Source organism: Nocardia sienata NBRC 100364 (assembly GCF_001613205.1).
Taxonomy (GTDB): domain Bacteria; phylum Actinomycetota; class Actinomycetes; order Mycobacteriales; family Mycobacteriaceae; genus Nocardia; species Nocardia sienata.
In genome coordinates, this window is the sequence record NZ_BDBX01000004.1 from 1 (window position 1) to 57505 (window position 57505).

The following is a 57505-nucleotide window of genomic DNA, read 5'->3' on the forward strand; positions in this document are numbered from 1 at the left end:
AGGCTTACGCCGCTGGACCCGACCTCACAGGCCTTTCGTGTAGTCCGCGATAATCCTACGTGACTCTTCCGGTGGTGCCGCTTGTACGCTCAACCGGTCCATCACCGACAGGTACAGCGCCAGATCCTCGCGTCGGTCCAAATACAGCGCACTGGTCAGCTGCTCGAGGTACACGATATCGGGCAGCTCGGTCTCGGCGAAGCGCAGAATCGTGAAAGAGCTTCCGGCAGCGGCGTGTTCACCTGCGGAGAACGGGACCACCTGGATCGTCACATTCGGCAGCCGGGTCAGATCCAGCAGATGCTCCATCTGCGCCCGGTGCACATCCCGGCCACCGACCGGACGGTGCAGTGCGGCTTCGTCGAGTACCGCCCAGATGACCGGGGGGTCGGCACGATGCAGTATTTCCTGCCGGCGCTGGCGGAATGCCACCCGGCGATCGGTCTCGGAATCCTGGTAACCGAGTGTCACCACCGCCCGGGCGTAATCCGGTGTCTGGAGCAGGCCGGGCACCAGATGCGATTCGTAGGTACGGATCTTACTGGCGGCCTGCTCCAGACCCAGATACGTCCCGAACCAGGGTGGCAGCAGATCGCCGTAGCGGTGCCACCATCCTGGTTCGTTCGCTTTACGCGCGAGTTCGAGAAAGCTCTCCCGCTCTTCCGGATCGTCGACGCCGTACAGCGTCAACAGATCCCGGATATCCCGCTCTTTGAAACTCGTCCGGCCCAGTTCGAGTCGGCTGATCTTCGCATGGGAGCCGCGGATGGCATCGCCCGCGGCTTCTCGGGTGATCTTCTTGCTCTCGCGCAGTTTTCGTAACTGGCCGCCCAGAGCGATACGTAGAACCGTGGGGCCACGTTCCGCCTCGACGGATTGCGCGCCACCACGGTTCTCGGGCTCTGCGATCATGGAGTCGTCTCCGGTTTCGGGTTAACCCACGGTGCGCCGCTCATCGGATCGGGCGCACCACGCCGCGGCCCATGTTACCTCTCAACCCGCCAGATCGTCGAACTCTCCGGCTTTGGCGCCCTGCAGAAACGCCTCGATCTCCGGGCGCGTATAGAAGATCACCCCGCCGTCGGGGAAGCGCGAATTACGCATGGCCACCAGATTGTTGGCCGCCTCCGCGAACTCGACACAGTTCCCGCTCGGGTTACTGAAGGTGCTCTTCCGCCAGGCTCCGATCACCTGGTTCGTTACTTCCGACATAGGACCCACTCCTTGCTCATGGTCGCTGACGCCACTGTCGCATACCGTCGGTCCTTACAGATGCAAACGCAGGTGTTCTTGCATCTGCACCGACATCAGGACGATAGCACGAAGTTCGCCACATCGCGTTCACCGGCCCCCGGGGCTTGTCAGCAGTCCTGCGGGCGCAGGTCACCGCGCCCGAGACCTGCCTTCGGAGGCAGCCGCAGGAGTCGTATCGGACCGTGCCGACAACCGGCATCGGCCGCGGCGAGTCTTGTACTGTCGCAGTGGACATCGGTTTCACCAGCCGTCGGGCCCACCGCCGGTATCCGTGCCGGCGCGTTCCGACCATGACCGCCCAGGAGTCCGCCATGTCCGAAGAGCACCGCCCCGCGATCCGCACCGATATCCCGCACTCCGCCCGAATCTGGAACTATTGGATGGGCGGCAAGGACTACTACGAGGTCGATCGCATCGCCGGGGACGCGGGAATCGCGGTCGACCCGCAGATCACCACCATGGCAGTCCAGTCACGGCAGTTCCTCATCCGGACGGTGCGATTCCTGGCCGCGGAGAAAGGGATTCGGCAATTCCTCGATATCGGCACCGGTCTGCCGACCATGCAGAACACACACGAAGTGGCCCAGCGCGTCGCGCCCGAATCCAAGATCGTCTACGTCGACAACGATCCGCTCGTCCTGGCCCACGCCCGCGCGCTGCTGGCCGACACCACCGACGCGGGTGTCACCGTCTATCTGGACTCCGACTATCACCGGCCCGAGCTCATCGTCTCCGACGCACGGCACGTCCTCGATTTCACCGAACCGGTAGCGGTGATGTTCATGGGCGTGCTCGGCCACGCGGAATCCTTCGCGGAGATGCGGCGGATCGTGCACACCGTGCTCGAAGCCACCCCGTCGGGCAGCTATCTGGTCCTATGGGATGGTACCGACGACAGTGCGGCGTACGTGACACTGTGCCATAACTACACCGATACCGGGGGTGTGCCCTACACTCCCCGGCCGCAGTCGGAGATCCGGGCCGTGTTCGACGGACTGACCCTGGTGGAACCGGGCGTCGTCCCGATCGACCGGTGGCGCCCGGACACCCCCACCGACGAATCCCTGCCCGCGATCTCCGCATACGGCGGTGTGGGCCGCAAACCGTGAGACCGGCCGTCCGCCCGGAACAGGCGATGCGATCGATGCCGCAGCGCAAGGCGCAGTGCCACAGCGCCGAGGGCCGCCCGATGCACCGGTAAGGAGGTTCGCGCAATTTCTTCTGTTGTTTGCAGATGTACTTGCATTTGTAAGCGACGGCGACTTAGACTCAGGCGCACAGGAGGGGCGTTACACAGCATTTTCCTCGGCTGATTCGCCGGCCGGAGTGTCGCCCCGCAACGTCGCATGTGAGGGGCAACCGAATGATCCAACCATTCCGAAGTCCCCACCAGCCCGCCGTGGGCAGCGCCGGCGGCGGTCATTCGCTCGGGCACCACCCGGAACCGCTACGCCGCTACGCCGCCCCCGACACCGGTACCGACTGCAATTCCGAGCCACCGGTGCTCACCTATCGGCAAGCACGCGAGATTCTGCACATCCACGATGTGCACGGCCCGCAGTGCCGTCAGTGGCTGGCTGCCGCCGCCTATCTTTCCGCGGGCCTCGACGACGAGTAGCCGATCGACGGCTCCGCCCGGCGCACGGCTTCGAAAAGAGGTCGATGCCGATTCGTGCTGGCGTCGGGGCGTCGAGCGCGCGATTCTGGAATCCCGCGCTCGAGTGGATGGTGACCATGCGAATCGCCGAGATACTGCGCAACAAGGGCAGCGCCGTGACGACTGCGCGTCCGGATCTGGATATCCGCGCGCTGCTCGCGCTGCTGGCCGAACACAACATCGGAGCGGTGGTCGTCTCCCCCGACGGCAGCCGGATCGCCGGAATCGTCTCCGAACGCGATATCGTCCGCGCCCTGTACCGGCACGGCGCGGCACTACTGGATTCCCCGGTGTCACGGATCATGTCCACCGAGGTCCGGACCTGCGCCCCTGACGACCATGTCGAGGGGCTACGCCGGATCATGACCGATCACCGGGTCCGGCATCTGCCGGTGGTCTCCCACGGTGAACTGGTCGGCATCGTGAGCATCGGTGATGTGGTCAAGAGCGCCATCTCCGAACTCGCCACCGAACGCGAGCAGCTCGTCGAATATCTGCAGGGCGGCTACTGATCGCTCAGCCGAGATCGGCGGACAACCATCGCTGCGGGCGCATGAACACGACCACGTGCTCACCCAGTTCGGCCGCGGCGAAGGAGAGGTACTCCTGCACTCGCTCCGGCGGCAGGTAGCGCGCCACCATCTCGCGATGTCGCTCGTCGGTCAGCGGCTCGACCCGGGTCACCGGGCCCTCCACGCTGACATACCGGACAGTCGGCTCGACCCGCTCGACCAGCAAGCTGAACCGTCCCGCAGCCCGGATCCGGCGCATCTTCTCCGATTCCGGGCCGGTGAGCACCCAGAGATCACCGCCCGGCTCGTACTGGTACCAGATGGGCACGGTGAGGGGACCCCGCTCCGGCCCCGCCGAGACCGATAGCGCGCCGATATGTGGCTCGGCCAGGAATGCTCGGCGTTCGTGGAGTGCGAGTGGCATACCCGCACCATATCGCCGGCCACCGACATCTCACGGCACCTCGCCGCCGTAGCGACAAGCACAGCGAAACTGTCTGCGCACCAAGCGCACTGGGCGAACTTTCCGACAATGAGTATCGTTGTTCGCAGTCCGGATGGATCGGCGGAAGGAGCGATCACTTGGGATCATCCCTGCGCCGACCGGATCGTCCACCCCTCTCCGACGAGGCGCCCGCACCGGGGCGCCCGGACACCGGAGTACTCCCGCCGGAGATCCGCGCGTCCTTTCCGGCCCTGGCCGACAGCCGCGAGACCTATCTGGACAGTGCCGCCACGACGCAGAAGCCGCGGGCGGTGATCGACACCGTCCGCGACTACCATTCGACCGCTACCGCCAACGCCGCCCGCGGCACGTACCCCTGGGCCACGGCGCTCACTCAGCGCATCGCCGCGGTCCGGGCCGCCACCGCGCGCTTCCTGGGCGCCGCCCGGCCCGACGAGATCGTCTTCACCGGTGGCGCGACTGCGGCACTCAATGCCGTCGCACTGTCCTGGGGTCTCACAGCCTTGGAGGACGGGGACGAGATCCTCTACAGCCCGCGCGACCATGCCGCCAATATCTCGCCCTGGTTCCTGCTGCGGGACACCCTCGCGCGCTTCGGCCGACGGATCGAACTGGTGCCCTACCGGGTCACCGCGGCGGGACAGGCCGATACCGCCGATATCGCCGCGAAACTGAGCCCACGCACCCGGCTGCTCACCGTCACCCACCTGCATCACGTCTTCGGGGCCTGCACCACCCTCACCGAACTGCGCGATCGGATTCCCCCACGGGTGCACCTCTGCTTCGACTGCAGTCAGAGCGGCGGCCATATTCCGGTGGACCTCACCGCGCTGGGGGCCGATTTCGCGGCCTTCGCGGCGCACAAGATGTTCGCGGCACCGGGCACCGGAATCCTGTACTGCCGCCAGCGGACACATGCGCAACTGCGGCCGTTCCTGCCCGGCGGCGGCACCGACGCGGTACTGACCGCCACAGGGTTCGACAGCGGCGTCATGCCGGGCCTGCTCGAAGGCGGCACCACCAATATTCCCGGCATACTTTCGCTGGGCACCGCACTGGAGGTTCTCGAAACATACGGTATGCCCGCCGTCGCGGCGCACAATCGGGCGCTGACCCGGCGGCTGATCCATGGGTTACGGGCGGTGCCGGGACTGACGTTCCTGCCGGGGCCAGCCCACACCCCGGACGACGGCGGATACGGGATCGTCTCCTTCACCCTCGGCGGGATATCGCCGGCCGACCTGGGTTTCGTCCTCGCCGAATACGGCTTTTTCGTGCGCACCGGCGCCCACTGTATGCCCGACACCGGGGGCGATCCCGAATCGGTGCGGGTCAGCACCCACGTCTACACCTGCCTCGACGATATCGACCGCTTCGTCGACTGCGTCCGGACCCTCGCCGAGGAGCTGCCATGAGCACAGAGATCAGCGCACCCACCGACCCCTCCATCCATTACGACCGGCGGGCAACCGCACGGATACTGGCCGAACTCGCCCGGCCGGGACTGTTCGCCGCCCACCGGCCGGCCGCAGCGGTCCGGATCGAGTACACCGCGACCGAACTCCGCCCCGAACCCGGCGGTCATCTCACTTTCTCGCAACGGTTGTACCTGGAGCGGTTCATGCGACCCTGTGCGGCGGACGCGGTCACCTCTGCCTCCCACCGGATGACCTGGGTGGACAGCGCCGGGGTACCCAATACCGGGTTCTACCGGGACGACGGACTGGGTCCGCTCGTGCCGATCGCCACCCGGGAAGCCGTTCTCGCACTGTGGCGTTCGATCGACGACAACCCCGGTCTCGCCGATCGGATAGCACGTCTCGACGCGGCGGAGCACGCGGTACTGGCCGCGACCACCACCGATCACGAACCCGTCGATATCTTCCGGGTAGGAGTGGAGTCCGCCGGCCGGGCACTGGCCCAGCATGCGCTCATCGCGGGGCAGACGCCGTATCGAACTGCGGATGAGTTCGCCCGCGGCCTGCACGATTCCGGGATTTTCACCGCGGTCGCCACCCGGTGGTTCTGGGAACTGCAGGCATCGACCTATCGACGGGGCATGATCCCGGTGAGCCTGCGCGCCGAACCCGGCGGGCCGGTGCGCTACACCGCCGAGTCGATCGCCACGCTGCGGTCGATGAAGGACGCGACCATCGCCGACGCGCACCGGGTGATGGACCGGGCGACCACCGAGGAGGGGCTGACCGTACCCGCGGCAATCGCCCGGTACCACGATGATCTGGACCTCATCTCCCGGCAGTACGCCCTGTTACCACCCGGGGAGCAGCCCTCCTGCCCGGCCGCGGTCGTGCACCGCGACAGTAGTGGGAATTTCAGCGTGCTCGCCGAGGTGGTCGGCCGCTTCGTCGAGGTGTTCACCGACTTCGCCCGGCAATGCGAACCGGCGGCGGTGGCGGCTCGGGAGGACCTCGGCACCGGCCCGGCGGCGGTGGAGGACCGGATCTTCTATGTACCCGATATGACCTGCAAACACTGTGTCCGCACGATCGGCGGGGTGCTGGAATCGATGGACATCCGGGTCGTGGACATCGACCTCGACAGCAAGCGAGTCGTGGCGGAGTTCCGCAGCCCGCGTAACCGGGCCCGTGCCTTCGAGGCATTGCGCGACGGCGGGTACAACCCGGTCGGCGAGCGGCCCGAACCGATGCGCCCGGGGCCCCTCGGATGACCGTGCGGCTGCGCCCGGACCCCGCCGGGCACGCTGAACCACCCGCCCTACCGGCACACTGGGATAGCCTCGTCGCGGCCTTTCTCGCCGATCGTCGCGCGTTGGACGAGGTGCTGCGCCGCTTCGGGACACCGCTGCATCTGCTTTTCCCGCAGGTGTTCGCGCGCAATATCGATCGACTCGCCGCCGTTCTCGACGAGGCGCATACCGGCTACCGCATCTTCTACGCGCACAAAGTGAACCGTTCCCGGGCCTTCGTACGCACGGCCGCTGCGCACGGGATCGGCGTGGACGTGGCCTCGGCCGGTGAACTCGAATCGGCGCTGACGGCCGGATTCGACGCCGGCCGGATCGAGGCGACCGGGCCCAAAGGCGAAGCGCTGCTCCGGGAACTGGTGGGCACCGGGGTGACCGTGAATGTCGACAACGAATGGGAACTGGGCACGCTCGCCGATCTGGCCGATCCGGCCGCGCCGGTTCCCGTACTGCTGCGCGTCAGTGGGTTCGCGGGGTCACAGGTGAGCCGCTTCGGGATTCCGGTCCATCGGGTGGATCGCGCGCTCGAGGTGTCGGCGCAGCACCGGGATCGGCTCCTGTTCCGCGGGATGGCATTTCACCTCGATACCGGCGATACGGCCGAGCGGGTACGCGCCGCCGACACCTGTTTCGCGCTACTGGAACAGGCGTACTCGGCCGGGCTCGTACCATCGGTCCTCGATATCGGTGGCGGACTGCGCCAGGTGTTCACCGCCGACGGCGCCCGGTTCGACGATTACGTGCACCGGTTGCGCGCCGCGCTCGCCGGTCACGGCACCGCGATGAGTTGGGGGAACAACACGTTCGGTTATCAGGTCGACGGCGGCGCGGTTCGCGGGACACCGGTTTTCCACAAATATGCCAACACCGTGTCCGCCGCCGAAATGCTGGCCGGTTTCCTGGCCGCCCCGCTCGCCCGCCACGACGGCCGCAGTGTCGCCCAGGTGGCCGCCGACAATCTCCTGGACCTCTGGTTGGAGCCTGGTAAAGCGCTCGCCGACCACGCCGGGATCACCGTGGCCCGGGTCGAATTCGTGAAGGAGGCCTCCGACGGCAGTGTGCTCGTCCACCTGGATATCAGCCGGGACACGGTGACACCGGCCGATCAGGAGGTGATGGTCGATCCCCTCCTGCTGCCGGGGGACGGGATCGAACCGGCCCGGCATCCGGTCGGTGTCTTCCTGGCCGGAAGACTCTGCCTCGAACGAGATCTCGTCACCACGCACACGGTCCGGCTGCCGTGGTTGCCCCGGCCGGGAGACCTGATCGTATTCCCGAATACGGCGGGTTACCACATGGATCTGTCGGCGGCCGCGGCCGCCATGCATCCCCCGGTGGAGAAAGTGGCGGTGACCGGCCACGACGGGCGCTTCCTCGCGACGCCCGACGCGGACTACCGGCCACCATCCTCCCCCGCCGCCAATTTCGACGCACCCGAGGTTCCGTGACCATCCACCAGCACATCACCGAGCTGATCGGTGACACTCCCCTGCTCCGCCTCGACCCGGCCGTGCACGGCCTGGAGGGGGTGGAGCTGTACGCCAAACTCGAATCGCACAATCCCTTCGGTTCGGTCAAGGACCGGGTCGCCTGGGCGATGCTGCGCGACGAACTCGATACGCTGCGCGCGCAGCGCCGGACCCTGATCGAGGCATCCAGCGGCAATACCGCCAAGGCGCTGCGTGTCCTCGGCGCGATCCACGGTATCGGGGTGCGGGCCATGACCAACCGGATCAAGGTCGGCGAGGTGCGCGATCTGCTCCAGTTGATCGGCACCGAGATCGTCGAGCTGCCCGGCCTGTCCGAATGCCCGGATCCCACCACGCCCAACGATGTGTACTCGGCGATCGACGCGGCCATGGCCGCCGAACCCGGCAGGTTCCGGCATCTGTCCCAGTACACCAGCGAGAAGAACATCGCCGCCCATCACGACGGCACCGGCCGGGAGATCCATGAGGACCTCACCGCCGCCGGGGTCGAGCGGATCGATTATCTGTTCGGCGGACTGGGCACCACCGGGTCGAGCCGCGGGGCAGGCAGCTATCTGCGGAAGTTCCATCCGGAGCTGCGGACGGTCGCGGTGGTCTCCGAACGCGAGGATTTCATCCCCGGGATCCGGTCGGAACGGGAGATGTGGGAGGTCGGCCTGTTCCAGCCCGATTTCTACGACGAGATACTCACCGTGGGGTCGGGCCCGGCGATCGAGGCCACCCTCGAACTCGCCACCGGATACGGCGTACTGGCCGGACCCACCAGCGGCGCCGCCTACGCCGCCGCGCGCGAGGTACTCGGGCGTGGCGAGCGCGGCGCGGCGCACACCGTCGGGGTGATCATCGTCTGCGACCGGCTCGAGCCGTATCTGTCCTACATCGAACAGCGCCGGCCGGATCTGTTCGGCCGCGACGCCGGGCCACGTCCGCCGAGCGCCGCCGAGGTCGCCGCCGCACCGCTGCTCACCCCTGCCGAAATGGCCGGACTGCTCCGCACCGCGCGACCGGTGATCGTCGATACCCGGGGCGCCATGGCGTACCGGGTCGCCCATATCCCGGGCGCGATCAATATCCCCGACGACCGGCTCGCCGACCTGTTCGCGCACGGGACGCCGTTCTCCCGGGCCCAACCGGTGATCTTCACCTGCCCCACCGGCGATATCTCCCGGCGGTTCGCCGCGACCGCATGCCGGACGGGCCACACCGCCTACAGCCTCGACGGTGGAATCGCGGGCTGGCGGGCCGCAGGCCTGGATCTGGAACGTGGCGGCTGAACGCCCCGGTCAGCGACGGGTGTTCCGCACCGAGCAGTCCTGGATCCCGGAGCCGGCGGCAGTTCCGGGACGGTCCGGGCACCCGGCCGCGCCCTCGGCCCAGGCCCGCACCGCCACCCCGACCGCGATCAGCAGGCCACCGAGTGCCCAGCCGGCGAGGACATCCGTGGGCCAGTGCACTCCGAGATAGATGCGCGAAAGTCCCACCAGCAATACGAAGACGACCGCCGAGGCCGCGACGATCACCCCGGCGACGCGATGCGCGGTCCGCATACAGAACAGTACGGCGAGCACGCCCACCACCGCGGCGGAACCCACACTGTGCCCTGAAGGGAAGGCCGGATTGCTCACCTCCACCAATTGCCCGGCCACCGGCGGCCGCGACCGGCCGATCAGCTGTTTCGATACGGGCACCAGAACCGCCGAGGCCGCGCCCACCCCGGCCACCAGCAGCAGATCCGCGTACGCGCCGCGCCGCAGCAGCACTGCGCAGGCCAGCAGCGCCAGCGTCCACATGGCCACCGAACCGCCGAGATGGGTGATCACCGTGGCGGCCGTGGTCAGTGGATCGGTGCGCAGGGTGAGTACCCACTCGTGCAACGGGCAGTCCACCTGGGGCGTGGCATCGCCCGCGACGACGTAACCGGTCGTCGCGGCGAGCACGGCGAACAGCAGCACAGCGAGCACGACCACGCGTTCAGCCTAATCGCGCACCGGTTGCCCACTCCGGCTCGGCGTCGCCCGGAACCGGCGGGCGTCGCAGGCTCCGCCGCTACCCTGAAAACCATGGATGTCCTCTTCCTCGGCGCGCCTGTCGCCATGCTGCTGCTGGGGGCCGTCGCCGCACTGCGGTGGGTGTACACCCGCTTCCCGAAGACCGGACACTCGACCGGCGACCACACCTCCACGCGGCTCGCGGCCGCGGGGGTGGAGGAGATCACCGCCTTCTGGTACGGGAGCAAACGCGACCAGCTCGACCATCGCGCCGCGCAAACCATGTTGCGCGACGAGGAATCCGCCGGGGCGCCACCCCGGGACCGGATCGATCTCGCGGCCGGCCGGGCGGTGCTCGTAGCCCGCCTCCCGCGCGGCGACGCCCGGAGTTGACCTGCGGCACGCACGGTGCGGGGCCGTGACCACCCGGCGCGGCCCACGGCGCGAGCCCACTACTGTGGACGGGTGCATTCAGATCAGCGATCGGACGACAGCGGACCCCGGATCTGGGGTGGTACCACGCTTTCCGAGCGGAAGCAGGCACGGCGCAGCGCACTGCTCGAAGCCGCACTGGATCTGATCGGTGAATCCGGCGCCGCAGGCGTCACCATGCGGGCAGTGTGCCGCCGAGCCAATCTCACCGATCGATACTTCTACGAGAGTTTCGCCAGCCGCGACGAACTGCTCGATGTCCTGTACCGGCAGATCGCCGACGACTTCCTCGATCCGATGACCGCCTTCGCCGTCGCCGACGACGCCTCGCGTGACCGCGCCCTGTCCGAGGCGCTGGTGGACAAGGTGCTCGAGGATCCCCGCAAATCGCGCCTGTTCCTGGTGGAGCCGTACTCCAGCACCGGTCTCGGCCAGACCACCATCGCCGTCATGCCCGCTTTCACGCGGCTCATCCAGGACCATCTTTTCTCTCAGATCGACGATCCGGTCCGCCGCCGCCTCGCGGCCGTCACCATGGCGAGCGGGAACGCGGGCATGTTCTCGGCCTGGCTGAACGGGTCCTTGCGCGCCACCCGCGCAGAGATCGTCGATCACCTCGTCGCCATGCTGGGCGCCTACCGCCGGCTCTATCGGTAGACCCGGGTTTGACGGCGAGACGGTCGGACTCCGGAAATCACCGCCGGGGAAGGAGGTTCGAGAGAATTGCACGACGAAGTCGTCGGATCGACCGGTAAGCTGATCTCGCCGATCCGAGGCCCCGGGATGCTGGGTGAGATCCTGGTAGCCGTACGTGGGGGGACCGAAGGGTATATCGCGCGCGCCACCGAAGCGATCCCGGCCGGGAGCACCGTGCTGGTCGTGGCTGTCGATTCCGGTCGTATCGCCGATGTCGTGCCCTGGATACCCCTCACACCGGACCCGGCGCCGTAGCAACACGACGCGAGGAGTCATACGTGCTGGGTTATCACGTGCCCGATCCCGACGAGGCGATGCTGGTCAGCGGCGCCAAGAGCAGCGACGCCACACCCTTCCGGGTGATCATCGGCCGCGGTACGTGGGTGATGCCGTTCTTCCGCAAGGTCCGGTACCTGTCGCTGGCGATGTTCGAGGCCGAGATCAGCGAACGCTGCGTCACCAAACAGGCCATCGTGCTGCAGGTGCGGGCGGTCATCGCCTTCAAGGTCGCCAACGACACCGCCTCGATCGTGAACGCGGCCCAGCGTTTCCTCTCCGAACAGGAGCAGGAGATGTCGGTGCTGACCGGCCGGATCTTCTCCGGTCATCTGCGGTCCATCGTCGGGTCCATGACGGTGGAGGAGATCATCCGGGAGCGCCAGCGGCTGGCCGACGAGGTCCTGGTCGCGTCGAAGGTGGAGATGAGCAATATCGGCCTGTGGGTCGACTCGTTCCAGATCCAGTCCATCGACGACGGCAACCTCGGCTATATCTCGGCTCTGGCCGCCCCGCACAACGCCGCTGTCCACCGGGACGCTCAGATCGCCGAATCGCAGGCCGCGCAGCGCTCCGCCGAGGCCGAACAAGAATCTCTGCGCAAACAGGCCGAATACGCGCGGGAGACGGCGATCCTCAAGGCCGGTTATCAGCGCGATATCGACAAGGCCCAGGCCGAGGCGGCGGCCGCCGGACCGCTCGCCGCCGCGCTCGCCCAGCAGGAAGTGCTCGGGGCCCAGGCCGCCCAGGCCCGTAAGGAAGCCGAATTGCGCGAACAGCAGTTGCAGGCCGAGGTGGTGAAACCGGCGCAGGCCGAGGCCGAGCGGGTGCGCATCCTCGCCGAGGCCGAGGCCGACCGCACCCGGATCCAGGCCGAGGCCGCGGCCTCCCACAATCGCATCGCGCTCGATCAGATGCTCATCGAGCAGTTGCCCCTCATCGTGGAGCAGGCGGCGCGCGGGCTGTCCAACGCCAATCTGACCGTGCTGAACGGGCCGGACGGGGTGGGTGAACTGCTCAACGGCATGGTCGGGCAGGGACTCACCGTGTTCAACTCGCTGCAAAAGGCGCTTTCGACCACCGATGAGGAAAAACCGGATATAGAGTGACCGGCAGAACTGCGGCGAGGAGCGGTGTGGTGGCCAGCGGGAAATTGGTGTCGTTCGACGGATCGCGGGGTTTCGGTTTCATCCGGCCCGAGGACGGTGGACCCGACGTGTTCGTCCACGTCAACGATATCGGCCTGGGCGAGGACGAACTCCGGCAGGGCCGGGTGTTCGAATTCGATGTCACCGAGGGCGATCGGGGCCCCAAGGCGATCAACCTCCGGTCCCCGCGCGGCCGGCAGGTGCGGCCCAAGCCGGTCGCCGACGGGGCCCGATTGACCGCCGAGGAGCACACCCGGCTGGTCACCGAACTTCTCCTGGACGCCTCCCCGGCGCTGACCGCCGGGGAGATCGTGGCCATCCGGGAGCGACTCACCGATTTCGCGGTCGAGCAGGGCTGGGTGGACGGCTGACGGCCGGATCCGGCGATCTGTCGGTGACAACTCCTATCATCGGGGGCGATGATTCGGCGCCGGCCGCGGCGTCGATACGGGTGAGGATCGACCCGAGGAGGATCGCGTGGATCTACCGGTGATGCCACCCGTCCGGCCCATGCTGGCCAAGTCCGCCCCCGACATACCGCCGGGGCCGGGCCTGAGCTACGAACCCAAATGGGACGGGTTCCGCTGTGTGGTGTTCCGCGACGGCACGGAAGTGGAGCTGGGCTCGCGCAACGATCGGCCACTCACCAGGTATTTTCCCGAGGTCGCCGATCTGCTGCGCGGCGCGCTACCGGATCGATGCGTAGTGGACGGGGAGATCGTCGTGGTCACCGAACAGGGACTCGACTTCGATGTCCTGCAGCAGCGGCTGCATCCGGCGGCGTCACGGGTGGCCAAACTCTCCGTGGAGACCCCAGCGAGTTTCGTGGCCTTCGACCTACTCGCCCTCGGCGACCGCGATCTGACCGAGGCGCCGTTCGCCGAACGCCGCCGGTTGCTCGAAACCATCCTGCGGACCGAGCCCGGTCGGGTGCAGCTGACCCCGCTCACCGGGGATCCGGCCCTCGCTCGCGACTGGTTCACCCGATTCGAGGGCGCGGGCTTCGACGGGGTGATGGTCAAGGCCGACGATCAGCCGTATCAGCAGAACAAGCGCGTGATGCTCAAGGTCAAACACGAGCGCACCGCCGACTGTGTGGTGGCGGGTTTCCGCTGGCACAAGGACGGCCAGGGTGTGGGTTCCCTGCTGCTGGGCCTGTACGACGACGAGGGCCGGCTCCACCATGTGGGGGTGGCGAGCAGTTTCACCGCCGCGCGGCGCACCGAATTGATCGGCGAACTCGCCCCGTATCGGGAGAACGCCCTGGTGGACCATCCGTGGCGGGAATGGGCCGATGCCGTGGCCCAGGCCGAGTCCGGGGGCTCCATGCCCGGCGGGATCAGTCGCTGGAGCGGTGGCAAGGATTTGTCCTGGGAGGCGCTGCGGGCCGAACTGGTGGCCGAGGTCAGGTACGAACATCTCCAGTCCGGTAGATTCCGGCACGGTGGACGGCTCGTCCGGTTCCGCGCCGACCGCACCCCCGAGTCGTGCACCTACGCCCAGCTCGAAGAGGCCGCACCCACCGAGTTGCGCGAAATCTTCGGGACGGCGGTGGCGAAATGAGCGAATCGGTGGAGATCGAGGCCGCCGGCCGGGTGCTCACCATCACCAACCCCGCGAAGGTGTACTTCTCCCGCCGGGGCGAGACCAAAATGGACCTGGTGCGCTACTACCAGAGCGTCGCCGAACCGTTCTTCCGGGTCAACGGCGGGCGGCCGCTGCTGCTGGAGCGTTACCCGGACGGCGCGTCCGGTAAGTCCTGGTTCCAGAAGCGGGTACCGAAGTCCGCCCCGGACTGGTTGCACACCGTGGAGGTCACCACACCGAACGGAACCACCAGCGACGCACTGGTGGCGCACGATCTGGCGCATGTGCTGTGGGCGGTGAACCAGGGTTGTCTCGGCTTCCATGTCTGGCCCAATACCGTGCCTGATCTTCGGATCGCCGATCAGCTCCGGATAGACCTCGATCCCTCACCCGGTATCGGTTTCGACGAACTGCGCACCGCGGCCCTGCGGACCCGGGAACTGTGCGGTGAGCTCGGTATCGAGACGTGGGTGAAAACCTCCGGATCGCGCGGCCTGCACCTCTATATCGCGCTGGAGCCGCACTGGGACGGGTACGAGGTCCGCGCCGCGGCCGTGGCCCTGGCGCGGGAACTGGAACGCCGGCACCCCGACGACATCACGGCGCACTGGTGGAAGGAGGAACGCGGCCGGCGGGTTTTCGTCGACTACAACCAGAACGCTCCGCACAAAACCGTATTCGGTGCCTGGTGTGTACGCCCCAAGGTCGGTGCGCAGGTTTCCACTCCGCTCACCTGGGATGACCTCGAGACCGTGGTTCCCGAGGATTTGACGATCGCGACGGTACCGGCCCGTCTGGCCGAGTACGGCGATCCCTGGGAGCACCGCGAACCGCAGAGTATCGAGCCGCTGCTGCGGATGTCCGAACGCGACCTGGCCTCCGGTCTCATGGATGCGCCGTGGCCGCCGCAATACCCGAAGATGCCGAACGAACCGCCGCGGGTGCAGCCCAGCCGCGCCCGCAAAACCGCAACGGACGGCTGAATACCCCACCCACCGAACCGGTTCAGGAGGTCCAGAGCGTCCAGGCCCCGTTTTCGCAGACCAGGGCGTACCCCGCGGCGGTGCGGGCAGTGGCCGGCCCCGCACAGTTCCCGTCTTCCGCCCGGACGGTCTCGGCCACCCGATAGGGGCCCGACCACTGATAGCCGGTGACCGACGCCGAATCGGTGAGGCACAGCAGGGTGCCGCCGTCCGCGGCGACACCGAGTAGTGCCGGTTCGGGACAGGCGGTGTCGACCTCGGCGGCCGGCTGGGCCGCGGCGGCCGCGCTCGACGGCACCGGCGGTTCGGCCGTCGCGCTCGGGCCGGGCGGCGAGGTCTGCGCGCTCTCGGAGGTGCCGGCGGCAGCCGAGGCCGGGGACTCGGTCGCCCGCTGTCCACCGGTGATCTCGCCCACCGCGTCGCCGACTCGGGAGAACACCCCATCGGGCGTCTCCCGTGGCGCCAGGATCAGCGCCGCCAGCAGGGCCACTTCGCCGACCCCGAGCAGTAGTGCGGTACAGGCCATGAAACGACCACGGGGATGGCCGAACGCGATCAGCCCGAAAACGATCGCCACCGGGAAAACCAGGATGAGCGCGGCCACCAGTGCGACCATCGCGTAGGGATTGACGATCGGGCGTTCGTCGTGGACCGGGGGCTCCGCGGACCAGTCGTCGTAGTCGTCGCGCCGCCGAACGGTGCGCGACGGTTCCTCGTCCCGGTCCGGCGGAACTTCCGGCCAGCGCTCACCCGCCCAGCGCTGCGTATATGCCATGACCGATCCCTTCGAGCCGCTGTAGGCGCAGTCCTGGAGCAGTGGACTGTGCCCGGCATCCGAAAGAATAAGCCGGGACCGGCCGGCTGTTCCGGTAAATCCCCCTGGCCGGGGTACGGCTGGTCACCGCCCGAAACACCCGGCCCGTCCACTGCGCCGCGCCACAGGGCCTCAGTTCCCGCGGCGCACCCGCGGCAGCGATTCGGTGACCAGCGTGCTCAGCATGTCGACCAGCAGCGCATGGACCTGATCGCGGGTCATGGTGCCGCGGGTCAGCCACTCCCGGCCGGCGACCTTCACCAGGCCACCGTAGGCGCGGACCATCGCTCGTCGCGGCTCTTCCGAGTCCGCGCCGTCGGCGAGACCGATCATGACCAGTAGCCGCTGTGCGGCCGCGTCGTCGGCCGCGTCGAGGATCTGCTGCACCTCCGGGTCGTCGCCGACTCCCTCGTGACTGGTCACCTTTACCCAGGTGTTGCCGTGCTCGGAGATCGTGTCCAGCAACCACCGCACACTGGCCTCGACCCGTTCCCGGGTGGTGCCCGTGGGCACGGCCAACTCGTCGGCGCGCGGCAAGGTCACCATCCGGCGGACCACTGCGAGATAGAGGTCGCGCTTATTGCCGAAATAGTGGTTGATCAGGCCGCGGGCCACACCGGCACGCTGCGCCAATTCGGCCGTGGACACCGCCGCGTACGGACGTTCGCCGAACATCTCGATGGCTTGGGCGAGGATCTGGGCGCGGCGCTCGTCGGGTTCGAGCCGACGGCGCCGCGGCTGCTCGTCCGTGCCGGTCCCGGACGAGCCGGGGCCGGCGGGAAGGTCGGTGCCGGAGGTGGGTGGAAGTTCGAGGTCAGAGCCCACGTGCGATGAGATCCTTCATCACCTCGTTGCTGCCGGCGAGGATGCGCAGCACCCGGGCACCCGTGTACAGCTGGGAGATCGGGTATTCGGTCATATAACCGTAGCCGCCGAAGAGCTGCAGGCAGCGGTCCACGACAACGCCGAGCTGATCGGTGGACCAGTACTTGGACATGGCGGCCGACTGGATATCGAGTTCTCCGCGCAGGTGCCGGCTGATGCAGTCGTCGAGGAAGACCCGGTTGGTCCGGGCGATGGTCGCGCATTCGGCCAGTTCGAACTTGGTGTTCTGCATGGCGAACAGCGGTTTGCCGAAGGCCTCGCGGCCCTTGGTGTATTCGACGGTCAGTTCGACCGCGCGCTCCATCATCGCCACCGCCATGATGGCGGTGACCAGCCGCTCCTGGGCCAACAGTTGCATCATCTGGTAGAAGCCCTGGCCCTCGGCGCCGCCGAGCAGGTTCGCGGCGGGCACCCGCAGTCCGTCGAAGAACAGTTCGGCGGTGTCCTGACCCTTGCCGCCGATCTTGGACAGGATCCGGCCCCGAGTGAAGCCGGGGGTGTCGTCGCCGACCTCGGCGAAGAGCAGCGAGACGCCGGCGGCGCCCTTTTCCGGGTCGGTTTTCGCGGCGATGATGATGCCGTCGCAGAGCCAGCCGTTGGAGATGAAGATCTTCGAACCGGTGATCACATACTCGTCACCCTCGCGGACGGCACGGGTCTTGATCGCCTGCAGATCCGATCCGGTGCCCGGTTCGGTCATCCCGATGGACAGCACCATCTCGCCACTGCTCGCCCTGGGCAGAATCCGCTTCTTCAGCTCCTCGGAGCCGAATTCGGCCAGGTAGGGCGCGATGATCGAACTGTGCACCGGGATACCGAGGGCCCCGTCCCCGGCACGCACCTGCTCCTCGATGATCGCGGCCTCATGGGCGAAGCTGCCGCCCCCACCGCCGAATTCCTCCGGAACCGCGGGGCACAGCAGGCCGAGTTCTCCGGCGCGCCGGTAGAGCGCCTTGTCCGGATGACCCTGCTCGATGAACTTCTCCTCGTGCGGGACCACTTCCTTCTCGAAGTAGTTGCGCGCGAGTTCCCGTACCGCCTCGACTTCGTCGTCGCTCCATGCGGGGCGTGCCATATCCGCGTCCTCTGTTCGTGATCACCCAGCCCGGCGCCGACGCACCGGATCGTCCGGCAACGACTGTCCCGCACTATTGGCGTGATGTCAACGAGGTAGGTTCCCACTCGTGACGACGCGGCGAACGCCGGTACCCGGACGTCCGGCGGCCCGGTTCGGATCGCGCTCTCGCGGTTTTGCCACAATGGAGCGCACGCTTTCCCAGCTCACAAAGGAATTCTTCCGCACCGATGGCCGCCCCCAGTATCGACCCGAACGACCTCGCCACCTGTTTGCGCGTTCTCGACCAGGCAGGACAACTGGACCCCGGCGACCCGGATTCGACCACGGTGCAGCGCGCGGTCGGCCGGATGTTCAAAGAACTCAAACGGCAGCGCCGGACCGCCGCCCGGCAGGCGAAACTCGCCGCGGACCGTGCGGTGGTCGCTGCCACGGCCACCGGTTCACCGAACCGGATCGATGACGAGACCGCCGGGATCCCGATCAGCTCCCGCACCACCGGCGCCTCGGCCGGGACCCTGCTGCGCCCCCGCGGCTGCTATATCTGCAAGGAGAAGTACACCCGCGTCGACGCCTTCTATCACCAGTTGTGCCCGGACTGCGCGGCCATGAGCCACGGCCGCCGCGAGGCCCGCACCGACCTGACCGGCCGTCGCGCGCTACTCACCGGCGGGCGCGCCAAGATCGGGATGTACATCGCGCTGCGGCTGTTGCGCGATGGCGCCCACACGACCATCACCACCCGCTTTCCCAACGACGCGATCCGCCGGTTCGCCGCCCGGCCCGACAGCGCCGACTGGCTGCACCGGCTGCGCATCGTCGGTATCGACCTGCGGGATCCGGCCCAGGTGGTAGCGCTCGCCGACGATGTCGCGGCCCAGGGCCCGCTCGATGTCCTCATCAACAATGCCGCGCAGACCGTGCGCCGCTCTCCCGGCGCATACAGCGCCCTGGCCGCGGCCGAGGACGGGCCGCTGCCGGCGGGCCAGTTGCCCGAGAAGGTGACCTTCGGGCAGACCACCCGCGCCCATCCGACCGCGCTGACCGCCTCGCTGACCCCCACCTTGGCCGCCGCCGACGTGGCCGAACTGGCGCTGGTGGCGGGGTCTGCCACACCCGACCGCATCGCCCGCGGAGTGGCGATCGATGCCGGAGGCCTGGTGCCCGATCTCGCCCACACCAACAGCTGGGTGCACACCGTGGGCGAAGTGGACCCCACCGAACTGCTCGAAGTCCAGCTCTGTAATTCGGTCGCCCCGTTCATCCTCGTCTCCCGGTTGCGGCCCGCGCTGGCCGCGTCGCCCGCGCGCCGGAAATACGTGGTGAACGTCTCGGCGATGGAAGGCCAGTTCTCCCGGGGCTACAAGGGGCCCGGGCATCCGCACACCAATATGGCCAAGGCGGCACTGAACATGCTGACCCGGACCAGCGCGAAGGAAATGCTCGAAACCGATGGCATCCTGATGACCGCGGTGGACACCGGCTGGATCACCGACGAGCGACCGCACTACACCAAGATCAGGCTCGCCGACGAGGGGTTCCACGCCCCGCTGGACCTGGTGGACGGCGCGGCCCGGGTCTACGATCCCATCGTGCGCGGGGAAGCCGGCGAGGACCTCTACGGCTGTTTCCTGAAGGACTATCGCCCCTCCCCGTGGTAAACCCGGTGCCCTAGCGCATCCGAGGACATACCCTGGAAGGGTGTGGTACCGGCTGGTCGCGGATCTGATCGCCACCCTGCATCTGCTGTTCATCGGCTATGTGCTGGCGGGTGGCTTTTTGGCGTGGCGTTTCCCGCGCACGATCTGGTTGCACGGGGCCGCCGCGGCCTGGGGTTTCGGTACGGTGCTGGTGGGCTACGACTGCCCGCTCACCTACGCGGAGAACTGGGCCCGGCACCGGGCGGGAATTTCGGGATTGCCGCCGGAGGGCTTCATCGACCACTACCTGACCGGAGTGATCTACCCGGAGAGCATGCGCACCGAGGTACAGCTGCTGGTGGCGGCTTGTGTCCTGGTGTCGTGGGCGGGTCTGTGGTGGCGCGCCCGCCATCCGCACGGCCCGGGCGAGCGGGTCGTCGGCTGATCGGCGTCAGCCGGTGACGGTGTGATGAAAATTGCTGTGCCATCGGATGACCGAGCGTTCGCCGTACCCGTGGCCCAGTACTCTCGGTGCGGTGGACGTGGGCGCACGGCTGGTCCGTGATTACGAAGACGGGGCAGGCGTCCCCCAGTCGACGCCGGTGGACTGGCCCGACCCCGGGCACTACCTCGCCGCCACCCTCCCGGTGTGGGGGCTGGCCGCGGGATCGGTCCAGGCGTTCGCCGGGGCCGCCGATCGGTACCGGCGGGCCACCGGCACCACCCCGATCCGACACCGGCTGGACCCCGAACGCATTGCGGCGTCCTTCTCCAGTGACCGGTTGCTGCGTATCGACGGTGCCCCCGTCGAGGGTTTCGCCGACCTGTCCGGATTCTTTCCCACATTCGACGGCTGGGTGCGCACTCACGCCAACTATCCACATCACCGCTCCCGGCTGCTCGCCGCCCTCGAACTCCCCGCGGACGCGCCGCACGAACTGGCCGAAGCCCAGATGGCGATGATCCGCGCCGCCGATCTGGAGGAGCTGGCCGCGGCCCGGGGCGCGATCGTGGCCCGGGTGCGCGACGAAACGCAGTGGCGGGCGGAGCCACAGGCAGGGGCGGCCGGGGCGGGCCCGTTGGTCGCGCTCGTGGAACGCGGCGACCGGCGCCGCTACACGCTGCCGAAATCGGGGACCCCGTACCAGCCACTGCAGGGCGTGCGAATACTGGATCTGACCCGGGTGATCGCCGGTCCGGTGGCCACCCGGGCGCTGGCGCTGCTCGGGGCCGAAGTGCTGCGTATCGACCCGCCTGCACTGCCCGAGATCTCCTGGCAGTACACCGATACCTGCCAGGGCAAATACTCCGCCCTGCTGGACCTGCGGCCGGCATCCGCCGCCTGGGAGTCACTGCTGGACTCCGCCGACGTGCTGGTGACCGGATACCGCCCCGGCGCGCTGGAAGGACTCGGGCTCACCGGGCGGCCCGGGCTCGTGCACGCCCGGGTGAGCGCTTGGGGTTTCACCGGGCCGTGGGCGGGTCGGCGTGGTTTCGACAGCATCGTCCAGGCCGCGACCGGGATCGCGGTGATCGAGGGAGCATCCGCGGTGCCCGGCGCGCTGCCCGCGCAAGCACTCGACCACGCCTCCGGCTATCTGCTCGCGGCCGGAATCGTCGATGCGCTCACCGCCCGTGGGGGCGACGGCCGCGGCCGGGATGTGCGAGTGTCGCTGGCCCGGACCGCGAGCTGGTTGCTCTCCGAACGAGGCCGCACCCCCGACCATGCGGCGCCTGCGGTACCCGGCCCGGGCACCACTGTGACCCACGGACAGGTTGTCAGCGCGGCGCCGGCCCTGGCCGAATTCCCGGACTACCCGTTCCCGGCACCCGGTTATGGTCGCGCCGAGCCCCGCTGGGCCGAACAGCGGGTACCCGAGCATCACTGAACTCGCACGACGGGCGAGCGCTCACAGACCGGTGGCGAGCCGCACCACGACCGTGTCCTGGGTGACCTCCTGCACCGTCAGGTTCAGTCCCTGCACCGAACCGGATTGCCCCATAGGTACGGTGACCGGCTGACCTGCCACCGACAGGGTGACGAGCTCGCCCTGCACCGAGGTGAGCTCGATGTCCACGCCCAGCACGCCGACCTTTGCCTGCACACCGCGCTCGAATGTCACCGTGCAGCCGCTGACCTCGCATTCACTTCGCGCCCCCGGACCCGTCGCGGTGCAGGCCGAGACCCCCAGCGACGCGGCGGTAACGAACAGGAGGGCAGCGATCAGCCGTCGAACAGACATGCGGACAGTGTAGGGATCACCCCGCTCCCCGCCACCGGAAGCAAACCAACCGCCTCACCATGGAGAGCGGTGGGCGCGAATCTCGGCCAGAGACAGGCCGCGCCGGCGGCGGGCGAGGGCACGCAAGGCGCTGGCGTTCACGTAGCCGACCTCGCGGGCGATCGACCCCACTGTGAGCCCACCGGACCGTAGCAGCTGAGTGGCCCGATCGAGCCGGATATCGTCGGCGAAATCCTTCGGTGACATGCCGAGCGCAGCGCGGGTCGCCCGTTGCAGACTGCGTTCGGTGACGCCGAGCTCCCGCGCGGCGGTAGCTATCAGGAACTGTTCGGAAAGATGGTCGCGCACCCAGCGCTCGTAGCCGGCGATCAGCGAACTACCGCGGGCCACCACCTCGGGTATCGCATAGGGCGCTTGGCTGGCCCGCGACCCCACAGCGAGGTAGCGCATGGCGCGTTCCGACAACTCCGGGCTGGTCCGGTAGATCAGCGACAGCGCCATATCCATATGTGAGAGCGACGCGCCCGCGGTGGTGATCCCGTCCGCGTGGCATACGATGCAGCTCTCGTCCAGCCGAACACGGGGATAGCGCCCGCGGAAACAGGTGCCCAGCCACCAGCTGGTCGTCGCCGGGGAGTCGTCGAGCACCCCGGATTCGGCCAGAAAGAATGTCGCGGTGCAGGCGGCGGCCAGATGCACGCCGGCCGCCCGCGCCTCCCGGATGTGCTCGAGAACCCGCGAGTGCGCCGCATCGGTGACCAGCTCGACCAGAGGCTCGGGTTCCAGAATATTCACCGCTGCCACCGCGAGCGCGTCCAGCGGTGCCGAAATCTCCTCCAGCGGGGTGGTCGGCACCAGGTTTCCGCTACCCGAGCGCACCGAGGAACCCAGCGATACCGTGCGGATATTCCAGGGCGGTGGCGGGTTCCGCAGCTCCCTGCGCAGCGCGTTGGCTGTGCTGAACGCGCCGAGCAGTGCGCCCAGACCGAAATCGGCCACACCGTCCACGACGAAAATTCCGACATCCACGCCCGGAGGATACGGTTCTGGCCCACCGATCGAAAACCGGATGGTCTCTATGGCCGGAGAAATTGGGGAGGCCCTCGCCTCGATCACCTACAGTGTGTCGCAAACAGAGCGTTTCCTGTCGCGTCCGCCCCTCTTACCGCGCCTGCCGGAGCCCGTAGGGTCGAAGCCACAGAACGGTGCCGGTCGCCTTCGTGCGGCCGGCACCGTTCGCGTGTTGTCACCGAACGCACCGCTGACCGCGGCTCCTTCGGGCCGCGTTGTCGTTGCAGTGGCCGACGAACTCGACGCTGGGCGGGAGCGCCGGTGCGGTGCCGGCGCGGTATGGATATCGCCGGCCCCCACCGGGACCGGTCTCCGCCGCAGACGGCGACGCCACCGCGTGACAGTGGCCCGGGACCGACCCCGCGTGTGGGAATGCATGGCTGCGGTGCTGCGGGGTGCGCCGCAGCCTTCCATTCGCATACGCCTGCTGTGATGTTCGCGGCCGTCGCTGCCGCAGAGAAAGCTGACCCGCGGAGACGAGCCACACGGCACGGCCGAACACGGCGTCGGAACCGCCGCGCGTCGCCGAGTCGGCCCGGGAGTATCGCGGGCGCGAACCTAGCGGCCGCCCAGACCGAAGCCGGAGTCGTCCATTTCGATATCCGGATCGAGGATGCCGCATACCTTCCAGCCGCCGTCCTCCTCGACCAGGTCGTAGGTCATGGTGGTCGTGGTCGAGGTGCCCATCACCTCCATGGACATCTCCATGGTGAACGTTCCCTTATCACTGCCCGCGGGGACGTCGACACTCTTCAGCGTGGTCGTCGACTCGGGAAGGTCGATATCGGGTACGTCCGTCGGTTTCGCCGGGTTCTGCTGCTCGTACTGCGAGATCTCGTCCAGATCGGCCGCGCAGACCAGATCCTCCGGGTCCCCCTCGTGATCTACCCAGGCCTGGGCGACCTCACGGGGGTCGTCGTAGCCGCCGCCCACGACCGAACCACCGCCGCCGCTGAACAGAAAGAAGGCACCCACCGCGACGGCGATCAGCACCACGGCGACACCGCCGACGACGAGCGCGATCCGGCCGCCGTTCCCACCGGAGCGCGGGGGTGGGGCGCCGTACCCTCCGGGGGCACCGTACTGCGGCGGGCCGGGCGGGTAGGGCTGACCGTACTGCCCCGGGTAAGGCTGCTGTCCGGGCACGGGTTGTCCTGGATACGGCTGCTGATGCCGGTACGGATTGGGCTGTTGCGGATGACCCATACGGAAGTCCTGTGATCCTTGCTCTCCTGCGCGTCACCGGAGTGGCGCCGCGTCCGAACTCTAATTCCCCCACGACGACGTGGCGTTAACATCGACCCCGGACAACGCTGTCGGCCGGATTGCATTCGCCCGCTGCGGATACGATCAGTACCCGACGTACCCGGCGCCTTGGGACATGTTTTTGATACCGGGGACATTCTCCAGCGACCCGTACCGTTCGAGGGCGTAGGCGGTACCCGCACAGATGTTGTCGACCGGATTCCAGATATCGGTGTGCCCGGGCAGAGCATAGGCGTTGAACGTCGGGTCGATCGTCTGCATCAGCCCCTTCGACGGAGTACCCCGCTCGGTGGCATTCTCGTCCCACAGATTGATCGCGTGCGGGTTTCCGCTGGATTCCTTTTCGATCATCGTCGCGATAATGGCCGCGTCGGAGTCCTTGACGTTGTAGCCGTTCTCGCGGAGCACGTCGATCGCCTGATCGATCCACTGCGCCACGTCGCCGGTGGGCATCTTGGTCGGCATGCCGGAGGTACCGGTGACCTCGCCGCCGGACCCGGAATCGTCGTCGGACCCCGAGTCTCCACCGCTCGCGGATTGGCCACCCATCAGCGGACTCATCGGGGAGCCGCTGCTTGCCGGGGACGCGGTGGTACCTCCCGACCGCTCCTGCGGCACCTGCAGGGACTTGTTCTCCAGTTCGTTGTGCGTGGACTGCACCTTGCCCACAGTGGCGCCGATGGCGTTGTCGATCGCGACGACCGCGTCGAACTGCTGCCGCGAAGTGGGGTTGTCCGGGACGCCGTTGGTGATCTCGACGACCGCGTCGCGCAGATCCTCGAAATGCCCGGTGACACCGTTGGCGTCGTCGGCGGCCAGGGCGGCGAGTTCGGCGATCTGGTTGTCGAGCGTATTCCAGTCCTCTATGTATGCCGCGACCTGCTGATCCAACAGTTCGTACTTGTCCGCGAGCTCACCGTCGCCGGGCCGCTCGCCGGCCAGGTGGGCGAACTGCTGGGCGGTGAGGGTCGTCGCGGTACGGTCACCCAGGCCGTTCTGCAGTTTCTCGAGGACCTTCTCGGCATAGTCGATATAGGGATTCAGCAGCGGAGCGTTCAAGGGACGACGGAGTGTCCAGCTCTTTGCGACGACCATCGCCCTCCGTCCCGCGCCCAGTACACCACCACTTTCTCAGCAGAGTTCCATCCGGCGCATAGCCGAACATCCCCGCTGGTGAGAAGCTTCCGCCCTGCCCTCGGCGGTGCCGCGGCGAAAACTCTCCGAAGCCACCGGCGAGAATTCGGCGCGGGGCGAACGAGCCAGCACCGGAAGTTCCGCTTCCTATCGTCCTGTACAGGAGCCGACCCGGTCTATCCAGGCGCATTCTCGCCGAATCACGCCAGCACCGAGGAGTCGGTGGAAGCCTTGACGTTCCTCATACTGATCGCAATGCTCTCGGCATTGGCAACCCGCTGCCCGCGCGCATCGCCGGAGCTTCGTTCGTATTCTCCATCGAAGACTTGCGCTGCGGCGCTGGCGCTACCCGCTCCCATCAGGCTGTTGTAGGCCGCCGATTCGCTGCGGGCACCCATTCCCGAGATCCCCGGGGTTCCCCGCATTTCGTGCACCATGAAGTCGATCTGCGTCTTCCAATCCGTCACCGACTTGCCCTGCGCTGCCGCGAACGCCTCCAGGTTCGCCCGGCGACCGCCCTGCCACTGGGCCAGGCCGATAGCGGCCTCGCCCGGGTTGTATGCGCCGGTGTTGAAGCCGGGGGCCTCCACCTGGAAGTTGCCGAGGATACCGGCCGCCTGCGCCGGACTGAAGCCCTTCTCGAGCAGGTACTTGTACAGATCCTCGAGTTTCGCCATCACGCCCTCGCCGATGGGCTGCGCTGAGACCCCGCTATAGGCAGTACTGGTGTCGGTGATGCCGGGAACATACGGCGCGGCCCCACCGTTACTCGACCAGTTCTGCGCGGGGACCTCGGCGGACTTGCCTACCAGCTTCGCATTGGCGCGCAGGATCGCTTCATAGGCGACGCCGACCGCGTTGTCCAGCGCGTTCACGGCGTCGAGCTGACGGACCGGGGAGGGGTCGTCCGGCACCGCCGCGGTGATCTCGACGGCGCTGTCGCGAAGGTCTTCGAACTCCCGGCTCACTGTGTTGGCGTCTTCGGCCGCGAAGCCGGCGATGAAACCGATCTGGTCGTCGAGGGACTCCCAGTCATTCTGGTAGCCCTCGACCTGCTTCATGTTGAGGTCGTACTGTTGCCGCAACGCGCTCTCGCCGGGACGCTCGGCCGCTTTCTTCGCCAGCTTCCCGGCGTTCAGCGTTGATGCGTTCTTGTCTCCCAGCCCGTCTTCCAGTGCTTTCAGCACCTTCTCGATGTAGGTGATATAGGGATTGAGAATCGGAGCATTGTCCGGACGATGTAGCGTCCAATCCTTCGTCGGAGCCATCGTCCACCTTCCTCGACCCGATACGACACCTGCATAACAGAATTCCATCTCGCGACTCGGCGGCACCCTCCCCGTGCTGAGAATGCACGCCGGAGCCAGGTCACCGGGCACCGATGAGAAATCCGGTCCTGTCACGTCTACCCGGACAAGACCGACAAGCCCCGGCGGCTCACCGCAGACCGGTATTACAACCGAGCCGCCGCCAGAGAGGACATCATCATGGGAACCATCGCCGTACACGAGTTCGTCTCCCTCGACGGATCGTACGAGGACCCGTCGTTCACCTTCGAGTTCGGGTTCGATCCGCAGATGGGGCAAACCCTCGCCGCCATCACCGGCGAGGCGAAGGCGATCCTGCTCGGTCGCAACACTTTCGAGATGTTCGCACCGGCGTGGTCTACCCGTACCGTCGAGGACGATCCGGGCGCGCCGTTCTTCAACGACACCGCGAAATACGTGGTGGGCGCGCAGCAGCCGCAGGCCGAATGGGCCAACAGCACCTCCCTCGGCGCCTACGATCCCGATAAGATCCGCACGCTGAAGGACGAGATCGACGGCACCATCTATATCAGCGGTAGCGGCACCCTGGTCCGGGCGTTGCTCGCCGACGGCCTGGTCGACGATCTGCACCTGTTCGTGTATCCGATCGCCCTGGGCAAAGGGGAAAAACTGTTCACCGACGGGGTCGACACCACGAAGTTCGTCCTCAAAGGCCACGACGTATACGCCAACGGTGTGGTGCACCTGGACTACGGACCGGCCGGATCCTGACACGGTGGCCGGTACCGGCGGTGCCGCCGGCTGCACGCAACGCTGGTCGTATCCACCACCGCACCGCTCCCAGCGGCTAGGTTCGACAGCAGTGCCGAACCATCAGGAGGAGTCGTATGCCGGACCCGATCGCGTCCACCCCGGACGACCTCGTCGCCTCCCTGTCGGTCGAGCAGCGCGCCCGGCTGGGCAGTGGCCGCGACTTCTGGTCGACCGAGCCGATCGGGGATATCCCGTCGATCACCGTCTCCGACGGCCCGCACGGCCTGCGCTATCAGGATCCGGACCACGCCGGTGACGCGCTGGGCATCGGCCCGAGTATTCCGGCCACTTGTTTTCCGCCCGCGGTGGGTCTGGGACAGAGCTGGGATCCGGAGCTCGCGGCGCAGGTGGGGGCGGCGATCGGCCGGGAGGCCCGGGCCGCGGGTGTGCACATCGTGCTGGGTCCCGGTATCAACATCAAGCGGGATCCGCGTTGCGGCCGCAATTTCGAGTACTACTCCGAGGATCCCCGGCTGACCGCCGCGCTCGCCACCGGCTGGGTCCGCGGACTCCAGGAACAAGGTGTGGGTGCGTCGCTGAAGCACTTCGCGGCGAACAACACCGAACACGAACGGATGACGTCGAGTTCGGATGTCGATCCGCGCCCGCTGCGCGAGATCTATCTGCACGCGTTCGGGCACGTGGTACGGGAGGCCGCCCCCTGGACGGTGATGTGTTCGTACAACAAGATCAACGGCGTGTACGCGGCGCAGAACCACTGGCTGCTCACCGAGGTCCTGCGCGAGGAGTGGGGTTTCACGGGTGTGGTGGTGAGCGACTGGGGTGCGGTCGACGACCGGGTCGCCGCGGTCGCCGCCGGACTGGATCTGGCGATGCCCGGTGCCGACGAGGCCGGTGATCGGCGTGTGGTCGCCGCGGTCGCCGACGGCTCGCTGGCCCCGGAGGTCCTGGAAGCTTCCGCACGTCGGATCGCCGCCCTGGCCATCCGTGCCACAGGCAGCGCCGATCCGGCGACCGGCTGGGATGCCGACGAGCACCATGGCCTCGCCCGTACGGTCGCGAGCCGCTGCGCGGTGCTGTTGAAGAACGACCACGATGTCCTGCCTCTTTCCCCCGGCGGGCATATCGCGGTGCTCGGCGAATTCGCGACCGAACCGCGCTACCAGGGCGGCGGATCGTCTCATGTCAACGCCACCCGGGTCGATATCGCGCTGGACGAGATCCGCGCCCACGCCGGATCGGCGACGGTCACCTACGCCCGCGGGTTCGATACCGGATCCGCTACCGCGACAGCTGATCTGCGCGCGGAGGCCGTCGAGGCGGCCGCACAGGCCGATGTCGCCGTACTCTTCCTGGGGCTTGCGGCCGCACAGGAATCCGAGGGTTTCGATCGCGACCATATCGAACTGCCCACGGACCAGCTCGAGCTGCTGCACGCCGTTCGCGCGGTGCAGGACCGGGTCGTCGTGGTCCTGGCGCACGGCGGTGTCGTGCGGTCGGCGCCCGTCGTCGGTGCCGCGGACGCGATCCTGGACGCCGCTCTGCTGGGCCAGGCGGCCGGCGGCGCCGTCGCCGATCTGCTGTTCGGTATCACCGCACCGGCGGGCCGGTTGACCGAAACGATCCCGCTACGGCTCACCGATGTCCCCGCCTACGACAATTTCCCGGGTGAGCAGGGCCATGTCCGGTACGGGGAAGGTATTTTCGTCGGCTACCGCTGGTACGACCGTCGTGAACTCGAGGTGAGCTTCCCGTTCGGGCACGGATTGACCTATACGACCTTCGCCTACGCCGAGCCACACGCGGTCGCCGACGCCGACGGCGTCACGGTGACGGTGCGGGTGACCAACACCGGCACACGGGCGGGCCGGGAGGTCGTGCAGGTCTATACGAGCCCGGTGACCTCGGCGATACTGCGCCCGCCGCGGGAGCTCGGCGGTTTCGCGACGGTGGAGCTGGCACCCGGTGCGGCCGACGAGGTCACCATCCGGATACCCCGGCGGGAATTCGCCCGCTGGCACGAACCCGCTGGTCGTTGGATCGTCGAAGGCGGCGAATACATCATGTCCATCGGTCGCTCCAGCCGGGATCTGCCGGTGCGCGCGACCGTCCGGGTCGACGGCGACGAGGTTCGGATGCCGCTCACCCGGGAGTCGGCGTTCGCCGAGGTCATGGCGAATCCGGTGGCGGGGCCGGAACTCGGCGCGATACTCGGGCCGCTGATCGGTGAGCCCGGTCGTTCGGCGGGTACCGATCTCGGGGTGGATATGGCGCGCATGATCGGGTCCATCCCCATCGGCCGAATCGCGCTGAACCTCGGTGGGCTGATGACCGCCGAGGAACTCGACGATCTGCTGGCCCGAGCGAACGGCTGAAACAAGAGGCCGGGATTCGAGGCGCGCCCGCTGCCCGTCGGAGTGCGTGCCTCGGACATGTCCAGGGCCCGAACTGTGTGAATGCAGGATTACGGCAAGTGGATTACTCCGAGTTGCCATGATCTTTCGCATGAACAGAAACGCTATTTCCACCGCGCGCGAGCGACTTCGGCGCTTCGCCGGAGCGTGGGCAGTGCCGACCGTCTTCGCGGTCGTCGTATCCCTCGGCCTGACAACGAGCCCCGCCCACGCCGAACCCGCGACCGCGCCTGCGCTCCCCTCGGCCGGCTGTGCGGCACCGCAACCGCCACCCGGCACCGAGGCGGTACTGTTCAGCTCCCGCGGCGTCTCGGGTGTCTACGGCCGAGACATTCCCGCGAGCACGGGCCGGCCGCTGCCGGTGGTGCTGGACCTGCACGGATATCTCGAACCCGCGTTGATCCAGTACATGAGCACCGGGCTCGGCGCCTACGGACGGACGCACGGCTTCGTCACCGTCACTCCGCAACTGTTGCGGCCCGGCCTGCCCCGCTGGGACTTCGGCCCCGGTTCGGCCGATATCGGCTACCTGGCGGATCTGCTCACCGAGGTGGAATCCACACTGTGCGTGGACACCCGGCGGATCTACGCCACCGGGCTGTCCATGGGCGGCTTCACCACGTCGTCACTGGGCTGCCAGCTGGCCGATCGGATCGCCGCCATCGCGCCGGTCGCGGGCCTGGCCGATTTCGCCTGGTGTACGCCGGCCCGGCCGATGCCGGTGATCGCCCTGCACGGCACCGCGGACCCCATCGTCGCCTACGAGGGCGGCACCGGTCCGAACGCGCGGCTGCTCCCTTCGCCGGACGGATCCGGTTCGGCCGACCCCGCCCATCGGGGACCTGATGTGGAAGGTCCGGGCCCGCAATCGATTCCGGAGAATGCCGCCGTCTGGGCCCGGCGCAACGGATGTGCGAGCGAACCCGTCGAGCAGCAGGTCACCGGCGATGCGGTCCTGTCGGCCTATCCGTGCCCGGCAGGGGCCGAGGTGCAGCTGTGGTCGGTGATCGGGGGCGGTCATCTCTGGTTCGGCACCCCGTCGGAGATCTTCCCGGTGGACCTGGTCGGCACCGATACGCAGTCCATCAGCGCCACCGCGCTCATCTGGGACTTCTTCCGCGCACACGCGCTGAACTGATATCGCTCAACCCAGCGCGGCCAGCCGCTCCCGCGCCCGCTCGTACTCCGCGGCGAGCCGGTCGACCACGGCCGCGGTGGGACCGATCCCGGTCACCGCGCCGATACCGTGGCCCGCGCCCCAGATATCGCGCCATGCCTTGGCCTCACCGGAGTTCAGGAATTCCAGGGAGCCGGAGCCATCCCCCGGTGCCCCCAGCGCGTCGGGGTCCATACCGGCGGCGACGATACTCGGACGCAGGTAGTTGCCCTTGACGCCGGTGAAGAAATCCGTGTAGACGATATCCCCGGCGGTGCCCGCGACGATCATCTTCTTGTACTCGGGCACCGCCGCGGCCTCGTCGGTCGCGATGAAGGTCGAACCCATATAGGCGAAATCGGCGCCCGCGGCGAGGGCCGCGAGCACGCTGTCGCCGTGCGCGATGGCGCCCGAGAGTGCCAGCGGGCCGTCGAACCACTCCCGGATCTCCCGGATCAGCGCGAACGGCGATACCGTCCCGCCGTGGCCACCCGCTCCGGCGGCCACCGCGACCAGTCCATCGGCCCCCTTGGCCACGGCCTTGCGGGCGAAGGTATCGCTGATGACATCATGCAGCACCACCCCGCCGTAGGCGTGGATCCGTTCGTTGACATCGGCGCGCGCGCCCAGCGAGGTGATCACGATCGGTACCCGGAACTCCTCCAGGATCGCCAGATCCTCGAGCAGGCGCGCATTGCTCTTGTGCACGATCAGGTTCACCGCGTACGGCGCCGCACCCGGGGTCGCGGCCAGTTCCCCGGTGATCCGAGTGAGCCATTCCCGCAGCTTGTCGGTGCTGCGCGCATTGAGCGCCGGGAAGGAGCCGATGATCCCCGCCTTCGACTGGGCGAGGACCAGTTCGGGGCCGGAGACGATGAACATGGGGGCGGCGATAACGGGTAGGCGCAGGTCGGCGCGCAGGATCGCGGGTAGTCGCTCGGTCACCCCACCGACGGTAACAGGGGCACCCGCCCTCAGTTGCGGGTCGGGCCGTGGTCCCGGGCACACCGGCCCGGGCGGTCCGCGCGTTATTTTCGGGGCAGCCCGAGCACCAGCGTCGCGATCGTGTTGAGCTGGATCTCCAGCGTCCCACCGCCGATGATCCAGGTGGGGATATCGAGTTCGTGGTGTACCGGTTCGGAGACCGCTTCGCCGAGGGCCCCGGCCGGGCCGATCAAGTTCAGGGCGGCCGCCGCGGCGTCGGTGTGCAGCATGGAGGCCGCCGCCTTCGCGACACTCGTGGCCGGACCGACCGGCTGACCGTCCAGCCGCCGGATGGTCTCGCGCAGATTCAACGCCGAGACGGCCGCGCCCCGAGCACTGATACGACCGAGTGTGCGCAGCGCGTCGTCCCGGCTGCCGGCGTACTCCTCGCGCTCGATGATCTCCTTGATCCGTTTGTTGTGTCCGGGATCCCGGACACCACCGATGAACAGCCGTTCCTGCGCCAGCGTCTCCAGGGTCAGCGTCCAGCCCTGCCCCGGCTCGCCCAGGATCATCGAATCGGGGACGAAAGCGTTGTCGAAGAAGACCTCGTTGAACTCGGCACCACCGCTGGCCTGGGTGATCGGGCGGACCGTCACCCCGGCGCCGTGCATATCGACCAGGAACATGGTGAGTCCGCGGTGCCGTTCGGCGTCCGGATCGGTGCGGCCCAGCAGCAACCCCCAGTCGGCGCGATGGGCGAGCGTGGTCCAGATCTTCTGTCCGTTCAACTCCCATCCGCCCTCGACCCGGGTGGCCCGCAGGCTCAGGGAGGCGACATCGGATCCGGCCTCCGGTTCGCTGAACAGCTGGCACCAGATCTCTTCGCCGCGCAGTGCGGGAGCCGCCAACCGGGCCAATTGTTCGGGTGTGCCGCGGTGCAGCACGATGGGTACCACCCACTGGCCGATTCCCATGGAGGGCTGGGCGATCCCGTGCCGGTCGTATTCGTCCTGCAGGATCAGCTGTTCGAGCGGTCCGGCCTCGATCCCGTAGGGCCGCGGCATCGGCGGCGAGACCAGGCCGTTGTCGGCCAGCAGCGTCCGGCGCGGGCCCGGATTCACCGCATCGGTGTCGCCGATTTTCGACGGGCCCGGGTTGTCCAGTTCCGCCGCGCGGTCCAGGATCTCCGAAACCTGTTCGCGAAAGGACGAATCGGTCTCGGGCAGGGGTACGGCGAAGGTACGCGGCCCGTGCAGCGCCGCCGCGCCCAGCCGCAGTTCCCACGATTCCACCGGCCCGGCCAGCGCGGCCAGCGCGATGGCCCGCCGCCAGTAGAGGTGCAGATCGTGCTCCCAGGTGAACCCGATCGCGCCGTGCAGGCCCAGACATTCCACGGCCGCGTGTACCGCGTTGCCGAGGGTGGTGAGCGCCGCCCCGGCGACCGCGTGCGTCCGCTGCCGCGCATCGTCGTCCAGGCCGCGAATCGCGTCCCAGGCCGCCGCGGTGGCGAGTTCGCTGGTGATCAGTAGTTGCGCGGTGCGGTGCTGTACCGCTTGGAAGGCGCCGATCGGCCGGCCGAACTGGGTGCGCGAGGTGACGTAGGCGGTCGCGGTGTCCGAACACCAGCGGATCACCCCCGCGGCCTCGACGGCCGACAGCGCCACGGTGACCGCGACGGCCCGCTCGGTATCGAGCGCGACCGGCGCGTCGACGGCGACCGAGGTGAACCGGATCTTCCCGATATCGCGGCCCAGGTCGACCCCGTCCTGCACCTCGACCTCGACTCCCGCGGCCGTCCGGTCGACGACGAACCACCGGGTCCGGGCGCCGGATGCGGCGGCCACCACGAACAGTTCGGCCGACGCGGCCCCCAGCACCGGTCCGGTGGCGCCGCTGAGCCGGGCGGTCTCGCCGCCGCCATCGTCCACCGTGATCGCGTGCTCGGGCACGACGACCGCGCCGGTCGCCCCGTCGGCGAATTTCCGCAGCAGGGCGTCGACGCGGTCCTCCCCCGCCGCTGCGGCGAGGACCGCGCTGGTGACCACGGTGGGCAGCAGCGGGCCCGGCAGCAGCGCCCGCCCGAATTCGGCGACCACCACCGCGAGCTCGTCGAGTGTGCCGCCCTGTCCGCCGATCGATTCCGGCAGATGGACCCCGGTCAGGCCGAGCGCCACCAGGTCGGGCCAGAAAACCGGCCGCACGCCCGCCTTCAGGGCTTCGGTGTTCCCGCGGAGATATCCGCGACCGGCACGGCGGTCGGCGAATCCGGTCACGGTTTCGGCCAGTGCCGCCTGGTCGGCGGTCAGCGCTACAGGCACGGTTCTCATTCCGGTCGAGGGGCACGGTCTCTTCCCGATCGGGTACGGGAATTCAGATTAGAACCTGTTCTACTCGCGGCGGGGCGATTCGCACAACCCCGGACCCGGGTGGGCCCGGCCGTCCCGGGCCCGGCGGCCGTCAGATGACCGACCCCACCTCCTGAGCGACCAGGTTGTCCATGGCTCGTTCGGCCACTGCGGCGATGGTCATCGAAGTGTGGATCCATACCCAGCGGCGGAATCGAGGCCTGGATGACGGTGTGCGCCGTCGCCGGATCGCGCCAGTTGAGGCTGCCGTAGACGAGGTCCGCCCTGTTCGGGACCGAAGTCCTCGGCCAGGTTGGTCCAGGTGTAGATCCGGTCGGGGTTGGTTCCCCAGCCCGCGCCGAGTTCGTCGGGCAGATCCGGTACCAGCCCCTTGGCGCAGGCGCGCACGAGCAGGTCGGTGGTGGGAGACTGCCGGCGGCCATGATGATCGCCTTGGCGGTGAGGATCTTCTTCTCCAGCACCCGCGCGGCCTCGTCGGTCCGATCCACAGGGAGGATCCAGCGGCCATCCGGACCGCGTGCCGCATCGGTGATGTTGTGCGTGACCTGCACAACGACCAGGCCGGTGGCCTCGGCCACATAGGTGACGTCCACCGAATGCTTACCGCCGTTGTGCACCCCCGAACGCGCCGGCGTCGTTGGTGTAGGAGGCCTTCCTCGTCGCGGTTCGGCCTATCGCGCTGGTTCAGCGACCTACTCGGAGCCGGGGTAGTGCGACCTGGACCGCTGTTCACCGCAGGTGGAGCCGGTTCAGATTTCGCGAACAGTCTCCAGTTCGGCCTTCATCCGCTCCAGGGTTTGCCGGATATTGTCCTTCTGGAATTCGGCGAAGCCTCGTTTTCCGGTGGCGATCCGGTCGAACCACAGTGCGGGCGTGTCCGGCCAGCCGGCGCGATCGTCGTACCAGGTCTCGGTGATCCGAGTGCCGCCGGCCACGTCCTCGAACCGATACTCCCAGGTGGCCACGGCCACCGGCAGCAACGGCTTCCACACTCCCCACCGGCGGACCTCGAAGACGAACCGGCTCGGCCGCTCGGCCACCACCACCGTGCATCCGGTGTGCCAGCGCATGGCGCCGCGCCGGTTGGCACCCACGAATTCCATTCCGGGGTAGACGGGGCGGCCCGGCTCCGGGACGACGGCCCCGGTGTTCTCCGGACTCCACCTGCCCATCTGCGTCACATCGGTCACTGCGTCGTAGGCAGTCTCCGGATCGATGTCCACCACGATGCTGTCGGACACCTGGGTGGTCCGGGAAATTCTCACCACGGTCGTAACTCCTTGTCGGCCCCGTATTACTCGTCGATCGTAGGCACCGCGGCGGCCGCCGCGAGATCGGCGGACTGCCGGCCTCACCACCTCGCCGACACGGATCCGGACCCGTCCTCGACGGCGGCACACTCGGCGTGCGGATCAACGCGCGGGCGCAATCCCGCTCTGCCGGAGTCGACACCGGCAGCAGCCCGGGGCGGTCACGGGGAATGCGCCGCACGGACAACTGCCGGTAGCTCGGCCGGAGGGCGCCGGTCCCCGTGTCATCGCCGGTCGCGGCCCGCCCCGCCGGCATGTTCGAGCAGTGCCGCCACTGCCCGCTCCGCGCTCTGGGCGGCACTTTCCATCGTGGCCGACCAGTCGGTGCGGGTCCAATCGCCGGCCAGCACGAGATTCGGCACCGAGGTCCGCTGGTCCGGGCGCAGCCCCGTGGTGCCCAGCACCTGCGAGAAGGTGGCCTTCGGCATTTTCACGACCTGGGCGTGCACCAGCCGTGCCGCCTCGGCTTCCGGATAGTAGCGACGGATCAGCGCGAGCTGCTCCTCGACGATCTCGTCGTTGCTCTTGTGGATCTGTTCGTAGGCGCCGCTGGTGGTGAGGCAGTAGAGCCAGGCACCGTCGGGGGTCCGGCCGTGCATACGCTGCCGATCGAAGACCTCGTCGATCACGCCGGTCCCGCCGATCAGCGCTTCCATGGCGGATTTCGTCCGCAGCGGCCGGTCCAGATACAGGTTGGTGCTGACGATCGGGGTAACGCCCAGCTTGTCCGCGGCCGCATAGATCTCGGCGTGTTCGGGCAATTCGTCGAGCAGACCGTGGATGCGCGAATTGGGGACCGCGCACACCACCGCGTCGGCCGGGACCTCGGTTCCGTCGGCCAGTTGCACCCCGGTCACCAGGCCGTCGGTGATCAGGATCCGTCGGGCCACCGCCCGGAACCGGACATCGACACCGTATCGGGCGAAGGCCCGCTCGGCACCGGTGATGTACAGGGTGTCCAGGTCCACAGTCGGATAGCCGATGGTGACGCCGACCCGGTCCTGCGCCCCGATACGGATACCGGTCGCCAGTACGTCGGCGAACACCTTCGCCGATTCCCGCTGGACCGGTTCGGCCGCGATGCCGAGCGCCAGCCAGTCCCACAGCGCCTCCCGCGCTGTCGCGGGCATGCCCACCCGCTCGAACCACTGCTCGGTGGTGATATCGGCCAGATCCGCGGGCTGGTACAGGGCTTGGCGCCCGAGCCGGATCGTCGCGCGCAGCGCCCGGAGCCGGTCGAGCACCCCCGCGTCGGGGTGGGCGCCGAGCAATGTGCGTACCGCACGGAACCCCCTGGTGTACAACAGGACCGCGCGTCCCCCCGGCCAGCGCAACGTACCCGCGCCCGGGAATTCCAGGTGCTCGCGGGTCCCCACGCTCTCGAGGTAGCGGAACAGGCTGCGGTAGCCGCTGGCCACCACATGCTGACCGTTGTCCGGGGTGTCGCCGACCTCGGGTACCTCCATCGCCTGCGTACGCCCGCCCAGCCGGGCCCGCCGCTCGAGCAGGGTCACCTGCTTCCCGGCCTCGGCCAGCCATACCGCCGCGGCCAGGCCGGCGAGCCCGCCCCCGATCACGACATATCGACGGGCATCGTTCATCTGCTTCTCCCGGACCTCGCGAACCCCATGATTGACACAATGTAACGCAGTCCATACATTCGTTTCATGGGTTCCGACAACACAGGTGCAGCGATTCCCACCCGTCATCCCGCTGCTCCGGTCCGGGTTCCCGGACTGCGACCGTTCGCCCTGCTGATGGGCATAGGCGCGCCCGATGCCGAGCAGTGGGACGCCATGGGCGCCTCCCTGCTGGTCGGGGACGAGCCGATGGATTCGCTGGTCGACTGGATGATCACGACCGGGATGGGCACCACCCGGCCGCAATTCGAACAGGCCCTGCGCGCCGGGATCGATTCGGTCCCGGATGCGCCGACCCCGCTGCGCGATTTCTTCACCGCCGTGGAGGCGCCACCGGCCTGGCTCGACGAGCAGGCGCTGCGCCGCGGCGAACAGGTCCTGCGCCGCGGCGGATTCGACGGGCTGTACCTGGCGCGGGATGTCTCTTTCCTCGGCGGTTATCTCGCCTCGGGTTTCAACAAGACGCTGCTGCGTACCGGCGCCCTGGAGAAAGGGCCGGCGCAGCGGTTCGCCGAAACCATGCAGTGGGCGCTGGACGTCCAGAACGGAATGGAGAAGTTCGGCCCCGGGTACCGTTCGACCCTGCACGTGCGATTCGTCCACTCGCTGGTCCGCCGGCACGTGGTCGCCATGCCGGACTGGGACGGTGACGCCTGGGGGCTGCCGATCAACCAGACGGATATGGCGGCGACGCTGGTCGGCGCCCTTATCGCACCGTTCATCGGCGGAATGGCGATGGGAATCCTGCCCTCGCGGGCGGATCGGGAAGCGGCCGCCCATCTCGCGCGCTACGTGGGGTGGCTCATGGGTGTGGCCGACGAATGGCTGCCCACCGGATTCCGCGACAGCGTGCGAATTCTGTACCACTGCATGACCGCCATCACCAACCCGGACGAGACCACCCGCCAGCTCGCGCTGCCGATGGCGAACGACCCACTCACCTGGCATTATCCCAACCTGCCGTGGCTGCGCGGCAGAATCGCCCGCGCCCAGCACCTTTCGATCGCCACCATGTACCTGGGGCCCGGCGCCATGCGCAAGCTCGGCCTGTGGCCGTATATGCCGCCGTGGTACCCGATGCTGCGATTGCCGGTCAATCTCGCCCGCAGCGCGGCCACGCGGATCAGCCCGGGTGCGCGGGCGCGTGCAGAAGCACGGGGCATGCGGGAACAGGAAGCCTTCCAGCGGATGCTGGTCGGCTCCGGGTCCGCGACCGTGGGGCTCTCCGCACAGAACCTCCAAGCCGGCGCCTGAGAGCGCGCGGCGGCGCACCGGTCGCGCTCATTTCCGGGCGGTATCCGGCGCCGTGGCCGGAGAGCGACAACACCGGCCCCGATATGACGACGTCGGCCCTCACACAGCAGACTCGTCGGTGCACGAGGAGATGTACCCGTGGCCGACCGGCCGATTCGCCTGGCCAATTCCTCGCCCGGTGGCACGGCCGGCGGCCCGGCGACTGGGGTCCACCGGCGCCGCTCAAAACCCCGCTGGGCCACTATCAGGGTGTGACCGAACAGGTGTGGATGTCGGCGACCCGGGGGCGCTACCGCACGAGCCTGGTGCCGCGCGGATCCGGCCGGGCCGAGTGCTTGCCGGGCTGAGGCCGAATATGTTGTGCCGGAACGGACCGTGCTGCGAGGATCGCTGATCGTGCGCGAATACGAAACCCTCGTCGACCGGATCCGCGGGACGCTGGTGGGCGGTGCGATCGGTGATGCGCTCGGCTGGCCGATCGAATTCCTGTCCCTGCCCAACATCCGCGCCCGCTACGGACCGGGCGGGGTCACCGGCTTCCTGCCCGGCCCGGATCCCGATGCACCACAGGCGATCACCGACGACACCCAGATGACGCTGTTCACCGCCGAGGGGCTACTGCGCTGCCCGCCCGGCGGGGATCCGGCACCGTCCCTGCGCCGGGCCTACCTCCGCTGGCTGCGGACGCAGCAGGAGCCGGGCCCGGAGAGCAGGCCGGACGGTTGGCTGGCCGGACTGCCCTTCCTCTACGCGGTCCGCGCGCCGGGCAACGCCTGTATGAGTGGATTACGACGCCAGACAGCAGGCTATCTGGCCCCGGGACCGTCCGGCGAACCCGGGCCCGTGAACCCGGACTCCAAAGGGTGCGGAACGGTGATGCGGTCGGCGCCCTTCGGCCTCACCGGCGCGGGGGCCGGAACCGCCTGCACAACCGCGGCACGCTGCGCCCAGCTCACCCACGGTCATCCGACCGGCTGTGCGGCGGCCGGCGCGTTCGCCGCCCTGATCGACCGGCTCGTCGCCGGGGCGGCGTTTCCCGCGGCGCTCGACGAAGTTCTGGCGCTCCTGACAACACACGCCCGGGCGGACGAAACGATCGCGGCGCTCTCCCACGCTGTATCCCTCGCCGCCGAGCGTGCGACACCCGAGGGAGTCGAACGGATCGGCCAGGGCTGGGTCGCCGAGGAATGTCTCGCGATCGCGGCGTACTGCGCGCTACACGCCGAGCAGACCGGCGATCTGCGCGGCGCACTGCTGCTGGCGGTGAACCATTCCGGGGACTCCGATTCCACCGGAGCCGTGGCCGGCAACCTCCTCGGGGCCCGGTACGGGCTTTCCGCGCTCCCGACGGAATGGGTGCGGACAGTGGAGGGCCGCGATGCGCTGATCCAGGTGGCCGACGATCTCGTGGTGAGCTTCCACTACGGCAGCCGGAATCGGACCGGTCCACGCTATCCGCTCGATCCGGCCGAACCACTCTGAGCATCTGACCAGCAGTATCACCGAGACTTCTACGAAAACCGTGGTCCGGTCGCGCCCCGCCGCTATAACGTAGGCCGGTATACGTTCGGCGTGCGACGACCGGGCATCACACCGAGAAAGACAGGAACAATGGAGATTCAGGGAACACGTGCAGTCGTCGTCGGAGGCGCCTCCGGGATGGGACGGGCCAGCGCCGAGCTGCTGGCCGCGCGCGGGGCGAAGGTCGTGATCGTCGACCGGACCGCCAGTGAGGGCAACAAGGTCGCGGCCGATCTCGGTGGTTCCTTCTTCGAGGCCGATGTCACCGACCACGCGGGAGTCGAATCCGTGCTGGCCGACGCGGTGGCCGAACTGGGCGGCCTCGATATCGCCGTCAACACCGCCGGCGGCGGGATCGCCAAACGCACCCTGTCGAAAACGGGCCCGCACGATCTGGAGTCGTTCACCCAGATCATCAATCTGAACCTGATCGCCACCTTCAACCTCAACCGGTTGCAGGCCTGGCATATGAGCCAGGGCGAGCCGAACGCCGACGGCGAACGCGGTGTCATCGTCAACACCGCCTCCATTGCCGCCTTCGAGGGCCAGATCGGGCAGGTGGCCTACACCGCCGCCAAGGCCGGTATCGCCGGCATGGCGTTGACCATGGCGCGCGACCTCGGCTCGGTCGGTGTCCGGGTGCTGGCCATCGCGCCGTCACTCTTCGATACCGGCATCCTCGCCGGAGTGCCCGAGGAAATGGTCACCCCGCTGGTCGCCGGCAATGCCTTCCCCAAGCGGATGGGACGCCCGGAAGAGTACGCGAAGCTGGCCGCCGCCATTGTCGAGAACGGCATGCTCAACGGCCAGTGTCTGCGCCTGGACGCCGGAATGCGCTTCGCGCCCAAGTGAATCGCCACGAACCGGGGCACTACCGGCCGGGCGGCCCGGCAGTGCCCCGGAGTCGTGCGGGGAGCCGGCATCCGACCGCGCCGGGCGCCCGCACCATAATGGGATCCGACCTTGTCCTACACCGCGGCACATGGCCGTATCGCGCCCCACGGAGGTGGCCATGACCCTGGAGAGCGTGCGGCCCGCGGAATCGGTGGCCGACCGGCTCGCTGTCGAACGCGTCGGGGACCATCGCTTCCGCGGGCGCGCCCACGACGGACCCGCACGCCGCAGCTACGGCGGCGAAGTCGCTGGTCAGGCGGTTCTGGCGGCGGGGTCGACCGCGCCGGCCGACCGGCCCATCCATTCGGCGCAGACCTATTTCCTGCTCCCTGGCGACACCACCGTGCCCACCGAATTCGTGGTGGAGCCGGTGCGGGACGGCGGCTCGTTCTCCACCCGGCGAGTCGAGGCGGTCCAGGACGGCCGCGTGATCTTCACGATGCTCGCATCGTTTCATCGCCCCGAGGACGGTCTGGCCCATCAGGTCGCCGCACTCGACACCCCCGGCCCCGGCGAGGTGCCCGATCTCGCGGAGGCCTTCGGCGAGCATCCCGAAGCCCTGCGCTGGACCACCACTTTCCTCGACGCGCTCGGCGTGGACGCCCGGTTCCCCGATCCGCCCGCCCGCGCGCACGCCATGCGTGGAGCCGCCTCCGGACCACGGCAGCGGGTGTGGCTGCGCACCCGGGTGCCGGTGCCCGATACAGGTCTGGAGCAGGCCGCGTGCCTGATGTATCTGAGCGATCTACTGCTGCTCTCGGCGACCACCGGACCACACGGCGAGGCGCTGCGCGACCGTGAGCTCCAGGTGGCCACGGTCAACCATTCGATCTGGTTCCACGCGCCTCTGCGGGTCGACGAGTGGTTCCTGCACGATCAATACGGGCGCTGGGCCGGTGGTGGACGCGGGCTCGCGCACGGCGAGATCCTGGACCGGACGGGCCGCTTGTGCGCGACCACGATGCAGGAGGGACTGATCCGCCTCCGTACGCCTCGCTGACTCCGGTGTCCCGCTCGCCCGGCTAGGCGCTCTCGCCGGCGGCTTCCGCCTGCGGGGCCGCCGCAGCGCCGGTCACCGGGACATCGCCGACGGCCGGGTGGCTCGGCGACTCGAGCACGAATTCCACGCCGGTCAACTCTTCGGCGACCGCCCACAGCCGGCGACCGGCCGCGGGGTCCGCCGCGCCGGCCGGCGTGGGCAACCGCACCGGCGGGCCGACCAGTCCCCACCGTTGCACCGGACCGTAGAACCCGGCACCGGGCACCTCCGGGTCGAGGGCGGCCCGGAGCACGGACCGGGCGCCCGCCTCGGGCGTCTGGGTGACAAGACGCGCCAGTGTCATCACCACGTCGCTGTATGCGATCCGGACCAGCAGGCTCTTATCACGAAGAATGGTCGACCGCACGCCGCCGGGGTGGGCGCCGACCGATAACGCGCGCGAACCCGCGGCTGCCAGCCGGCGCTGCAATTCGACCATGAATGTCATAGAGGCCATTTTCGAGCGCGAGTAGGTCACCAGCCGGCCAAAGCTGCGCTCGGACTGCAGATCCTCGAAATCCAGTGCCGCGTCGCGGCGTCCGTGGCTCAGGCTGCCCACACTGACGATCCGACCGGCCGGGGCGGCGGTGATCATATCGACCAGTTGCGCGGTCAGCGCGAAATGCCCGAGGAAGTTGATCCCGAAATCGCTTTCGAATCCGTCGGCGGTCGGCGTCCAGGTACCGGCGACCACCCCCGCGTTGTTGATCAGCAGGTCTATCCCGGGGAGTTCGCCGTGCAATCGTCGCGCGCAGGCGGCGACCGAGCTCAGATCGCCGATATCCACGCGCGCGGTCCGGATATCGGCGCCCGGTACCGAGTCCTCGATATCGACTTTCGCCTTCGCGGCGGCGATATCGTTGCGACACGCGAGCACGACCGTTGCGCCCCGGCGGGCCAGGCCGCGGGCGATTTCGAGTCCGATGCCGGTGTTCGCACCGGTCACCACGGCGGTACGGCCCGACTGGCCGGGTGCGTCGGCCACTGTCCAGGGTTCGTTCGAAGAGATCACGGCATCTATCCAGTCCCAGCATGATTCGCGCCGCCTCTCGACCTGGATTGTCACCTGCCGGGGCAGCCGGTCCAGCGAAGTATAAGATAGTTCTCTCTAGACGAGAATGATATTTTCAGGCCGGGACCCACCCCTGCGCTCCCTGGATCCGCCGCGACCCCGATTCGAACGGCACGAACCGAGGACCACGGCCACGCCATGCGCGACGCATATCGAATCGTGTCCGGGCAACCGGTCCGGTCACGCCGAGTATCCGTACTCCGGCCGAGCGGCCTCGGCACCGCCGGACGCATACGACGCTGCACCGCTCGACACCCTCCTGCAGCGAGTTCGCCGGCCGCCTCTCGGTTCGCCGGAAGCACCCGCCGGGGGCCGGTAGGCGCACTACAGTATTCCTACCGGCGCGCGCTCGTTCCCGGCCTGCACCGCGTGCGGTACCCATGGTCTGCCGAGTTCGGAGCCGCTCATGAACCCCGCCGACAGCGCCCCGGCCACCACCCGCCGCTTCCACCGGCTCGATATCTCCGGACCGGAGTTCTGGGCCCGTGACTTCGCCACCCGCGACGAAGTGTTCGCTCAGTTGCGCGCCGAACCCGGACTCACCTGGCATTCACCCGCACCCGCTGTCTTCCCCCACTCCGAGCCCGGGTTCTGGGCGGTGACCCGCCGGCGCGATATCGCCTACATCAGCCGCCACCCGGACCTGTTCACCTCGGGCCTGGGTATCAGCATGGACCCGATGCCGGTGGAGTTGCAGCGACCGACGACCTTCTTCCTCACCATGGACCCACCACAGCACACCCGGTACCGACGCCTCATCAGCGCCGCGTTCACCCCGAAACAGGTGCACCGCATCGAATCCCAGATCCGCGCCAACGCCACCGAGATCGTCGACGAGTTCCTCGCCGACCTGCGCGGCGAGCGACCGGTGGACCTCGTGGACAGCCTCTCCCGCAAACTTCCCATGCGTACCGTCTCGGACATGATCGGTATCGACCGCGCCGACCGGGAGACCGTCGCGTATGCGGCCGAGGCGATGTTCGGCTCCACCGACGAGGAATACGCGAGCCTCGAGGAGCGGGCCGCTTTCTTCATGTCCCAGTTCACCATCCTGCACAGAGCCGGCACCGAACTCGCCGCGCGCCGCCGCCGCGCGCCACGCGAGGACCTGATGTCCGCGATCGTGGCCGCGGAGGTGGACGGCCACCGGCTCACCGACGAGGAGATCGGCGCGTTCATGGTCCTGCTCGCGTCCGCGGGCAACGACACCACCAAACAAACCACTTCCCATGGCTTCAAAGCGCTGGTCGACCATCCGGCGCAGCGCGAATGGTTGCTCGAGGATCCGGCGGCGCGGCTCGGCGGCGCGGTCGAGGAGTTCATCCGCTGGGCGACACCGGTCGTTCATTTCGCCCGACATGCGGTGACCGATACCGAGGTCGCGGGTACCCGCGTGCGCGCGGGCGAGAAACTGGTGCTGTTCTACTGCTCGGCCAATCGCGACGAGGCCGCACTCGACGCGCCCCATATCTTCGACCTCACCCGCGACCCCAATCCGCATTCGGGGTTCGGCGGCGGCGGAGCCCACTTCTGCCTGGGCGCATGGCTGGCCCGGATGCAACTGCGGTTGCTCTTCCACGAACTGCTGCCCCGGATCCCCGAGGTGGTGCTCGGCGACCCGGAATACGTCCACAGCGATTTCGTCCACGGCATCAAACGAATGCCGGTGCGACGCGCCTGAGCAGACCTCGAGGATCACCGTGCCGCGCCGACTGCCAACGGCACACATCCGCAGCCCCGAGCCCGCCGCCGCGGCGGCGCGGCCCGTCGAGCGGCCTCGTGACCATCCAGGCGTCTCGCGGCAGCCTCCCACAACCGTCGCGCCGGCCACCGGAGACGTACGCTGTTCCCGATCGTTCAACGCGAAGAGAGGAATTCCCGTGAAGACTAGGCTCAACTGCCCCTGTGGTGAACATCTGACCGGCACCACCGAGGACGAACTGGTCGATGTCGTCCGCAAACATCTCACCGAGAACCATCCGGGCCACGATTACTCACGTGACGAGATCCTGTTCATCGCCTACTGACCCGCCGCACCGGCCCCGTCCTGGCCGGTGATCCGCGGTCCGCTCCGCGGAACCGCGTGAGGAGGGCACCGGGCGCACCGTGGTATATGGATCTGGGCGGCACCGCTCGCCGGGAAGGATCCTCATGGACGACCACACACTCGCCGCGACATTGGCCGGCGAAGCCGGGGAACTGCTGCTCGGCATCCGGGAATTCGGTGGCGCTGTCGGCGACCGGCGGTCCGACAGTTTCCTGCTCGGGCGGCTGGCCGCCGAACGCCCGGCGGACGCGGTGCTCTCGGAGGAATCACCCGACGACGGCGACCGCGTCCGGCAGTCCCGGGTGTGGATCGTCGACCCGCTCGACGGGACCCGGGAATACGGTGAAGCCGCGCGCAAGGACTGGGCGGTACACGTGGCGCTCGCGGTGGACGGAAAGCCCGCCGCGGGAGCGGTCGCGCTCCCGGCCGAGGGTTTGGTGCTGCACACCGGCCGGCCCCCGGTTCTTCCGCCGCCACCACCGCCCGGGAGCGTGCGGGTGGCGCTTTCGCGCAGCCGGCCGTCGTTCGAGGTCCGGCGATTGGTGGCCCGGCTGGGGGCGGCCGAGGTCCCGATGGGCTCGGCCGGCGCCAAGGCGATGGCGGTGGTCCGCGGAAACGCCGATATCTACGCCCATTCGGGCGGACAGTACGAATGGGATTCCTGCGCACCGGTCGCGGTGGCGGCCGCGGCGGGATTGCGCGTCTCCCGCCTGGACGGAAGCCCGCTGATCTACAACCGCCCCGACCCCTATCTCCCCGATCTGCTGATCTGCCGCCCGGAGCTGGCCGAACTGGCCCTGAAGGCGCTGTCGGAGTAGCGCACCCGACGGCCCGTGCCGCACCGGGGCATCTCGGCCGGTCCGTCCGGCTCGCGGTTCCGGTGCGTGCGCACCGCGCCCGGGTCGGCCCACAATGGTCGGATGTGTTCGCAACGACAGGAGAACGGCAAGTGAGCGGTCGACTATCCGGCAGAGTAGCTTTCGTCACCGGCGCGGCGCGCGGCCAGGGCCGGGCCCACGCGGTCCGGCTCGCGGCCGAGGGCGCCGATATCATCGCGGTGGACCTGTGCGGTCCACTTCCCTCCCCGGTCCCCTACGACGCCGCGACGCCCGGCGACCTCGACGAGACGGTCCGTCTGGTAGAGGAGACCGGACGCAAGATCGTCGCCGATGCGGCCGATACCCGCGACCCGGCCGCGCTGCGGGCCGCCGTCGACGCCGGGATGGCCGCGTTCGGCCGGCTCGATGTGATCGTCGCCAATGCCGGGATCTGTATTCCCGAGCCGTGGGACGCCATCACCCCGGAGTCGTTCCAGGCGGTTCTCGACACCAATGTCACCGGCACCTGGAATACCGTGGCGGCCGGTGCGCATCGGATCATCGAGGGCGGGCGGGGCGGTTCGATCATTCTGATCAGTTCCGCCGCGGGTGTGGCCATGCAGCCGTTCATGGTCCACTACACCGCGAGCAAACACGCCGTCACCGGGATGGCCCGCGCCCTGGCGGCCGAGCTCGGCAAACATTCGATCCGGGTCAACAGTGTCGCACCCGGCCCGGTCGCCACTCCGATGGGTTCCGGAGACATGGTCGGCGCGCTCATCCGGGCAGCGGAGACCAACGATCTCCTGGCGCGGATGAACACCCCGCTGCTGCCGGAAGGAATCGCGCAACCCGAGGACATCTCCGATGCGGTGTGCTGGCTGGCGAGCGACGAATCGCGGTTCGTCACCGCCGGCAGCATTTCGGTGGATCTGGGCGCGGCCCAGTACTGAGTCGCCGGTTCGCGGCACACCACCCACGGGCTCTCATGGCGCGTGTGCGGTGCGGCCGCGACCGCCGACCCGGCGGAAACCGGACAGGAAAATTTGATATAACACTTTCCGAGAACGTCATTATCGGGCAACCTGGGTACTGCCGCGAACCGGCATGCGACACCGCCACGACAGTAAGGGAAGCCGATGAAATCCAAGGGTGCATTGATCTGGGATTACGCGCAGCCGTGGTCGGTCGAGGAGATCGAGATCGGTGACCCCCAGTACGGCGAGGTGAAGGTCCGGGTCGAGACGGCCGGGTTGTGCCAGTTCGATCAACGTCTGGCCAGCGGCGACGTGCCCACCGCCGAGTTCCCGATCCTCGGCGGGCACGAGGGCGCGGGGGTGATCATCGAGGTCGGCGCGGGGGTGGAGCAGCTCGCCGTGGGTGATCATGTGGTGTTCTCCTTCATCCCGGCCTGCGGAATGTGCCAGTCCTGCCTATCCGGCCATCACAATCTGTGCGATCGAGGTCAGGACCTGCTCACCCGGGGCGCGGTGTCCGACGGCACCTTCCGCATCCGCGCCCGCGACCGCAATGTGCACCCCACCTCGCTGATCGGCGCGTTCGCGCCCTATGCCGTCGTGCACAAGAGTTCGGTCGTCAAGATCGACCCGTCGATTCCCTTCGATATCGCCTGCCTCGCCAGCTGCAGTGTGACCACCGGATACGGAGCGGTGGTCAATACGGCGACGGTCCGCCCAGGCGAGGACGTCGCGGTGGTCGGTGCGGGCGCGGTCGGCACCGCGGCGATCCAGGCGGCGGTCATCTCCGGCGCTCGTCGCATCTTCGCGGTGGACCCGATCGAATCCAAGCGGACCCAGGCCGCGAAATTCGGTGCGACCCATATCCATCCGACGATCGACAGCGCGATCGGCGGTATCGAGGAGGTCACCGGCGGCCAGATGTGCCGTACGGTGATCGTCGCGGTCGGGCGGTGCGACGGTCACGATCTGGCGAAATGGATGCGGATCACCGCCAAGGGCGGCAGTTGCGTTCTCGCCGCCACCGGCGACGCCGCGGAGACCAATCCGCGCATGAACCTCTCGGCGCTCACCTTCCAGCAGAAGAGCCTGTGCGGCACGCTCTTCGGCGGCGGAAACCCACAGCTCCTCATCCCCGAGGTGCTGGCACTCTACAAACTGGGCGACCTGGGACTCGGCGATATGATCACCCGCGAATACCGCCTCGAGCAGATCAACGAGGGAGTAGCCGATATGCTCGAGGGCCGCAATATCCGGGGGGTCATCCGCTTCACCGACGCGGATCGCTGATCGGCGGGGCCGGGTCAGAACACCACCCGGCTCACCGCCTCCGCGATCAACGCCGGCTTCGACCCACCCTCGATCTCCACCGTGTGCTGTACAACCAGCTGCAGCGCCCCGCCGGACACCTCGGTCGCATCGGCCAGCACGGCCGTGGACCGCACCTTCGCGCCCACCGGCACCGGGCTCGGGAACCGGACCTTGTTCGAGCCGTAGTTGATGCCCAGCTTGGCGTTCGCGAAACCGAAGATCTGTGAGCCGAGCAGCGGCAGCAACGACAGCGTCAGGTAGCCGTGCGCGATGGGCCCGCCGAACGGGCTCTCCCGTTTCGCCCGCTCGGGATCGACATGGATCCACTGATGGTCTCCGGTGGCCTCGGCGAACTGGTCGACCATCCGCTGGGTGACCTCCACCCAGTCGCTCGTGCCCAGGGTCTCCCCCACCGCGGCGAGAACCTCGTCCTTACCGGTGAATGTGCGCACAGTCTGTCTCCTCGGGTCCGTGCCGCGCCGTCGCGACATCACCTGTTCCCTTATAGGTATTCCGCACTTCGGCGACGAGTTCAACCCTTTAAGAGACATTTTCTGGATTCGTCGCAAATGCTGACGTGCCGCCCCGATCACCCAGCCATCATCGAGCAGGCACAGCCCCTCGAAACGGTAATCCGTACGACCGTTATGCTGCGGCAGGTCGTCCCCGGCACGATCCGGCGACGGCGCCGCGACGACCGACCCACCGAGAAATGTCCCCGGCCGCCCGGCCTCGGCGGCGCCGCCCGCCGGCATCCGTTCCAGGAGGAGATCCACTCTTGACCGTGCTCACCTTCTGCCTCGTCACGGTCGCCGGATTCTTCGCCGGGCTGGTCGGCTACGTGACCGGTATCGCCTCGCTGATCTCGTATCCGGCTCTGCTCGCCGCCGGACTCTCGCCGGTCTCGGCCAATGTGACCAATACCGTCGCCATGGTCGCCGTCGGAGCCGGCTCGACCGCGAAGGCGGGTGCGGCGGTCAGCGACAACTCCCGCGCGCTGCTGGTCCACGCCGCATGTGCCGCCCTCGGCGGGCTCGGCGGCGCCGCCCTGCTGCTCACCACTTCGCCGGAAATCTTCGCCGCCGTCGTACCCTTCCTCATCGCCATGGCCTCGGCGAGTCTGCTGCTCCAGCCCAAACTGCGCGAACTCGCCGGCGGCCGGACCTTCCCGCGGCTCTATCCGCTCGCCACCGCCGTCGTCGCCCTGTACGGCGGCTACTTCGGCGCCGGGGTGGGCGTCATGTTCCTCGCCCTGATCCTCGTGTGCACCTCGGAGACCATCTGGCGGGCCAGTGTGCTCAAGAGCGTGCTGACCGGTGTCGCCAACCTCGTCGCGGCGGTGGGATTCGCCGTCTTCGGGCCGGTGCACTGGCTCGCCGCGGTGGCCATGGGCCTGGGCGCGTTCGCCGGCGGATGGTACGGGCCACCGCTGGTGGCCCGTCTGCCGCCGACCGCCATGCGCATCGGTGTCGCCCTGTCCGGATTCGGACTCGCCGGCTATCTCGCACTCGGCTGACCCGGCCGGGCCCGGCTCACGCGGCGGGGTCGAGCACCACCTTGATCGCGCCGTCCCGTTTGGCCTGAAACATCTGATAGGCCTCCGGCGCCGAGGACAACGGCATCCGGTGGGTGGTGAACGAATCCACCCCCAGCGGGTCACTGTCGTCGAGCAGCGGCATGATGTCGTCGACCCAGCGCTTCACATTCGCCTGGCCCATCCGCAACTGGATCTGTTTGTCGAACAGAGTGCGCATCGGCATCGGATCCACCGTTCCGCCGTAGACGCCGATGATCGAGATGGTGCCCCCACGCCGGACGATATCTATCGCGGTGTGCAGCGCCGCCAGCCGGTCCACACTCATGGTGTCCATCGCGGGCCGCGCCACCCGCGACGGCAGATACGACACAGCCCGCTGCGCCGTGGCCGCCAGTGGCGACCCGTGCGCCTCCATCCCGACTGCCTCGATCACCGAATCGGTACCCCGGCCTTGTGTACGGTCGCGGATGACATCGGCCAGTCCGTCACCGACCGCCCGCAGGTCGATGGTTTCGATACCGCGTGCGGCGACGCGTTCCAGCCGCTCGGGAACCAGATCCACCCCGATCACGCGCAGCCCGCGATGGTGAGCGATCCGAGCGGCCATATCACCGATCGGCCCCAGTCCGAGCACCGTTACCGACCCGCCTTCCGGGACGGCCGCGTACTCCACGGCCTGCCAGGCGGTCGGCAACACATCGGACAGGAACAGGTAGCGCGTATCGTCCGCCTCGGACGGCACCCGGATATGGGTGAAATCCGCGTGGGGTACCCGCAGATATTCGGCCTGGCCGCCCGGCACCTGACCGTACAGTTTCGAGTAGCCGAACAGTGCCGCCCCGCAGCCCTGCTCCCGGACCTGAGTGGTCTCGCACTGCGTCATCAGACCCTGTCGGCACATCTCGCAGCGGCCGCAGCTGATCTGGAAAGGCACCACCACCCGGTCGCCCACCGACAGGTTCCGCACATCGGGCCCCACCTCTTCCACGACGCCGATCGGCTCGTGGCCCAGCACATCGCCGGGGGTCATATAGGCGCCGAGGAGTTCGTACAGGTGCAGATCCGAGCCACAGATCGCCGTGGAGGTCACCCGGACGATCGCATCGCCCGGCTCCCGTATCCCCGGATCCGGCACCTCCTCGACCGATACGTCCCGCTTACCCTGCCAGGTCACCGCCTTCATCTCCGCCACCTCCGGACTCGAATACCGCCGCCCCGGCAGGACGAATGTGCCGCGGTCCCCGGTGGGCCGCGGCGGCCGGGGCCGATCTGTCAGCGGCTACCCGCGACCTCCCGGGACAAACCCACAACGCCTCAGGGGCCGGCCGCCACGGGCAGCAGCGGGTCGGCCTGTTTCGGGGCGGCCGGGGTCCACTCCCGGAGTGGCTGTACGACCTTTCCGTAGAAGTCGTCGACCGAGGAGGTCACGCTGGTGATGAAACTCGCCGCCGTTCCGGAGCGCCGGTTGCCCATCGGAAAACTCTGTTCGAGCGTGAAGGAGACGATCTCACCGGCCCGGCCGGGGAGCAGCACTTTGGGGTCGGCGCGCACGGTGTCGAGGTGTTCACAGGTGGTGTGGCCGCGTTCGGAGAACACCGCCTCGACCTGCACCGCCCCCGGTGCTTCCGCGAGCTGTTTGAGCAGCCACGACAGCCGTCGCGACGACGTCCCCTCGCCGGGTGCCGCGACCGATATGCGAGAACGGATCCTATTCGTCCGGATATCGGCGACGACCACGAGATCACCGGCTGTCTCCGGTATCCGCAGCACCGCCTCGAACACACCCTCTGCGGCCAGCCGCTCGGCCACCGCGGCGTTCCGTGCGGCCGGATCGGCGGTGTGCCGACGCGGCAGCACGTGTTTCACGGCGACACCGAGTTCGGCGGTCAGGCGCAGCGCCAGATGGCGCGATAACGACACCCACCGCTCGGCCACCGCCGCCGCCTTCGGGTCACCACCCCGAACGGTGCCCGACGTGACTGCATCGCGCACCGCGACCCAGTGCCTACCCATATCCACGAATTCCGTTGCCCCGGATCGGGGGTGGTCCAGATAACGCAGGAATTCCCCGAGCAGCCAGGCCTGGAGCGGGTCCTCGACCCCACCGTGTGCCAGCAGGCGACGCGCTTCGTGGGAGACCTCGGACCAGGACAGATGACGCAGGGCGACCTTGGTGAGTTTACGGCGATCGACCTGCACCGGCAGTTCGCCGGCAGCAGCGGGAATATCGTTGGACAGGCTGATCACCGCGTCGTACTTTTTCTTGCGCGCCACGTCGAGATAGCTCTCCAGCTGCTCCCGCCGCAGTTTCCCGCTCCCGGTCTTGACCTCCAGCAGGCCGGTCCACAGGCGACCACCACGAGCTACCCGGAACACGGCGTCCGGGATCACCCTTCCGTCACCGCGGTCGTACTGGACCTCGAAATATCCCTCGAATGCTCCCGCCGGTGCCCCCACCCGGGCGCACAACGCTCGCGCGAACGGGCGAACTGCCTGCATGGTGGCGACCAGCGCAGACGTGGACCGACGTTCCTGCTCCTCGCCGGCGCCGACTCCGGCCACCGAGAACAAGCGCGCCGGCTGCCATGCCTCGTTCTCGGCCAGCACGAACTCGATCGGCTTGCTGGTCCGCACCGCGCGCTTCACGGTGCGCACACCGCGGGGCTTCGACTGCGACGGCGGAGTATCCGTAGCTGCGGCGGCCACCGCATCTTCCACGAAGGCGTCGGAAACTGCCGGCACAACCGACTCCGGCTCCGCCGGTGTGCTCGGCTCCGCCGCGGCGTCGTCATCGACGAACACCCCGAAATCCGCGGCCAGACCGGCCAATCCCGAATCCCAGCCCTGCCCGACCGCACGGACCTTCCATGCGCCGCCACGGCGGTACACCTCGCCGAAGACGAACGCGGATTCGTTCACCGCGTCGGCGGTCACATATTCGGCAAGCAGGTGCCCCGCGGCGTCGACCACCCGGAATGCCAGTTTGCCGAGATCCCCGAAGGTGCCCGTGGCGAGACTGCCGGCAAGCGCAACCGTCTGCACCTCGGCGGGCACAGCCGAGAGATCGAGCGCGAGCCGGGCCTGCGCCCCTTCCTCGGTCGCGCTGGCGCCCAGGAAGCGGACCGATCCGTCCGGGGATTCCGGCTGGTTGTAGAACACGAAGTCCGCATCCGACCGGACCTTTCCGGCCGGGTCGAGCAGCAGTGCGGACGCATCGACTTCCACTTCCGATTCCGTCCAGCCGAGCACCACATCCACCTGCACCACATCACCTGGCAGTTGCAGGTTCTGTCCCTTGGACAGCAACGGAGACGTCACGACCCCACCTCGATCCGATTCAAACGTGTTGTGTGTCACTCACAGATCGAGGCGGGCAGTAGCGCCGTTACGGCAAATCTGTCCGAAAAGTGCGGTTGCACATACATTTCCGCGCAATACACGTGGAGACAGTCGGACACGGCATGCGCGGGGGATCAGTTCGGGCGCAGGAAGGTGTGCAGGCGTTGGATTTCCGCGTCCAAGGCGGTGGCGAAGGCCCGGCCCTTCGGGGCGCCGTCCACGTATCCGACCTCGACGGGGCTGCCCGGACCGGCGCAGTTCGCCCAGCCGATCACGCGGTCGCGCCACAGCATGGGCATCGCGTAATAGCCGCGGACCCGCTGGGCGACCGGGGTGTATGCCTCGAAACGATAATCCCAGCCCCAGATCCGGCCGAAACGTTTGCGGTCCCAGACGAGGGGATCGAAGGGCGCCAGGAAGCGGACCCGTGCCTGCGGCGCGCGGTCGGTGGGCTCCAGATCCGACGGCCACAGGTAGCGGACTCCGTCGACGGTCAGGGCGGACAGCTCGCCGGTGGCCAGGAGTTCGCGGATGGTGGCCGAGCCGGTCGCGCCGCCGATGGGCCGGACGATGCGCGTCACCGTGGCGGCCAGAGTGGATTCGGTGGCGGGCGCGAGCGTGCGCGCCACCCGCAGCGCCAGGGCCCGCCGGCGCTCGGCGGGGTCCAGGGCGACGTCGGGGAGCTCGGCGATCTCGTAGCGGCGGATGCCGGAAACGCGGTCGGCCACCCGTAGCAGCCCGTAACGGTGAAGTTCCTCCAGCGCGACGGTGGTGGCCGCCGAGGTGCCACCCCATGCGTTGACCACGCCGCGGTGCCCGAAATGCGCTTGCAGCTCACGCGGGTGCACCACGCCGCGTTCCCGGACGAAATCCAGTACCGCCGCCGACTGCCCGTTGTGCGGGAACTCGCCGTCGGTACCCCGCGGGTGGTGGCGGGGATGTAGGTAGGGGCGCAGCCGGGGGACGGTGTAGCCGTAGGCGTAGAGGAGATCCTCGTCGATTCCGAGTGCCCGGTAGTCACGGTCGAGATCGCCGGCCCGGTAGCCGCGCACCCGGTGCCGCAGAATCAGGTCCTGCGCCCGGGCGGGCGAACGGATGGGATCGGCCTGCACGAACTCCAGTTCGGCCAGAGCCTCGGCGAGTGAGCCCGGACTGCGCGGCAGTGACCAGGCGACGGCGTGGGAACGCAACCATGCCAGCGACATGGGCCCGAGGGTATCCGTGCCCTCCGACACCGTGCCGGCGCCGCCCGCGCACAGCCACCCGGAAAAGGCGGTGAACAGGCAGGATTCAGCGCGCCTCCCGGCCCCGAAGACGCGGCAGGCCCGGCGCACCGGTGCGGGCGGACCCGCCGCGACCATCATCGGCCTTCTCGGCCGCGCCGGTGATGTTCCGGGTCATTCCACCGAATACCAGGGCATGGAAAGGCACGATCGCCTTCCAGTACAGATGCCCGGCCAGCCCGTGCGGCTCGAACACGGCGCGCTGCCGGTAGATCGCGCCGGCATCCCCGTTGCCGGGACGCACTTCCAGCTCGAGCCAGGCCCGGCCCGGAACCCGCATTTCCGCGCGAAGGCGCAGCAGAGTGGGCCGTTCGATCCGCTCCACCCGCCACCAGTCCAGCGCCTCCCCCTCATGGAGCCGATGCGGGTCGCGCCGGCCCCGGAGCAGTCCGACCCCGCCGGCGAGGCGGTCCAGCCAGCCGCGTAGCGACCAGGCCAGCGGAAAGGAATACCAGCCGTGCTCGCCGCCGATCGACTCGATCACCGTCCACAGCGCGGCCGGATCCGCGGTCGTCGGACGTTCGCGGAGGTCCTGATAAAGGGACCCACCCGACCACACCGGATCGGTGGGCAACGGCTCGGAGGGCTCGGGGCCCGCATCCGACCAACGGGTCGGCACATCCAGATCCCGGATCCGGGTCAACGCCAGTTCCACGGCGCGCCGGACACCGGTGAGACCTCCGTCGGGGTCGGGGATATGTGCGGCGATCCCGTGCTCGGCGCATACGACATCGTTGACCAGGGATTCCATCAGGGGAACCGCGATCGCCCGGGGCACCGGCGTCACCAGGTTCACCCACTGTGCCGACAGCCACGGCGTCAGCACCGGCACCGGCACGATCACCCGCCGCGGCAGCCCGGCGACCTCCGCGTACACCCGCATCATCTGCTCGTAGGTGAGGACGTCCGGCCCTCCGATATCGAAAGTGCCGGTCACGGCGGCCGGCAATTCCGCCGCTCGGGTGAGGTAGTACAGCACATCCCGTACCGAGATCGGCTGGATCCGCGACCGTACCCAGCGCGGGGTGACCATCGCGGGCAGGCGTTCGGTGAGGTAGCGCAGCATCTCGAAACTGGCCGAACCCGAACCGATCACCACCGCCGCCCGGAACACCAGCGCGGGGACGGCGCCGTCGAGCAGGATCCGGCCGACATCGGCACGCGAGGACAGATGCCGGGACAGGTCCTGTCCGGCGGGCGCTATCCCACCGAGGTATACGATCCGGCCCAGCCCGGCTGCCGCGGCCTCCCGGGCGACGATCGTCGCCGCCTCGCGGTCCACGGTGTCGAAATCCGAGCGGGTCAGCGAATGGACCAGGTAGTACAGGACTTCCTGATCCGCCAACGCCGTGCGCACATCCGTGGCGACTGTGACATCACCCCCTACGATCTCCACCCGGTCACGCCACGGCGCGTCGGTGAGTTTGCCGGGGGTCCGCGCCAGCACCCGCACGGTATGACCGGCACGCAGGAGTTCCGGTACCAGGCGGCCACCGAGGTAACCGGTGGCCCCGAACACCACGCAGCGCATGGGGCTCCTCCGTCGATGTTGCCCGTGACCGCGGCCCGGTGAGAACCGCTACTGGACGCTCACCGCGACCGCCGGCTCGCGGCCCGCGCCGTGCCCTGCCGAGTACGGGAGTCCTGCCCACCACACCCTTGCAGGCTAGCCCGGGGCAGCTCAGCGGACACTGCCGACACCGCAGCACCCGGACACCGACTCGTACTCGATACCTGCCGCCGCGACGACGCTCCGAGCGGCGGATATGCCGGGCCGACAGCGTTTGACCGGGCCTGCGCCGGGTAGGCGCCACCCTATGGGCCCCTCTGCACGAAGCATGCTGTCTCCCCGCTTGCTGACCGCTCCGGTCTCCACTGTGGCAGCGGTGGTGCGTACCGGAACCGGCCGTGCCGTCGACACCGGCGTCCGGGCGGTCGAGGCACCATGGCGGGCGGCGGAGAAAGTCGTCACGACCGTCGCCTCCGGCCTGTCGACGCTCGAATCAGACGAGACGGCGAGTCTGCGCGACGATCTGGCGGCACTGATCGACCCGCGTGACCGCCGTGCCCAGCGCCGGATCGAGGTGAGCGAGGATCACGCGACCATCGAGGTGCGCGGCCTGGACAACGGCCAGGGATCGGCGGTTACCCGCTCGCTCGAACAGCACCTCGGCCGGCTGCGTGGAGTGGAATGGTGGCGGGTCAACGCGGTCACCGGCAGGATCGTGACCGCGCTGTCCAGCGGCGCCGATCTGGAGAAGCTGCTGGCGGCGGTGGAAGAGGTCGAAGAAGAGTCCGATGTCGCCGATACCGGCTGGAGCCGCGCCGCCGAGTTCCCGGCCGACCGGGAACCGGTCCTGGCCGCGGCCATCGAAGTGGCCGGTGATGTGTGCGCCATCGCGGTGTCGGCCGCGGGCGCGGTGCCGCCGCTACGCGGCCTGATGCGTAGCGTGCGCGCGGTGGCGGCGTTCACCGACGCCCAACCCCGGCTGCGCGCGCATCTGGAGCAGCGGCTGGGTAGCGCCCGCACCGATATGGTCCTCGCCATCGCCAACGCCGCGGGGGCCGCACTGGGTGAGGGCGCGGCCGGCGGAGTCACCAACCTGCTGGCCGATACCGTCCAGCGCGGATTCATCCTCACCGAAGCACTGGCCCGGCGCGGACAGTGGCAGGAATGGGAGACCGATATCGTCGACGCCGAACATTTCGGGGTTGCCGAGCCGCTACCGCCCTATACCCGGCCCGCCGATATGCCGCGGGGACCGGTGGAACGGGTCGCCGACGAGACGGCGGCCGCCTCGCTGGCAGGTGCCGCCACCCTGGCAGGTCTGGGACGTATCGGTGATGTTCCGGACGCCTTGATGCTGGGCGCACCGAAAACGGCGCGCGCCGGACGTGAAGTGTTCGCCGCGACAGTGTCCACCGCGCTCGCCGGCGCCGGTGTGCTCACTCTGCATCCGGCGGTGTGGCGGCGGCTCGACAGACTCACCGCCCTGGTCATCGACGGCGAAGCGCTGGCCACGTCCGGGCGGGTGGTACTCGAGGTGGAGACGACCGATGAGGGCTGGCCGGCGGCGCGGGTCTGGAGCACCGCGCAACGGCTATTGTGGACCGCCACCGACGAGGTGGCTCCGGCGGGGAAGAAAGCGGTGCGGCTGGTACGCCCCGAGTCGGGAGCTCCCGACCGCGGCACCACCACCCGCCCGGTATGGCGCG

General features: G+C 68.5%; 53 protein-coding genes and 1 pseudogene (1 of these 54 cut by a window edge). 31 read left to right on the plus strand and 23 right to left on the minus strand.

Going from position 1 to position 57505, the window contains the following annotated elements; all coding sequences use genetic code 11:
• Nucleotides 1-24: 24 nt before the first annotated feature.
• Entirely contained in the window at nucleotides 25-912 is an 888-nt protein-coding gene (locus NS4_RS02990) for a Sco1979 family transcriptional regulator (RefSeq protein WP_063057942.1), read from the minus strand.
• An 81-nt stretch (nucleotides 913-993) separates the two neighbouring features.
• A complete protein-coding gene (locus NS4_RS02995) occupies nucleotides 994-1212 on the minus strand; it encodes a DUF397 domain-containing protein (RefSeq protein ID WP_030519885.1) in 219 nt (72 codons plus the stop codon).
• Nucleotides 1213-1565: 353 nt separating this feature from the next.
• On the opposite strand from NS4_RS02995, the gene NS4_RS03000 reads away from it, so the two are divergent.
• The 3 genes from NS4_RS03000 (at nucleotide 1566) to NS4_RS03010 (ending at nucleotide 3423) form a co-directional block, all read left to right on the plus strand.
• Nucleotides 1566-2363, plus strand: coding sequence for an SAM-dependent methyltransferase (locus tag NS4_RS03000; protein ID WP_063058353.1), 798 nt, complete (start codon nucleotides 1566-1568; stop codon nucleotides 2361-2363).
• Nucleotides 2364-2617: 254 nt separating this feature from the next.
• Nucleotides 2618-2872, plus strand: a complete 255-nt coding sequence (locus NS4_RS03005; RefSeq protein ID WP_063057943.1) for a hypothetical protein — start codon at nucleotides 2618-2620, stop codon at nucleotides 2870-2872.
• Between the two features lie 116 nt (nucleotides 2873-2988).
• Nucleotides 2989-3423 (plus strand): CBS domain-containing protein, encoded by a 435-nt coding sequence (locus tag NS4_RS03010; RefSeq protein WP_063058354.1) that lies wholly within the window; start codon nucleotides 2989-2991, stop codon nucleotides 3421-3423.
• A gap of 4 nt (nucleotides 3424-3427) precedes the next feature.
• Here the strand turns inward: NS4_RS03010 and NS4_RS03015 are convergent, their stop codons facing one another.
• Nucleotides 3428-3847, minus strand: a complete 420-nt coding sequence (locus tag NS4_RS03015) for a pyridoxamine 5'-phosphate oxidase family protein (RefSeq protein ID WP_063057944.1) — start codon at nucleotides 3845-3847, stop codon at nucleotides 3428-3430.
• Nucleotides 3848-4005: 158 nt separating this feature from the next.
• Here NS4_RS03015 and NS4_RS03020 point away from each other — a divergent pair, with 158 nt between their 5' ends.
• From NS4_RS03020 to NS4_RS03035, 4 genes are read left to right on the plus strand one after another with little or no spacing between them, the layout of a single operon-like run.
• Nucleotides 4006-5304 carry an aminotransferase class V-fold PLP-dependent enzyme gene (locus NS4_RS03020; RefSeq protein WP_245665038.1) on the plus strand — a complete coding sequence of 433 codons (1299 nt, stop codon included), beginning with the start codon at nucleotides 4006-4008 and terminating at the stop codon, nucleotides 5302-5304.
• On the plus strand, nucleotides 5301-6578 hold the full coding sequence (locus tag NS4_RS03025) for a heavy-metal-associated domain-containing protein (RefSeq protein ID WP_084486617.1): 1278 nt from the start codon (nucleotides 5301-5303) through the stop codon (nucleotides 6576-6578). The genes NS4_RS03020 and NS4_RS03025 overlap by 4 nt, the downstream gene beginning before the upstream one ends.
• Nucleotides 6575-8062: a type III PLP-dependent enzyme domain-containing protein gene (locus NS4_RS03030; protein ID WP_063057945.1), complete on the plus strand. Its 1488-nt coding sequence runs from the start codon at nucleotides 6575-6577 to the stop codon at nucleotides 8060-8062. The genes NS4_RS03025 and NS4_RS03030 overlap by 4 nt, the downstream gene beginning before the upstream one ends.
• Nucleotides 8059-9378 carry a pyridoxal-phosphate dependent enzyme gene (locus NS4_RS03035; protein ID WP_157105864.1) on the plus strand — a complete coding sequence of 440 codons (1320 nt, stop codon included), beginning with the start codon at nucleotides 8059-8061 and terminating at the stop codon, nucleotides 9376-9378. The genes NS4_RS03030 and NS4_RS03035 overlap by 4 nt, the downstream gene beginning before the upstream one ends.
• Nucleotides 9379-9387: 9 nt before the next feature.
• On the opposite strand, the gene NS4_RS03040 is transcribed toward NS4_RS03035, so the two are convergent.
• The gene (locus NS4_RS03040; RefSeq protein ID WP_063057946.1) at nucleotides 9388-10071 is read right to left on the minus strand and encodes a phosphatase PAP2 family protein; all 684 of its coding nucleotides are present in this window, start codon (nucleotides 10069-10071) and stop codon (nucleotides 9388-9390) included.
• A 93-nt stretch (nucleotides 10072-10164) separates the two neighbouring features.
• Here NS4_RS03040 and NS4_RS03045 point away from each other — a divergent pair, with 93 nt between their 5' ends.
• From NS4_RS03045 to ligD, 7 genes are all read left to right on the plus strand, one after another.
• A complete protein-coding gene (locus NS4_RS03045) occupies nucleotides 10165-10485 on the plus strand; it encodes a DUF6191 domain-containing protein (protein ID WP_063057947.1) in 321 nt (106 codons plus the stop codon).
• A 72-nt stretch (nucleotides 10486-10557) separates the two neighbouring features.
• On the plus strand, nucleotides 10558-11181 hold the full coding sequence (locus NS4_RS03050) for a TetR/AcrR family transcriptional regulator (protein WP_063057948.1): 624 nt from the start codon (nucleotides 10558-10560) through the stop codon (nucleotides 11179-11181).
• Between the two features lie 66 nt (nucleotides 11182-11247).
• On the plus strand, nucleotides 11248-11475 hold the full coding sequence (locus NS4_RS03055; RefSeq protein ID WP_063057949.1) for an NfeD C-terminal domain-containing protein: 228 nt from the start codon (nucleotides 11248-11250) through the stop codon (nucleotides 11473-11475).
• Between the two features lie 23 nt (nucleotides 11476-11498).
• The gene (locus NS4_RS03060) at nucleotides 11499-12605 is read left to right on the plus strand and encodes an SPFH domain-containing protein (RefSeq protein ID WP_063057950.1); all 1107 of its coding nucleotides are present in this window, start codon (nucleotides 11499-11501) and stop codon (nucleotides 12603-12605) included.
• Between the two features lie 26 nt (nucleotides 12606-12631).
• On the plus strand, nucleotides 12632-13015 hold the full coding sequence (locus tag NS4_RS03065) for a cold shock domain-containing protein (protein ID WP_063057951.1): 384 nt from the start codon (nucleotides 12632-12634) through the stop codon (nucleotides 13013-13015).
• A gap of 106 nt (nucleotides 13016-13121) precedes the next feature.
• Nucleotides 13122-14207, plus strand: coding sequence for an ATP-dependent DNA ligase (locus NS4_RS03070; protein WP_218020300.1), 1086 nt, complete (start codon nucleotides 13122-13124; stop codon nucleotides 14205-14207).
• The gene (gene ligD / locus NS4_RS03075; protein WP_063057952.1) at nucleotides 14204-15214 is read left to right on the plus strand and encodes a non-homologous end-joining DNA ligase; all 1011 of its coding nucleotides are present in this window, start codon (nucleotides 14204-14206) and stop codon (nucleotides 15212-15214) included. The genes NS4_RS03070 and ligD overlap by 4 nt, the downstream gene beginning before the upstream one ends.
• 22 nt (nucleotides 15215-15236) lie before the next feature.
• On the opposite strand, the gene NS4_RS03080 is transcribed toward ligD, so the two are convergent.
• The 3 genes from NS4_RS03080 to NS4_RS03090 all read right to left on the minus strand — a co-directional run bounded on the left by NS4_RS03080 (nucleotide 15237) and on the right by NS4_RS03090 (nucleotide 17988).
• Nucleotides 15237-15989: a hypothetical protein gene (locus NS4_RS03080; RefSeq protein ID WP_063057953.1), complete on the minus strand. Its 753-nt coding sequence runs from the start codon at nucleotides 15987-15989 to the stop codon at nucleotides 15237-15239.
• A gap of 171 nt (nucleotides 15990-16160) precedes the next feature.
• Entirely contained in the window at nucleotides 16161-16724 is a 564-nt protein-coding gene (locus NS4_RS03085; RefSeq protein ID WP_063058359.1) for a TetR/AcrR family transcriptional regulator, read from the minus strand.
• A 118-nt stretch (nucleotides 16725-16842) separates the two neighbouring features.
• Nucleotides 16843-17988, minus strand: coding sequence for an acyl-CoA dehydrogenase family protein (locus tag NS4_RS03090; protein WP_063057954.1), 1146 nt, complete (start codon nucleotides 17986-17988; stop codon nucleotides 16843-16845).
• 230 nt (nucleotides 17989-18218) lie between these two features.
• Here NS4_RS03090 and NS4_RS03095 point away from each other — a divergent pair, with 230 nt between their 5' ends.
• From NS4_RS03095 to NS4_RS03105, 3 genes are all read left to right on the plus strand, one after another.
• Nucleotides 18219-19649, plus strand: a complete 1431-nt coding sequence (locus NS4_RS03095; RefSeq protein WP_063057955.1) for an SDR family NAD(P)-dependent oxidoreductase — start codon at nucleotides 18219-18221, stop codon at nucleotides 19647-19649.
• Nucleotides 19650-19689: 40 nt separating this feature from the next.
• Nucleotides 19690-20073 carry a DUF2784 domain-containing protein gene (locus tag NS4_RS03100; RefSeq protein ID WP_063057956.1) on the plus strand — a complete coding sequence of 128 codons (384 nt, stop codon included), beginning with the start codon at nucleotides 19690-19692 and terminating at the stop codon, nucleotides 20071-20073.
• A 91-nt stretch (nucleotides 20074-20164) separates the two neighbouring features.
• Nucleotides 20165-21517 carry a CoA transferase gene (locus tag NS4_RS03105; protein ID WP_245665039.1) on the plus strand — a complete coding sequence of 451 codons (1353 nt, stop codon included), beginning with the start codon at nucleotides 20165-20167 and terminating at the stop codon, nucleotides 21515-21517.
• A gap of 21 nt (nucleotides 21518-21538) precedes the next feature.
• On the opposite strand, the gene NS4_RS03110 is transcribed toward NS4_RS03105, so the two are convergent.
• The 5 genes from NS4_RS03110 to NS4_RS03130 form a co-directional block, all read right to left on the minus strand.
• Nucleotides 21539-21871, minus strand: a complete 333-nt coding sequence (locus NS4_RS03110) for a hypothetical protein (protein ID WP_063057957.1) — start codon at nucleotides 21869-21871, stop codon at nucleotides 21539-21541.
• Between the two features lie 54 nt (nucleotides 21872-21925).
• Nucleotides 21926-22900: a GlxA family transcriptional regulator gene (locus tag NS4_RS03115; RefSeq protein WP_063057958.1), complete on the minus strand. Its 975-nt coding sequence runs from the start codon at nucleotides 22898-22900 to the stop codon at nucleotides 21926-21928.
• Nucleotides 22901-23500: 600 nt separating this feature from the next.
• A complete protein-coding gene (locus NS4_RS03120; protein WP_157105865.1) occupies nucleotides 23501-24148 on the minus strand; it encodes an Rv0361 family membrane protein in 648 nt (215 codons plus the stop codon).
• A gap of 144 nt (nucleotides 24149-24292) precedes the next feature.
• Nucleotides 24293-25303 carry a transglycosylase SLT domain-containing protein gene (locus NS4_RS33190; protein ID WP_157105866.1) on the minus strand — a complete coding sequence of 337 codons (1011 nt, stop codon included), beginning with the start codon at nucleotides 25301-25303 and terminating at the stop codon, nucleotides 24293-24295.
• Between the two features lie 239 nt (nucleotides 25304-25542).
• Complete coding sequence (locus tag NS4_RS03130; RefSeq protein ID WP_063057961.1) at nucleotides 25543-26610, minus strand: phage tail tip lysozyme; 1068 nt, start codon at nucleotides 26608-26610, stop codon at nucleotides 25543-25545.
• A 219-nt stretch (nucleotides 26611-26829) separates the two neighbouring features.
• On the opposite strand from NS4_RS03130, the gene NS4_RS03135 reads away from it, so the two are divergent.
• From NS4_RS03135 to NS4_RS03145, 3 genes are all read left to right on the plus strand, one after another.
• Nucleotides 26830-27381, plus strand: coding sequence for a dihydrofolate reductase family protein (locus NS4_RS03135; RefSeq protein ID WP_063057962.1), 552 nt, complete (start codon nucleotides 26830-26832; stop codon nucleotides 27379-27381).
• Nucleotides 27382-27497: 116 nt separating this feature from the next.
• Nucleotides 27498-29759 (plus strand): glycoside hydrolase family 3 C-terminal domain-containing protein, encoded by a 2262-nt coding sequence (locus tag NS4_RS03140; protein ID WP_063057963.1) that lies wholly within the window; start codon nucleotides 27498-27500, stop codon nucleotides 29757-29759.
• Between the two features lie 130 nt (nucleotides 29760-29889).
• Nucleotides 29890-30936 (plus strand): CE1 family esterase, encoded by a 1047-nt coding sequence (locus NS4_RS03145; RefSeq protein ID WP_157105867.1) that lies wholly within the window; start codon nucleotides 29890-29892, stop codon nucleotides 30934-30936.
• Between the two features lie 6 nt (nucleotides 30937-30942).
• On the opposite strand, the gene NS4_RS03150 is transcribed toward NS4_RS03145, so the two are convergent.
• The 5 genes and pseudogenes from NS4_RS03150 to hpnE all read right to left on the minus strand — a co-directional run bounded on the left by NS4_RS03150 (nucleotide 30943) and on the right by hpnE (nucleotide 37266).
• Nucleotides 30943-31899 (minus strand): NAD(P)H-dependent flavin oxidoreductase, encoded by a 957-nt coding sequence (locus NS4_RS03150; protein WP_157105868.1) that lies wholly within the window; start codon nucleotides 31897-31899, stop codon nucleotides 30943-30945.
• An 83-nt stretch (nucleotides 31900-31982) separates the two neighbouring features.
• Nucleotides 31983-34199: an acyl-CoA dehydrogenase family protein gene (locus NS4_RS03155; RefSeq protein WP_245665040.1), complete on the minus strand. Its 2217-nt coding sequence runs from the start codon at nucleotides 34197-34199 to the stop codon at nucleotides 31983-31985.
• 218 nt (nucleotides 34200-34417) lie between these two features.
• Nucleotides 34418-34901 (minus strand): annotated as a pseudogene (locus NS4_RS33195) (cholesterol oxidase); the annotation flags it as partial.
• 95 nt (nucleotides 34902-34996) lie between these two features.
• Nucleotides 34997-35515: an SRPBCC family protein gene (locus tag NS4_RS03165; protein WP_369690197.1), complete on the minus strand. Its 519-nt coding sequence runs from the start codon at nucleotides 35513-35515 to the stop codon at nucleotides 34997-34999.
• Nucleotides 35516-35781: 266 nt separating this feature from the next.
• The gene (gene hpnE, locus NS4_RS03170) at nucleotides 35782-37266 is read right to left on the minus strand and encodes a hydroxysqualene dehydroxylase HpnE (RefSeq protein ID WP_157105869.1); all 1485 of its coding nucleotides are present in this window, start codon (nucleotides 37264-37266) and stop codon (nucleotides 35782-35784) included.
• Here hpnE and NS4_RS03175 point away from each other — a divergent pair.
• From NS4_RS03175 to NS4_RS03190, 4 genes are all read left to right on the plus strand, one after another.
• Nucleotides 37225-38451, plus strand: a complete 1227-nt coding sequence (locus tag NS4_RS03175; protein WP_063057968.1) for an oxygenase MpaB family protein — start codon at nucleotides 37225-37227, stop codon at nucleotides 38449-38451. The genes hpnE and NS4_RS03175 overlap by 42 nt on opposite strands.
• Nucleotides 38452-38847: 396 nt before the next feature.
• The gene (locus NS4_RS03180) at nucleotides 38848-39933 is read left to right on the plus strand and encodes an ADP-ribosylglycohydrolase family protein (RefSeq protein WP_063058363.1); all 1086 of its coding nucleotides are present in this window, start codon (nucleotides 38848-38850) and stop codon (nucleotides 39931-39933) included.
• Between the two features lie 129 nt (nucleotides 39934-40062).
• Nucleotides 40063-40824: an SDR family NAD(P)-dependent oxidoreductase gene (locus tag NS4_RS03185; RefSeq protein ID WP_063057969.1), complete on the plus strand. Its 762-nt coding sequence runs from the start codon at nucleotides 40063-40065 to the stop codon at nucleotides 40822-40824.
• Nucleotides 40825-40984: 160 nt separating this feature from the next.
• Complete coding sequence (locus tag NS4_RS03190; protein ID WP_063058364.1) at nucleotides 40985-41866, plus strand: acyl-CoA thioesterase; 882 nt, start codon at nucleotides 40985-40987, stop codon at nucleotides 41864-41866.
• Nucleotides 41867-41888: 22 nt separating this feature from the next.
• On the opposite strand, the gene NS4_RS03195 is transcribed toward NS4_RS03190, so the two are convergent.
• Nucleotides 41889-42917 carry an oxidoreductase gene (locus NS4_RS03195; protein WP_245665041.1) on the minus strand — a complete coding sequence of 343 codons (1029 nt, stop codon included), beginning with the start codon at nucleotides 42915-42917 and terminating at the stop codon, nucleotides 41889-41891.
• Between the two features lie 466 nt (nucleotides 42918-43383).
• On the opposite strand from NS4_RS03195, the gene NS4_RS03200 reads away from it, so the two are divergent.
• The 5 genes from NS4_RS03200 (at nucleotide 43384) to NS4_RS03215 (ending at nucleotide 48109) form a co-directional block, all read left to right on the plus strand.
• Entirely contained in the window at nucleotides 43384-44658 is a 1275-nt protein-coding gene (locus NS4_RS03200; RefSeq protein ID WP_063057970.1) for a cytochrome P450, read from the plus strand.
• Between the two features lie 199 nt (nucleotides 44659-44857).
• A complete protein-coding gene (locus NS4_RS31235; RefSeq protein WP_084486625.1) occupies nucleotides 44858-45004 on the plus strand; it encodes a DUF1059 domain-containing protein in 147 nt (48 codons plus the stop codon).
• A gap of 124 nt (nucleotides 45005-45128) precedes the next feature.
• A complete protein-coding gene (locus NS4_RS03205; protein WP_063057971.1) occupies nucleotides 45129-45842 on the plus strand; it encodes a 3'(2'),5'-bisphosphate nucleotidase CysQ in 714 nt (237 codons plus the stop codon).
• A 131-nt stretch (nucleotides 45843-45973) separates the two neighbouring features.
• Complete coding sequence (locus NS4_RS03210; protein ID WP_063057972.1) at nucleotides 45974-46795, plus strand: mycofactocin-coupled SDR family oxidoreductase; 822 nt, start codon at nucleotides 45974-45976, stop codon at nucleotides 46793-46795.
• A gap of 186 nt (nucleotides 46796-46981) precedes the next feature.
• Nucleotides 46982-48109, plus strand: coding sequence for an NDMA-dependent alcohol dehydrogenase (locus NS4_RS03215; protein WP_063057973.1), 1128 nt, complete (start codon nucleotides 46982-46984; stop codon nucleotides 48107-48109).
• Nucleotides 48110-48123: 14 nt separating this feature from the next.
• Here NS4_RS03215 and NS4_RS03220 read toward each other — a convergent pair whose 3' ends face one another.
• The gene (locus tag NS4_RS03220) at nucleotides 48124-48582 is read right to left on the minus strand and encodes a MaoC family dehydratase (RefSeq protein ID WP_174552062.1); all 459 of its coding nucleotides are present in this window, start codon (nucleotides 48580-48582) and stop codon (nucleotides 48124-48126) included.
• A gap of 326 nt (nucleotides 48583-48908) precedes the next feature.
• Between NS4_RS03220 and NS4_RS03225 the strand changes: the two genes are divergently transcribed.
• The gene (locus NS4_RS03225) at nucleotides 48909-49646 is read left to right on the plus strand and encodes a sulfite exporter TauE/SafE family protein (RefSeq protein ID WP_063057975.1); all 738 of its coding nucleotides are present in this window, start codon (nucleotides 48909-48911) and stop codon (nucleotides 49644-49646) included.
• 16 nt (nucleotides 49647-49662) lie between these two features.
• Here the strand turns inward: NS4_RS03225 and NS4_RS03230 are convergent, their stop codons facing one another.
• From NS4_RS03230 to NS4_RS03245, 4 genes are all read right to left on the minus strand, one after another.
• Complete coding sequence (locus NS4_RS03230; RefSeq protein WP_063058365.1) at nucleotides 49663-50850, minus strand: zinc-dependent alcohol dehydrogenase; 1188 nt, start codon at nucleotides 50848-50850, stop codon at nucleotides 49663-49665.
• Between the two features lie 131 nt (nucleotides 50851-50981).
• Nucleotides 50982-52985, minus strand: coding sequence for a TerD family protein (locus NS4_RS03235; protein WP_063057976.1), 2004 nt, complete (start codon nucleotides 52983-52985; stop codon nucleotides 50982-50984).
• Between the two features lie 155 nt (nucleotides 52986-53140).
• Complete coding sequence (locus NS4_RS03240; protein ID WP_063058366.1) at nucleotides 53141-54211, minus strand: DNA glycosylase AlkZ-like family protein; 1071 nt, start codon at nucleotides 54209-54211, stop codon at nucleotides 53141-53143.
• An 85-nt stretch (nucleotides 54212-54296) separates the two neighbouring features.
• The gene (locus NS4_RS03245; RefSeq protein ID WP_084486627.1) at nucleotides 54297-55820 is read right to left on the minus strand and encodes an SDR family oxidoreductase; all 1524 of its coding nucleotides are present in this window, start codon (nucleotides 55818-55820) and stop codon (nucleotides 54297-54299) included.
• Between the two features lie 307 nt (nucleotides 55821-56127).
• On the opposite strand from NS4_RS03245, the gene NS4_RS03250 reads away from it, so the two are divergent.
• A protein-coding gene (locus NS4_RS03250) for a cation-translocating P-type ATPase (protein WP_169811718.1) crosses the window boundary here: on the plus strand, nucleotides 56128-57505 show its beginning. Its footprint extends 3251 nt past the window's final position; only the first 1378 of its 4629 coding nucleotides appear in the window; its start codon is at nucleotides 56128-56130; the stop codon falls past the right edge of the window.

Excerpts from the sequence above, each read along its gene's own strand:
- NS4_RS02990 (WP_063057942.1), bottom strand. The coding sequence starts at position 912 with ATGATCGCAGAGCCCGAGAACCGTGGTGGCGCGCAATCCGTCGAGGCG.
- NS4_RS02995 (WP_030519885.1), bottom strand. The coding sequence starts at position 1,212 with ATGTCGGAAGTAACGAACCAGGTGATCGGAGCCTGGCGGAAGAGCACC.
- NS4_RS03000 (WP_063058353.1), top strand. The coding sequence starts at position 1,566 with ATGTCCGAAGAGCACCGCCCCGCGATCCGCACCGATATCCCGCACTCC.
- NS4_RS03005 (WP_063057943.1), top strand. The coding sequence starts at position 2,618 with ATGATCCAACCATTCCGAAGTCCCCACCAGCCCGCCGTGGGCAGCGCC.
- NS4_RS03010 (WP_063058354.1), top strand. The coding sequence starts at position 2,989 with ATGCGAATCGCCGAGATACTGCGCAACAAGGGCAGCGCCGTGACGACT.
- NS4_RS03015 (WP_063057944.1), bottom strand. The coding sequence starts at position 3,847 with ATGCCACTCGCACTCCACGAACGCCGAGCATTCCTGGCCGAGCCACAT.
- NS4_RS03025 (WP_084486617.1), top strand. The coding sequence starts at position 5,301 with ATGAGCACAGAGATCAGCGCACCCACCGACCCCTCCATCCATTACGAC.
- NS4_RS03030 (WP_063057945.1), top strand. The coding sequence starts at position 6,575 with ATGACCGTGCGGCTGCGCCCGGACCCCGCCGGGCACGCTGAACCACCC.
- NS4_RS03045 (WP_063057947.1), top strand. The coding sequence starts at position 10,165 with ATGGATGTCCTCTTCCTCGGCGCGCCTGTCGCCATGCTGCTGCTGGGG.
- ligD (WP_063057952.1), top strand. The coding sequence starts at position 14,204 with ATGAGCGAATCGGTGGAGATCGAGGCCGCCGGCCGGGTGCTCACCATC.
- NS4_RS03080 (WP_063057953.1), bottom strand. The coding sequence starts at position 15,989 with ATGGCATATACGCAGCGCTGGGCGGGTGAGCGCTGGCCGGAAGTTCCG.
- NS4_RS03090 (WP_063057954.1), bottom strand. The coding sequence starts at position 17,988 with ATGGCACGCCCCGCATGGAGCGACGACGAAGTCGAGGCGGTACGGGAA.
- NS4_RS03095 (WP_063057955.1), top strand. The coding sequence starts at position 18,219 with ATGGCCGCCCCCAGTATCGACCCGAACGACCTCGCCACCTGTTTGCGC.
- NS4_RS03110 (WP_063057957.1), bottom strand. The coding sequence starts at position 21,871 with ATGTCTGTTCGACGGCTGATCGCTGCCCTCCTGTTCGTTACCGCCGCG.
- NS4_RS03120 (WP_157105865.1), bottom strand. The coding sequence starts at position 24,148 with ATGGGTCATCCGCAACAGCCCAATCCGTACCGGCATCAGCAGCCGTAT.
- NS4_RS33190 (WP_157105866.1), bottom strand. The coding sequence starts at position 25,303 with ATGGTCGTCGCAAAGAGCTGGACACTCCGTCGTCCCTTGAACGCTCCG.
- NS4_RS03130 (WP_063057961.1), bottom strand. The coding sequence starts at position 26,610 with ATGGCTCCGACGAAGGATTGGACGCTACATCGTCCGGACAATGCTCCG.
- NS4_RS03135 (WP_063057962.1), top strand. The coding sequence starts at position 26,830 with ATGGGAACCATCGCCGTACACGAGTTCGTCTCCCTCGACGGATCGTAC.
- NS4_RS03140 (WP_063057963.1), top strand. The coding sequence starts at position 27,498 with ATGCCGGACCCGATCGCGTCCACCCCGGACGACCTCGTCGCCTCCCTG.
- NS4_RS03145 (WP_157105867.1), top strand. The coding sequence starts at position 29,890 with ATGAACAGAAACGCTATTTCCACCGCGCGCGAGCGACTTCGGCGCTTC.
- NS4_RS03175 (WP_063057968.1), top strand. The coding sequence starts at position 37,225 with ATGGGTTCCGACAACACAGGTGCAGCGATTCCCACCCGTCATCCCGCT.
- hpnE (WP_157105869.1), bottom strand. The coding sequence starts at position 37,266 with ATGACGGGTGGGAATCGCTGCACCTGTGTTGTCGGAACCCATGAAACG.
- NS4_RS03185 (WP_063057969.1), top strand. The coding sequence starts at position 40,063 with ATGGAGATTCAGGGAACACGTGCAGTCGTCGTCGGAGGCGCCTCCGGG.
- NS4_RS03190 (WP_063058364.1), top strand. The coding sequence starts at position 40,985 with ATGACCCTGGAGAGCGTGCGGCCCGCGGAATCGGTGGCCGACCGGCTC.
- NS4_RS03200 (WP_063057970.1), top strand. The coding sequence starts at position 43,384 with ATGAACCCCGCCGACAGCGCCCCGGCCACCACCCGCCGCTTCCACCGG.
- NS4_RS03205 (WP_063057971.1), top strand. The coding sequence starts at position 45,129 with ATGGACGACCACACACTCGCCGCGACATTGGCCGGCGAAGCCGGGGAA.
- NS4_RS03215 (WP_063057973.1), top strand. The coding sequence starts at position 46,982 with ATGAAATCCAAGGGTGCATTGATCTGGGATTACGCGCAGCCGTGGTCG.
- NS4_RS03230 (WP_063058365.1), bottom strand. The coding sequence starts at position 50,850 with ATGAAGGCGGTGACCTGGCAGGGTAAGCGGGACGTATCGGTCGAGGAG.
- NS4_RS03240 (WP_063058366.1), bottom strand. The coding sequence starts at position 54,211 with ATGTCGCTGGCATGGTTGCGTTCCCACGCCGTCGCCTGGTCACTGCCG.
- NS4_RS03245 (WP_084486627.1), bottom strand. The coding sequence starts at position 55,820 with ATGCGCTGCGTGGTGTTCGGGGCCACCGGTTACCTCGGTGGCCGCCTG.